General features: G+C 40.0%; 46 protein-coding genes and 1 pseudogene (1 of these 47 running past the window's edge). 22 read left to right on the top strand and 25 right to left on the bottom strand.

The window, feature by feature from the left end; genetic code table 11:
• A protein-coding gene (locus QQK02_RS15255) for a DUF3718 domain-containing protein (protein ID WP_284208985.1) crosses the window boundary here: on the top strand, positions 1 to 356 show its 3' portion. Its footprint begins 34 nt before the window's first position; 356 of the gene's 390 nt are visible here — the last part of the coding sequence; its start codon lies beyond the left edge, outside the window; the stop codon is at positions 354 to 356.
• A gap of 108 nt (positions 357 to 464) precedes the next feature.
• On the opposite strand, the gene QQK02_RS15260 is transcribed toward QQK02_RS15255, so the two are convergent.
• Positions 465 to 767, bottom strand: coding sequence for a hypothetical protein (locus QQK02_RS15260; protein WP_284208986.1), 303 nt, complete (start codon positions 765 to 767; stop codon positions 465 to 467).
• 103 nt (positions 768 to 870) lie between these two features.
• Positions 871 to 1,398: a hypothetical protein gene (locus QQK02_RS15265; protein ID WP_284208988.1), complete on the bottom strand. Its 528-nt coding sequence runs from the start codon at positions 1,396 to 1,398 to the stop codon at positions 871 to 873.
• A 156-nt stretch (positions 1,399 to 1,554) separates the two neighbouring features.
• Here QQK02_RS15265 and QQK02_RS15270 point away from each other — a divergent pair, with 156 nt between their 5' ends.
• Both QQK02_RS15270 and QQK02_RS15275 read left to right on the top strand, forming a co-directional pair.
• Positions 1,555 to 2,016 (top strand): VF530 family protein, encoded by a 462-nt coding sequence (locus tag QQK02_RS15270; RefSeq protein WP_284208989.1) that lies wholly within the window; start codon positions 1,555 to 1,557, stop codon positions 2,014 to 2,016.
• 103 nt (positions 2,017 to 2,119) lie between these two features.
• Positions 2,120 to 2,422, top strand: coding sequence for a DUF6172 family protein (locus tag QQK02_RS15275; protein WP_284208990.1), 303 nt, complete (start codon positions 2,120 to 2,122; stop codon positions 2,420 to 2,422).
• Between the two features lie 105 nt (positions 2,423 to 2,527).
• On the opposite strand, the gene QQK02_RS15280 is transcribed toward QQK02_RS15275, so the two are convergent.
• From QQK02_RS15280 to sdhC, 12 genes are all read right to left on the bottom strand, one after another.
• On the bottom strand, positions 2,528 to 2,716 hold the full coding sequence (locus tag QQK02_RS15280; protein ID WP_284208991.1) for a hypothetical protein: 189 nt from the start codon (positions 2,714 to 2,716) through the stop codon (positions 2,528 to 2,530).
• 305 nt (positions 2,717 to 3,021) lie between these two features.
• On the bottom strand, positions 3,022 to 3,252 hold the full coding sequence (locus tag QQK02_RS15285; RefSeq protein ID WP_284208992.1) for a glutaredoxin family protein: 231 nt from the start codon (positions 3,250 to 3,252) through the stop codon (positions 3,022 to 3,024).
• 71 nt (positions 3,253 to 3,323) lie between these two features.
• On the bottom strand, positions 3,324 to 4,091 hold the full coding sequence (locus QQK02_RS15290) for a substrate-binding periplasmic protein (protein ID WP_284208994.1): 768 nt from the start codon (positions 4,089 to 4,091) through the stop codon (positions 3,324 to 3,326).
• Between the two features lie 893 nt (positions 4,092 to 4,984).
• Positions 4,985 to 5,815 (bottom strand): L-type lectin-domain containing protein, encoded by an 831-nt coding sequence (locus tag QQK02_RS15295; RefSeq protein ID WP_284208996.1) that lies wholly within the window; start codon positions 5,813 to 5,815, stop codon positions 4,985 to 4,987.
• A gap of 606 nt (positions 5,816 to 6,421) precedes the next feature.
• A complete protein-coding gene (gene sucD, locus QQK02_RS15300) occupies positions 6,422 to 7,294 on the bottom strand; it encodes a succinate--CoA ligase subunit alpha (protein WP_284208997.1) in 873 nt (290 codons plus the stop codon).
• Entirely contained in the window at positions 7,294 to 8,460 is a 1,167-nt protein-coding gene (sucC, locus tag QQK02_RS15305) for an ADP-forming succinate--CoA ligase subunit beta (protein ID WP_284208998.1), read from the bottom strand. The genes sucD and sucC overlap by 1 nt, the downstream gene beginning before the upstream one ends.
• Positions 8,461 to 8,925: 465 nt before the next feature.
• A complete protein-coding gene (gene odhB, locus QQK02_RS15310; RefSeq protein WP_284209000.1) occupies positions 8,926 to 10,401 on the bottom strand; it encodes a 2-oxoglutarate dehydrogenase complex dihydrolipoyllysine-residue succinyltransferase in 1,476 nt (491 codons plus the stop codon).
• Positions 10,402 to 10,439: 38 nt separating this feature from the next.
• On the bottom strand, positions 10,440 to 13,241 hold the full coding sequence (gene sucA / locus QQK02_RS15315) for a 2-oxoglutarate dehydrogenase E1 component (protein ID WP_284209002.1): 2,802 nt from the start codon (positions 13,239 to 13,241) through the stop codon (positions 10,440 to 10,442).
• Positions 13,242 to 13,336: 95 nt separating this feature from the next.
• The gene (locus QQK02_RS15320; RefSeq protein WP_284209004.1) at positions 13,337 to 14,047 is read right to left on the bottom strand and encodes a succinate dehydrogenase iron-sulfur subunit; all 711 of its coding nucleotides are present in this window, start codon (positions 14,045 to 14,047) and stop codon (positions 13,337 to 13,339) included.
• Positions 14,048 to 14,059: 12 nt separating this feature from the next.
• On the bottom strand, positions 14,060 to 15,832 hold the full coding sequence (sdhA, locus tag QQK02_RS15325) for a succinate dehydrogenase flavoprotein subunit (RefSeq protein ID WP_284209006.1): 1,773 nt from the start codon (positions 15,830 to 15,832) through the stop codon (positions 14,060 to 14,062).
• Positions 15,833 to 16,180, bottom strand: a complete 348-nt coding sequence (gene sdhD / locus QQK02_RS15330; RefSeq protein ID WP_284209008.1) for a succinate dehydrogenase, hydrophobic membrane anchor protein — start codon at positions 16,178 to 16,180, stop codon at positions 15,833 to 15,835.
• Complete coding sequence (gene sdhC, locus QQK02_RS15335) at positions 16,174 to 16,548, bottom strand: succinate dehydrogenase, cytochrome b556 subunit (RefSeq protein WP_284209009.1); 375 nt, start codon at positions 16,546 to 16,548, stop codon at positions 16,174 to 16,176. The genes sdhD and sdhC overlap by 7 nt, the downstream gene beginning before the upstream one ends.
• Positions 16,549 to 16,960: 412 nt before the next feature.
• Between sdhC and QQK02_RS15340 the strand changes: the two genes are divergently transcribed.
• The 4 genes from QQK02_RS15340 to tcdA all read left to right on the top strand — a co-directional run bounded on the left by QQK02_RS15340 (position 16,961) and on the right by tcdA (position 20,761).
• A complete protein-coding gene (locus QQK02_RS15340; RefSeq protein ID WP_284209010.1) occupies positions 16,961 to 18,247 on the top strand; it encodes a citrate synthase in 1,287 nt (428 codons plus the stop codon).
• A 118-nt stretch (positions 18,248 to 18,365) separates the two neighbouring features.
• A complete protein-coding gene (locus QQK02_RS15345; protein WP_284209011.1) occupies positions 18,366 to 19,310 on the top strand; it encodes a response regulator in 945 nt (314 codons plus the stop codon).
• 38 nt (positions 19,311 to 19,348) lie between these two features.
• Positions 19,349 to 19,849, top strand: a complete 501-nt coding sequence (locus QQK02_RS15350) for a sensor histidine kinase (protein ID WP_284209012.1) — start codon at positions 19,349 to 19,351, stop codon at positions 19,847 to 19,849.
• A gap of 123 nt (positions 19,850 to 19,972) precedes the next feature.
• Positions 19,973 to 20,761, top strand: coding sequence for a tRNA cyclic N6-threonylcarbamoyladenosine(37) synthase TcdA (gene tcdA, locus QQK02_RS15355; RefSeq protein WP_284209013.1), 789 nt, complete (start codon positions 19,973 to 19,975; stop codon positions 20,759 to 20,761).
• On the opposite strand, the gene QQK02_RS15360 is transcribed toward tcdA, so the two are convergent.
• Entirely contained in the window at positions 20,751 to 22,409 is a 1,659-nt protein-coding gene (locus QQK02_RS15360; RefSeq protein WP_284209014.1) for a SufS family cysteine desulfurase, read from the bottom strand. The genes tcdA and QQK02_RS15360 overlap by 11 nt on opposite strands.
• A 149-nt stretch (positions 22,410 to 22,558) precedes the next feature.
• Here QQK02_RS15360 and QQK02_RS15365 point away from each other — a divergent pair, with 149 nt between their 5' ends.
• Positions 22,559 to 22,795 carry a hypothetical protein gene (locus QQK02_RS15365; RefSeq protein WP_284209015.1) on the top strand — a complete coding sequence of 79 codons (237 nt, stop codon included), beginning with the start codon at positions 22,559 to 22,561 and terminating at the stop codon, positions 22,793 to 22,795.
• A 26-nt stretch (positions 22,796 to 22,821) separates the two neighbouring features.
• Here the strand turns inward: QQK02_RS15365 and QQK02_RS15370 are convergent, their stop codons facing one another.
• The 3 genes from QQK02_RS15370 to pnp form a co-directional block, all read right to left on the bottom strand.
• Entirely contained in the window at positions 22,822 to 24,222 is a 1,401-nt protein-coding gene (locus QQK02_RS15370) for a hypothetical protein (protein WP_284209016.1), read from the bottom strand.
• Positions 24,223 to 24,229: 7 nt separating this feature from the next.
• Positions 24,230 to 25,120: a lipoprotein NlpI gene (nlpI, locus tag QQK02_RS15375; RefSeq protein ID WP_284209017.1), complete on the bottom strand. Its 891-nt coding sequence runs from the start codon at positions 25,118 to 25,120 to the stop codon at positions 24,230 to 24,232.
• An 87-nt stretch (positions 25,121 to 25,207) separates the two neighbouring features.
• Complete coding sequence (gene pnp / locus QQK02_RS15380; RefSeq protein ID WP_284209019.1) at positions 25,208 to 27,331, bottom strand: polyribonucleotide nucleotidyltransferase; 2,124 nt, start codon at positions 27,329 to 27,331, stop codon at positions 25,208 to 25,210.
• Positions 27,332 to 27,582: 251 nt separating this feature from the next.
• Between pnp and QQK02_RS15385 the strand changes: the two genes are divergently transcribed.
• Together QQK02_RS15385 and QQK02_RS15390 are read left to right on the top strand one after the other, a co-directional pair.
• Positions 27,583 to 27,780: a hypothetical protein gene (locus QQK02_RS15385; RefSeq protein WP_284209020.1), complete on the top strand. Its 198-nt coding sequence runs from the start codon at positions 27,583 to 27,585 to the stop codon at positions 27,778 to 27,780.
• A 485-nt stretch (positions 27,781 to 28,265) separates the two neighbouring features.
• Positions 28,266 to 29,135, top strand: coding sequence for an alpha/beta hydrolase family protein (locus QQK02_RS15390; protein ID WP_284209022.1), 870 nt, complete (start codon positions 28,266 to 28,268; stop codon positions 29,133 to 29,135).
• 102 nt (positions 29,136 to 29,237) lie between these two features.
• On the opposite strand, the gene rpsO is transcribed toward QQK02_RS15390, so the two are convergent.
• The 6 genes from rpsO to rimP all read right to left on the bottom strand — a co-directional run bounded on the left by rpsO (position 29,238) and on the right by rimP (position 35,889).
• The gene (gene rpsO / locus QQK02_RS15395; protein ID WP_284209023.1) at positions 29,238 to 29,507 is read right to left on the bottom strand and encodes a 30S ribosomal protein S15; all 270 of its coding nucleotides are present in this window, start codon (positions 29,505 to 29,507) and stop codon (positions 29,238 to 29,240) included.
• Positions 29,508 to 29,657: 150 nt separating this feature from the next.
• A complete protein-coding gene (truB, locus tag QQK02_RS15400) occupies positions 29,658 to 30,626 on the bottom strand; it encodes a tRNA pseudouridine(55) synthase TruB (protein ID WP_284209024.1) in 969 nt (322 codons plus the stop codon).
• A 3-nt stretch (positions 30,627 to 30,629) separates the two neighbouring features.
• Positions 30,630 to 31,031, bottom strand: a complete 402-nt coding sequence (rbfA, locus tag QQK02_RS15405) for a 30S ribosome-binding factor RbfA (protein ID WP_284209025.1) — start codon at positions 31,029 to 31,031, stop codon at positions 30,630 to 30,632.
• Between the two features lie 203 nt (positions 31,032 to 31,234).
• Positions 31,235 to 33,889 (bottom strand): translation initiation factor IF-2, encoded by a 2,655-nt coding sequence (infB, locus tag QQK02_RS15410; protein ID WP_284209026.1) that lies wholly within the window; start codon positions 33,887 to 33,889, stop codon positions 31,235 to 31,237.
• Between the two features lie 23 nt (positions 33,890 to 33,912).
• A complete protein-coding gene (nusA, locus tag QQK02_RS15415; RefSeq protein WP_284209027.1) occupies positions 33,913 to 35,406 on the bottom strand; it encodes a transcription termination factor NusA in 1,494 nt (497 codons plus the stop codon).
• A 27-nt stretch (positions 35,407 to 35,433) separates the two neighbouring features.
• Positions 35,434 to 35,889, bottom strand: coding sequence for a ribosome maturation factor RimP (gene rimP / locus QQK02_RS15420; RefSeq protein ID WP_284209028.1), 456 nt, complete (start codon positions 35,887 to 35,889; stop codon positions 35,434 to 35,436).
• 424 nt (positions 35,890 to 36,313) lie between these two features.
• On the opposite strand from rimP, the gene QQK02_RS15425 reads away from it, so the two are divergent.
• From QQK02_RS15425 to nth, 8 genes are all read left to right on the top strand, one after another.
• The gene (locus QQK02_RS15425) at positions 36,314 to 38,206 is read left to right on the top strand and encodes an EAL domain-containing protein (RefSeq protein WP_284209029.1); all 1,893 of its coding nucleotides are present in this window, start codon (positions 36,314 to 36,316) and stop codon (positions 38,204 to 38,206) included.
• 165 nt (positions 38,207 to 38,371) lie between these two features.
• Positions 38,372 to 38,950: an electron transport complex subunit RsxA gene (rsxA, locus tag QQK02_RS15430; RefSeq protein ID WP_284209030.1), complete on the top strand. Its 579-nt coding sequence runs from the start codon at positions 38,372 to 38,374 to the stop codon at positions 38,948 to 38,950.
• A 1-nt stretch (position 38,951) separates the two neighbouring features.
• Positions 38,952 to 39,506 (top strand): electron transport complex subunit RsxB, encoded by a 555-nt coding sequence (gene rsxB, locus QQK02_RS15435; RefSeq protein WP_284209031.1) that lies wholly within the window; start codon positions 38,952 to 38,954, stop codon positions 39,504 to 39,506.
• Between the two features lie 11 nt (positions 39,507 to 39,517).
• The gene (gene rsxC / locus QQK02_RS15440; RefSeq protein ID WP_284209032.1) at positions 39,518 to 41,782 is read left to right on the top strand and encodes an electron transport complex subunit RsxC; all 2,265 of its coding nucleotides are present in this window, start codon (positions 39,518 to 39,520) and stop codon (positions 41,780 to 41,782) included.
• 3 nt (positions 41,783 to 41,785) lie between these two features.
• Positions 41,786 to 42,844, top strand: coding sequence for an electron transport complex subunit RsxD (gene rsxD / locus QQK02_RS15445; protein ID WP_284209033.1), 1,059 nt, complete (start codon positions 41,786 to 41,788; stop codon positions 42,842 to 42,844).
• Between the two features lie 2 nt (positions 42,845 to 42,846).
• The gene (gene rsxG, locus QQK02_RS15450; RefSeq protein ID WP_284209034.1) at positions 42,847 to 43,479 is read left to right on the top strand and encodes an electron transport complex subunit RsxG; all 633 of its coding nucleotides are present in this window, start codon (positions 42,847 to 42,849) and stop codon (positions 43,477 to 43,479) included.
• 2 nt (positions 43,480 to 43,481) lie between these two features.
• Positions 43,482 to 44,189 (top strand): electron transport complex subunit E, encoded by a 708-nt coding sequence (locus QQK02_RS15455; RefSeq protein WP_284209041.1) that lies wholly within the window; start codon positions 43,482 to 43,484, stop codon positions 44,187 to 44,189.
• Positions 44,189 to 44,821: an endonuclease III gene (gene nth, locus QQK02_RS15460; RefSeq protein ID WP_284209035.1), complete on the top strand. Its 633-nt coding sequence runs from the start codon at positions 44,189 to 44,191 to the stop codon at positions 44,819 to 44,821. Before QQK02_RS15455 ends, nth begins: the two co-directional genes overlap by 1 nt.
• 117 nt (positions 44,822 to 44,938) lie before the next feature.
• Here the strand turns inward: nth and QQK02_RS15465 are convergent, their stop codons facing one another.
• Complete coding sequence (locus QQK02_RS15465; protein WP_284209036.1) at positions 44,939 to 45,844, bottom strand: LysR family transcriptional regulator; 906 nt, start codon at positions 45,842 to 45,844, stop codon at positions 44,939 to 44,941.
• A gap of 127 nt (positions 45,845 to 45,971) precedes the next feature.
• Here QQK02_RS15465 and QQK02_RS15470 point away from each other — a divergent pair, with 127 nt between their 5' ends.
• From QQK02_RS15470 to QQK02_RS15485, 4 genes and pseudogenes are all read left to right on the top strand, one after another.
• Positions 45,972 to 46,664, top strand: a complete 693-nt coding sequence (locus QQK02_RS15470) for a pirin family protein (protein WP_284209038.1) — start codon at positions 45,972 to 45,974, stop codon at positions 46,662 to 46,664.
• 30 nt (positions 46,665 to 46,694) lie between these two features.
• On the top strand, positions 46,695 to 47,315 hold the full coding sequence (locus QQK02_RS15475) for an isochorismatase family protein (protein ID WP_284209039.1): 621 nt from the start codon (positions 46,695 to 46,697) through the stop codon (positions 47,313 to 47,315).
• Positions 47,316 to 47,369: 54 nt separating this feature from the next.
• On the top strand, positions 47,370 to 47,573 hold the full coding sequence (locus QQK02_RS15480; protein WP_284209040.1) for a hypothetical protein: 204 nt from the start codon (positions 47,370 to 47,372) through the stop codon (positions 47,571 to 47,573).
• A gap of 34 nt (positions 47,574 to 47,607) precedes the next feature.
• Positions 47,608 to 47,679: pseudogene (locus tag QQK02_RS15485) on the top strand (endonuclease III); the annotation flags it as partial.
• Positions 47,680 to 47,740: the final 61 nt, after the last annotated feature.

Here is a 47,740-nt window from a genome sequence, read left to right on the forward strand (position 1 = left end):
CTTCATTAATTTTTGTTAGCACTACAGTTAGCGCTGGAAATATTAAATTTGTTGCCACAGATCAAACTCCTGAAACCCATATATGTTTAAATGCAGTGACCAATAATCTCGCCTCGTTAAAAACGCAGATCAGACGCTATAGTGATTATGGCTCAAGCCATACGATAAATTCACTACGTTGCAATGATCTGTCATTAGCGAAGTTTGCTTACATTTACCAAGCACAAGATACCTATAAGTACTTAAATAGAAGAACCTATAGAGAAAGTCGTGTTTATCCTAACATTACAATAAACGATTTAGTTGCACGTAATAGCCAAGATGAAAAGGTAATCTATGTAGCATCAAGCCGTTAACTATTGGCGTAGGAAAATATGAGAGAAGGTTTTAGGAAAGTTGAAGTAGGTTAAAAGTTAACACAGAAGCCCCATATCAATACTATATGTGGCTTTCTAGTGTGGATGTTATTTACGCGCGGCTAATAACAAATCAGTTTTAGTTTCAATTGATTTAACCTGAATGAGGTTTTGCGCTGGAAAGTAAGTCACAGTTGAATACGCATCACCTTTTTGTAAAATTTGCTTACGAGCTAATTTATCAAAAAAATCAGTAGATTCCGTATGCTTTTCAATGGTTGACACCATACAGTCTTCTTTCACTGATATAGTTTTATCATCCATACATTGCCAAATTTCAGATTTATCAGCTGCATTGGCTACTTGGCTAAAACTTAAAATGGTAACCGCTGCAAGTATAGTTTTATACATGTTTATCCCCTTTAAGTAACGACAGGATAAATAATAGCAAACAAGCCTACAGAACCCCTAGCATATTTTTATGACAAGTTTATGACAGCAAATAAAATAATGTTTAAAAAAGCAACGTTTCTTGTTGTTCAAATGGATTAACCAAATTAGAGCCTACAGCGACAGGTACAATACATTTTAAACGCTTTGCTTGCTCACATAACAAGGAAGCTTGCTGAGCATCAACATCGACCATGACAAGATGATTTGTATCGGTTAACAGCTTCTTCAAGGGCGAGAACTTGTAATTAACCTTATGTAAACCGATCAAACCAGCCTCCCAAGTGACAAAGCCTGTCAGAAAGATAGAACCAATGATAGATAGCAATACGACATTAGGTACTTGGAAGACAATTAACAGCGCGGTTAAAACTGCCGATAAAATAAGACCGACAAAAAGTCCTCTTAGCAAGTAATGTACAAGATCAGTTTTAAAAATAGATAATACGGGTGTTAGCGCGTAATGCTGTGCCTGGGTGTCAGAAATACCGTAAACATGAATATGTTGTTTTTCGACACCGGAATGAACAAGCTTTTGTTCAAATTGTGCAGTGTTATCAATGTCATTTGATAGATAGTAATACCGTTTCATTGTTTTACCCTCTGTAAGTAGACACTATACAATACGTCTAAAACGCTTGAACGATCACAAAATCGATTGATTAGTTAACAAGCACATAAAAGGCAATGTTAAAAAGCTTGAATTTCAACTATACTGCGCACCAATACCCCTTCGAGAAAAACCGTTTTGACTGATAACAACCTTTATTTAAATAACCCGCTACACGGCACCAGTTTAGCAACCGTGTTAAATGAACTAGTTGACCAATACGGCTTTGCATTGCTGTATGCTTATTTAAACATTAATTGTTTCAACAAGAACCCAAGCATCGCGGCAAGTATGAAGTTTTTGAAGAAAACGCAATGGGCGCGAGAAAAGGTAGAGTCATTTTATCTATATCAATATAAAAGCCTACCTCGAGCAAGCGACAGCGAATTTGAAAAACCGCCTCGTGAACGCATAATCCCTGAAGGAATTACACCAAAAGAGCCGGCAGAATTGAGCTTTGAAGACGCACAAATCCTAAAGGAAAAGCGAGAGAAAAAGGCCCGTTTGAGAGATAACAATCGCTCTGCAGCACCTAAAAAACATAAAGCTAAGCCGGCAAATAATATTGACGGTAAAATAGATCCATGGGCAAATTGTTAACGGCTTATTCAATGCAGATAAATTACAAAGTTTGTCTTGTATATATGTTAAAGTACGCCCCTATCTGAGTTCATACTCCCTGCCCCAAAACTAAGGCACCACCATGAAGAAAACCTTTTCATTACATCATGAAAAAATTAAACAACCACGTCTTGTTGATGCAATTAAGCACGAAGTGAAAAAGTACTTGCGTAGAGAACGTAATAAGCAATTACCTAAAGGTGCTGATTATTGGGACTTCGATTGTAAATATGGTTCAGCGAAAGACTATGCTGAAGTGATTCATGTTTCACAAATCAATAAATCAATTGATGATGCAGTAACTAAAGGCTTAGACAGTTTTTACCTAGAAATACTAGCCAAAACAGGACATAGAACACCTAAAATTTTGGGCGAAGACGAATAATTATTGAGTCACTACCCGTAACTTAATAACATTTGTTATAAAAAAACCGCCTACGGCGGTTTTTTTAGTTTTTGTTTAATTCTGTTTTTACGATTAAATTCACGTTTAGTTGTAACCGAGCACAGCCACATCTACTTCATTATTTTCTAATGAGTTGTGCTTATTAGTATCTACTTCGCTAATTTTAAAATCTCTAATATTTAGAAAGGTAGTGTGATTCGCTCGACCGAAACGAAGTTCATTATTATCCTCTTCTAAAAGGTTACTATTACATAAATCATTATTGATACTCATACTGACCTCAGCTATTGCACACCAATTACACTTTTAAAAAAGCAGATTAAATGCCAACGTTCAATGAAAGCTTATTTAGTTGAATAGTATAGGTTTTATATTAATGGTTACTTACAGTAAAAGTTTAAAAGCACTGAAAATTTCAATACTAATGCATTTTGCAATGCAAAATACCCAATCAAAATAGTTAACTGCTAGATAAATTACTTCTCATTCTCGTCAGTAAATAGAAGTTACCATCTGTATTTTGTGAGTTGTGTGTAGAGTCTGGAGAATAGCAATGAGGCATCACTATTTACGAAGTTTTACCTTGCCCCGTAGATCTTTTTAAAGTTCTTTACATTCCAACCAATCATCACTTCATTGCCAATTTTAAGTACAGGCACTGAGCGAGCGCCAATCGCATCGAGCTCTTTACGTCCACGTTGCATTTTCGCGTTGGTTAAGCGGTATTGAATACCATTGTCATCTAAGTACTTTTTTGCTTCTCTGCAATGTGGGCATTTGTCAGAGACATATAAAACAACACGTTTCATGATTACCCTATTACTCATTATCCTGTTCAATAAACTCAATTAAACCATTGAAATACAAAGAAAAACCAAAACTAGAAAAGAAAAGAATTCGATATTCTCTCATATTCTCCACTGTCATGTAATGCTTTTAAGGCAGTATCAAAAATGTCTACTTCTTTTTGTGAAATTCTTGCCTTAGAAAACATAATTTTACTGCCTGCTTGATCATCATTGGTAATGCGAAAAAGAGGGACAATATTTTCGTTATACCCCGGTTGAGATAATAAATAATGTTTTCCTTCCGTTTCTGATTCAATATATCCGTCAGCCCTACCTTTAAGAACAAAATTAGACATGTTTTGATCATCACTGGTATAAACAATTCTTTTAGCAAATTGCTCATTTTTTAGTAACTCAGGGTAAGATTCGTAAAAAATAGCACCGCGCAAAGCAGCAATTATCACATCAACAGAAGCTAGATCGGCTAACTCATTTACCGACTCAAATAGATATAATTTTTTTTTATTCACAAAAAGCATATGGTGACTGTAACGAAAATTGTTTTTAGTAAACAGTGCATATTTTTTCCTTTCTGATAAAGCCGTTGCTGCAACGGTCATATCAATAGTCCCTGCTTCAAGCTCTTTTATCACTCTCGCCCATGGCATAGACACTATTCGATACTTGAATGGCGTACGACGAAATACAGCCTTGATAAGTTCGATGTCTTTTCCAACCCATTCATCTTGTTCATTTTTGTAGCGGTAAATATCACGCTCATTTACCCCGATAATAAACTCATGACTAAACAATTGAAAAGGAACCAACAGTAAGGAGATTAATACAGCAATCTTTATCATCTACTAGGTCCTTAATTAAATTTATAGCGACTATAGTGATGTAACTTCTTAGAACACGCTATAGATAATTGTTAAATTGAAAACATCAAATTTACGTAATAACTTCCTTTTACACAGCTAAAGCTAAGCCGGACGTACTTTCAAAACTAGCTAAAATTAGTACATATGTCTATATTATAGCTCTTTCGAGCTTTATTTTCGATATTTTAGCCAACTGGTGAAATTCTATAAAGATTTGTTTCTCGTTCTAATGATACTATCTATGTGACGACTGCAGTTAAAAGCAAATAACATTACCTTCCTCAGAAAGCCTCGGTGCCTAGCTTAACGCATAAAAACTCTGCCTCACTATCGTGTTTTTACCACACCTGACGCATATTTATCCGTGCGGCACAATCAATTCAAGCTATCCATCGCTGACATCGATAAAACGCTATCAAAAATGAAATAATTATTGTTTTCATAGAAATAGGTATTTACTAGTACAGCGCCCAACATTAGCTAACTAAAAGACTTCAAACAGCTTAATACCAAGGTCATTAATTACCACTCGAAAATAGCGGACTATTCTGATTTTGAAAATGCTGAAGAAATAAAACCTGCGCTGCTATTGCTTTCATGGGTGATAGCAATAGCATCGGGGCACAACGTAGTGAAATCTAAGCGTTTGCTTCAGACAATGAGTGGATGATGCGTTTTCCAGCGACTCCAAAGAGCTTTATAGAAAGCCGGGGGAATCTCCTTAAGGGGTGACACTAGCTATCTTAACAATTTTACGCGAAATAAACCTTCTCAAAAATGCTGTTAATTGGTAGCTGACCTCAATTGTCACATTTGCAGAACCTAAGTATGAGGAATACAAAGCTAGTTTAACCTTCACAATAATTTACGACCTAGTTTAAAACCTTTCTTGAGTAAATAGCGATGCTTGCCCCAAGAATAAACAGCACTATAGTATTAGGCTCATCAACCACAACAGTTGTAATAGGATCATAATCATCGTTAAAAAATAAGCTTATTATTTCATGATTTCCAGCCGCAGCTCCGGTACCTGATGTAAAGCCAACATATGCTTCCTGTGTCCCTAAAACATTAACAAGGTTCACATTAGTAGTTAATATAGGATTATCAGGCCGACTCTGCTCTTGGGATAAACTCACTTCAAGTATTTCTGCCATACCATCATAGTCAACCCAAGCTGTCCACACAGCTCCATTATTCATTCTTTCATCAACAATAACTCGTTCAATTGAGCTCATGTTTCCATCAACGTTTACTCCAACATGGTTACCTTGGCCCAAGTCCCACCAGTTGTTTCCCCACGTGTCGAACTCAATGGCTAAACTGTTACTAATACCGCCATAACCTAATCGTCCACCAAGGCCGCCGACAGTATTCGAATTCGACTGTATTACAAATGCTAATCCGTCTGCTCCTTGACCATCAGAATCATAAATCCCCTGAGGTTCCAATATCTGAAATTCAAAGGCAGCACTAAAAGATGCGAAATTGTCTAACGAAATTGGGTCGACTAAGAATGCACTACTCGACTGGTATAGATCATCAGTCAACCTTAATACATCAGTGTTATTTGGGTTTATATTGACTGCTGTGCCGTTTAATTGAATAGTAGACAAATCAGAAAAGTCATAAAACTGTAACTCTTGTGAAGATACATAATTTACAACCATAAACGACAATATGATGGTTATCCATTTCTTCATTTCTCACCTCGACTCAATGAAAGCTATAAACTCACAGTTCCTTCGACCTCCTTTAAGCGATTTAGCCATCGACTAAAGCAAACAAAGAGGTGTTTTATTATCACTTGCTTCTAACTATGCGAACTTCATGCCTGTAATGAAAATTTTCGTTAAAGTACTCGTTCTAGAGCTCGTGATATATTTATTAAGGCTTAGGTGGCATACGTATAGGCAGGAAACACAAGATCTAGCATCGATCGTGATGAACAAGTTCCGATAGAATAAAATAACGGTTTAATGCTAAATGCAATGCTAAATGCAACGTTTCTAATAACCTCTAGTATCTTCAACTCGCGTCATACAGAAAAGATTATTCAAATAACGGATAAAGAGAAAGGTGAGTAAAAAAGAAAGATAAATATAAAAGCGCTAAGGGGCTCAAAAAGCAAAGAACAATTTAAAACTAACGAATATTGATTGAAGGTCTTTTCTATGAGAAAAAGGTGGAGGTTTAAACCAGAAAAAACTAGACGCTTTGATAAAAAAACCCGCTAATAAGCGGGTTTTTTAATTCTTAAGATTCCAGCCTTCGCTGGAATGACAACTCAATGTTGTCAGACGGTTAGATTACCAACCTGTCTTTTCTTTAAGTGCAACACCGATGTCCGCTAGTGAACGTACAGTCTTAACACCAGCCGCTTCTAGTGCAGCGAATTTGTCGTCAGCAGTACCTTTACCACCAGCAATGATAGCACCAGCATGCCCCATACGCTTACCAGCAGGCGCAGTAACACCAGCGATGTAAGAAACTACAGGCTTAGAAACGTTAGCTTTAATGTACTCAGCTGCTTCTTCTTCTGCTGTACCACCAATTTCACCAATCATCACGATTGCTTCAGTTTGAGGGTCATTTTCAAACATTTCTAAAACGTCGATAAAGTTAGTGCCTGGGATTGGGTCACCACCAATACCAACACATGAAGACTGACCGAAACCAGCATCAGTAGTTTGCTTAACGGCTTCATAAGTCAATGTACCTGAACGAGATACGATACCTACTTTACCTGGCTTGTGGATGTGACCTGGCATGATACCAATCTTAGATTCGCCCGGCGTGATAACACCTGGACAGTTAGGGCCAATCATGCGAACGCCAGTTTCTTCAAGCTTAACTTTAACGTCAAGCATGTCTAACGTAGGAATACCTTCAGTGATAGTAACGATTAATTCGATACCAGCATCGATAGCTTCTAAAATAGCATCTTTACAAAATGGAGCTGGAACATAGATAACTGTTGCCGTTGCGCCAGTTGCTTCTACTGCTTCACGTACTGTGTTGAATACAGGAAGACCTAAGTGCTCTTGGCCGCCTTTGCCTGGTGAAACACCACCAACCATTTGCGTACCGTATGCAATAGCTTGCTCTGAGTGGAAAGTACCTTGACCACCAGTGAAACCTTGACAGATAACTTTAGTATCTTTGTTAATTAATACAGACATTATTTGCCCTCCGCAGCAGCAACTACTTTAGTAGCAGCATCTGTTAATGATTCAGCAGCAATGATATCAACATCTGAGTTAGCTAATACTTCACGGCCAGCTTCAGCGTTAGTGCCTTCTAAACGTACAACTACAGGAACGTTAACACCTACTTCTTTAACAGCACCAATAATACCTTCAGCGATCATGTCACAACGAACGATACCACCGAAAATGTTTACTAATACTGCACTTACGTTGTCATCAGATAAGATGATTTTGAATGCTTCAGCAACACGCTCTTTTGTCGCTCCGCCACCAACATCTAAGAAGTTAGCTGGCTTACCTCCGTGCAAGTTAACAATATCCATTGTACCCATTGCAAGGCCAGCACCGTTAACCATACAACCTACGTTTCCGTCTAATGCTACGTAGTTTAATTCCCACTGTGCAGCATGTGCTTCACGCTCATCTTCTTGAGATGGATCGTGGAAAGTACGGATTTTTGGTTGACGGAATAAAGCGTTTGAATCAACACCAATCTTACCGTCTAAACAGTGTAAGTTGCCTTCGTCTGTGATTACTAGCGGGTTAATTTCTAGTAAGTCAAAGTCGTGATCAGTAAACATGTTACCTAAGCCCATGAAGATCTTAACGAATTGCTTCATTTGAGTTGGGTTTAAGCCAAGTTTGAAACCTAATTCACGTGCTTGGTAAGCTTGAGGACCTACTAATGGGTCAATCGCTGCTTTGTGAATTAAGTGAGGAGTTTCTTCAGCAACTGTTTCGATGTCTACACCGCCTTCAGTTGATGCCATGAATACAACGCGACGAGAACCACGGTCAACAACAGCGCCAAGGTATAATTCGTTAGCGATGTCAGTACAGCTTTCTACTAAGATTTTAGCAACCGGCTGACCATTCGCATCTGTTTGATAAGTCACTAAGTTCTTACCTAACCAGTGTTGTGCGAATTCTTTGATTTCTTCTTTGGTTTTAACTAGCTTAACACCACCAGCCTTACCGCGACCACCAGCGTGAACCTGAGCCTTAACAACCCACATATCGCCGCCAATTTTGTCGGCAGCTTCAGCAGCTTCTTGAGGTGTATCGCAAGCGAAACCTTCAGAAACTGGTAAACCATATTCAGCGAATAATTGTTTCGCTTGATACTCATGCAAATTCATGGCGTTTCCCAATCATTTTATTTGAAGTGAAGTTAGCTATTTATTCAACCCGAACCAGTTGAGTAAAAACACTAACCCGTTTGTAAATTGGCTCGAATTATATCCATTATAGCTAGTAGATTAAAGCCCTAAAGTAGCATTTAATGACTCTGCGTTACATTTGTGATAAAAAGCGTGTAAAAGCACAGGTCTTTCGTTATTAGACATTCGTCGAATTGACAGTAAAAACGAGGGATAGCTCCCCTATTTAGCGATTAAAACTCTGATTAAAATAAATAACTTATTTGCTTAAATTCTATTCGCAAACCACGTTATTTAAAAGTGCACTTAAATCAGTTATAAAAACAACGCTTTGTATTAACAGCCATTTAGTTACTAAAGCCCTTTTGATAGAAACAAAAAAGGCCACAAAAATGTGACCTTTTATATTCATGAGTGATTTAAACACTCATTTAACTCATGCTATTAGATATCTAATAATAAGCGTGTTGGATCTTCTAGTAATTCTTTAATTGTTACTAAGAAACCTACAGACTCTTTACCGTCGATTAGGCGGTGATCGTAAGATAGTGCTAAATACATCATCGGTAAGATTTCAACTTTACCGTCAACTGCCATAGGACGATCTTGGATTTTGTGCATGCCTAAGATAGCCGTTTGTGGCAAGTTGATAATTGGTGTTGATAATAATGAACCAAATACACCACCGTTGGTAATTGTGAAGTTACCACCTTGCATATCGTCCATTGTTAACTTACCGTCACGACCTTTAATTGCTAAATCACGGATGCCTTGTTCAATGCCAGCCATAGACAATTGATCAGAGTCACGTAATACCGGTGTTACTAAACCACGAGGCGTAGAAACGGCAATCGAGATATCAAAATAATTGTGATAAACAATATCATCACCGTCAATTGATGCGTTAACTGCAGGGAAACGTTTTAAGGCTTCAGTAACAGCTTTCACGTAGAACGACATGAAACCTAAACGTGTATCATGAGTTTTCTCGAATACATCTTTGTATTGCTTACGTAAATCCATGATTGGCTTCATGTTAACTTCGTTAAACGTGGTTAACATCGCTGTAGAGTTTTTCGCTTCTAATAAACGGTTTGCAATGGTTTTACGTAAACGTGTCATTGGAACACGTTTTTGACTACGCTCACCTTGCTCTGCCGCAGGTGCAGCTGCTGTAGGTGCTGAAGTTGGTGCCGCTGCAGCTGGCTTAGTTGCTGCTTCAACATCTTCTTTCGTAATACGTCCGCCTTTACCTGTGCCTTTAACATCAGCTTCAGATAAACCTTTTTCTGTCATTAATCGACGTACTGAAGGAGATGCAATGCCGTCACCTGATGCTTCATCAGACTCAGAAGCTTGCGCTGGTGCAGCAGCTACGGCTGACGCGCCAGCAACTAATTCACCAATTTTTTGCTGGCCTAATACCGTGTCGCCTTCAGCGTGAATGATTTTACCCATAACGCCATCTGCAGTCGCTGGTACTTCAAGTACAACTTTGTCTGTTTCAATTTCAACAAGTACTTGATCACGAGTTACTGCGTCACCTTCAGCTGCATGCCATGTTGCTACCGTTGCATCTGCTACTGACTCAGGTAATACAGGTACTAAAATTTCAAGCGTTTCGCCACCAGAACTAGCTGCCGGTGCAGCTGCTTCAGTTTTAGCCGGTGCTGCTGTTGCTTCACCTTCCGATAAAACACCAATCACTTGGTCACCTAATACCGTTGCTCCTTCAGCTTCATTGATAGCGGTAATAACACCATCAGAAGTTGCAGGTACTTCAAGTACTACTTTATCTGTTTCAATTTCTACTAACACTTGATCACGAGTTACAGAATCACCTACTTGAACATGCCAAGTAGCTACTGTTGCGTCGGCAACTGACTCTGGTAATACAGGAACCTTAATTTCGGTTGTCATTTAACTTATTCCTTACTTACACTTTAACCAATAATGGCTTATTCAACAGTTAACGCTTGAGTAACTAGCGCCTGTTGCTCTTTAACATGAACTGACATATATCCTACAGCTGGAGCTGCTGAAGCCTTACGGCCGGCATAAGTCAAATACGCACCTGCGGGGATGATTGCGCGGAAGTGATGCTGTGAACAATACCAAGCACCTTGGTTCTGCGGCTCTTCCTGGCACCAAACAAATTGCTTAACGTGTTGATACTTCTCTAACACTTTCTGCAATTCTGCTTCAGGGAACGGATAAAGTTGCTCTACACGAACGATAGCAACGTTATTTAGTTCTTGCTTACGACGTTGTTCTAATAGCTCGTAGTACACTTTACCACTACACATAACAACGCGTTCAACGTCTTTCGGGTTAATCTCATCAATTTCACCAATGACATTTTGGTATTCACCAACAGCTAATTCTTCTAGTGAAGAAACAGCTAATGGATGACGTAATAATGATTTTGGCGACATAACAATCAATGGACGACGCATAGGGCGTACCACTTGACGACGTAGCATATTAAATACTTGCGCAGGTGTTGATGGCACACATACTTGCATATTGTGATCAGCACATAATTGCAAGAATCGCTCTAAACGAGCTGATGAATGCTCTGGGCCTTGACCTTCATAACCATGAGGTAAAAGCATGGTTAAGCCACATAATCGGCCCCACTTTTGCTCACCTGAAGAAATGAATTGGTCAAAAACGACTTGTGCACAGTTAGCAAAGTCACCAAATTGTGCTTCCCAAATAGTTAACCCTTTTGGTTCAGCCGTCGTATAACCGTATTCAAACGCAAGCACTGATACTTCTGATAATACAGAGTCGTGTACTTCAAACGTACCTTGATTTTCTGCAACGTTTTGCAAAGGTAAGTAAGTAGATGAATCGTTTTGGTTATGTAAAACCGCATGACGATGGAAGAATGTACCGCGACCAGAATCTTGACCCGTAATTCGAACATTGTTGCCATCATTAACAAGCGCAGCATAGGCTAAGCTTTCTGCAAAACCCCAGTCGAGTAACTTCTCGCCTTTGGCCATTTTCTTGCGATCATCGTAAATTTTCTTAACACGCGATTGCACAGGATGATCTTCAGGGTAGCTAGAAATGCTATGAGCTAAACCTTTCAGTTTATCTAAGTCAATTGCAGCTTCATACGGATCGTCCCAGTCGTGACCTAGGTATGGAGTCCAATCAACAGAATGCTCTGTCATTGGGCGCCACTGATCAACAGTGCATTGACCTTCATCTAATAATTTACGGTAATATTCTGCTAGCTCATTCGCTTTATCTAGGCGAATTGTACCTTCAGCATCTAACTTGTTCGCATATAACTGACGAGGTGTAGGATGTTTTTTGACCTTTTGGTACATAAGAGGCTGAGTTGCATTTGGCTCATCAGCTTCGTTATGGCCATGGCGGCGGTAACAAACTAGATCAATAACAACGTCACGCTTAAATTTATTGCGGAAGTCTAAGGCAATTTGCGTTGCTAAAATAACGGCTTCAGGATCATCACCATTGACATGGAAAATTGGCGCCTGAACCATCTTGGCTATTTCAGTACAGTATTCACCACTGCGCGTATCTTCAGCTTTCGATGTTGTAAAACCAACCTGGTTGTTTACAACAATACGAATTGAACCGCCCACTTTAAATGCACGCGCTTGCGACATATTAAAGGTTTCTTGAACAACACCTTGACCAGCAATCGCCGAATCACCATGAATGGTAATTGGTAAAACTAAATCACCATCATCACAGTCGCGTCTGTCTTGACGAGCACGAACCGAGCCCATAACTACTGGGTTTACAATTTCTAAGTGTGATGGGTTAAATGCTAACGCTAAGTGAACGTTGCCACCTGGTGTGACAAAATCCGACGAGTAACCCATGTGATATTTAACATCACCTGAACCAACTAAATCGTCGTGTTTACCAGCAAACTCATCAAATAATTTTGATGGGTTTTTACCTAACACGTTAACTAATACATTCAATCGACCACGGTGAGCCATCCCCATAACCACTTCTTTAGTGCCATGGCTACCTGCACGAGTAATTAACTCTTTAAGCATTGGAATTAACGCATCACCACCTTCAAGCGAGAAACGTTTAGCACCTGGGAATTTAGCACCTAAATACTTTTCTAGACCGTCAGCGGCAATTAAGCCCTTAAGAAGCTCTTCTTTTTCAGTCTTAGATAATTGTGCTTGTGATTGAACAGACTCTAAACGTGATTGCAACCAACGTTTTTCCTCTGTTGAGGTCATGTGCATATATTCTGCACCAATAGAGCTACAATAAGTTTTGCGCAGTGATTTATATAAATCACCAAGCTTCATTGTGTCTTGACCTACAGCATATGAGCCGACGTTATATTCTTTATCGAAATCGTTTTCAGATAACTCGTGGTGAGATAATTGAAGGTCTCTTACGCGATCACGTTGCCAAATACCTAATGGATCAAGGTTGGCATTTTGGTGACCACGAAAACGGAAAGCATTTATCAGTTGGAGTACTTTAACTTGCTTGCCATCTGAACTTCCAGAAACAACAACGCGAGCAGGTTGTTTCGCAAGTTCTTTAAATTCGTCACGAATTTCAGAGTGCTTGTATTCAACATCAGCACCTTCAATTTTTGGTAGGTTTTCAAATATTTCACGCCACTGCGCAGGCACAGATTGTGAATTATCTAGAAAAGATTCGTACAGTTCTTCAATATATGCAGCATTAGAGCCGCTTAAATGGGAAGACTCTAACCAAGCCTTCATTGCACCTTCGGGCATTGCTAGTTCCTAAACTGGTATTAAGCAACAGATATACGATTTAATTGCGCGAAGTAAACGATAGTACATCGTTTACTTCGCAAATGTTCAAGCTTTTAAACCGCTCTTTTTAATAGCATCGACTTAATATGGCCGATTGCTTTTGTTGGATTCAATCCTTTCGGACAAACATCAACACAGTTCATGATGCCGTGACAACGGAATACGCTGTAGGCATCTTGTAACCCATCTAAACGTTCTTCAGTAGCAGTATCACGGCTATCGATTAAGAAACGATACGCGTGCAATAAACCTGCTGGACCAATGAACTTGTCAGGGTTCCACCAAAATGATGGACAAGAGGTTGAACAACATGCACATAGGATACACTCGTAAAGACCGTCTAACTTCTCACGATCTTCAATTGACTGCAAATGTTCACGAGCGGGTTGCTCTTTACCATCGTTGATTAAGTATGGCTTAATTTTTTCATACTGATTATAAAATTGAGTCATATCAATAATTAAATCACGTACTACTGGTAAACCTGGTAATGGACGTAAAACGATTTTGCTCGCTTTAAGTTCCGACAATGGTGTGATACACGCCAAACCATTTTTACCATTCATGTTCAAGCCATCTGAGCCACAAACACCTTCACGACATGAACGACGGAAAGATAACGTTGAATCTTTTTCTTTTAACAAGATTAACGCATCAAGCACCATCATATCAGAGCCTTCAGGGATCTCTAGCTCATAGTCTTTCATGTAAGGTGCGTTATCAACATCTGGGTTGTAACGATAAATTGAAAATACTTGTTTCATTATCAACGCTCCTTAGTATGTACGAGCTTTCGGCGGGAAAGCTTCACGGTGAACAGGTTCCATGTTTACATCACGTTTTGTCATATCTTCTGTGTCAGGAGAATAGATAGTGTGACATAACCAATTTTCATCATCACGCTCTTGGAAATCTTGACGAGCATGTGCACCACGAGATTCTTTACGGAAGTTAGCTGCTTTAGCAGTACAGTAAGCTGTTTCCATAAGGTTATCTAATTCTAAACATTCGATACGTTGTGTATTGAACTCAGAAGACTTATCGTCAAGATAAGCATTCTTTAAGCGCTCACGAATCTCTGTTAATTCTTTCATACCTTCCGCCATTGCATCACCTTCACGGAATACCGAGAAGTTAAGTTGCATACACTGCTGTAAGTCTTTACGAATTTGTACAGGGTCTTCGCCACCTGTTGAATTTTCCCAACGGTTGTAGCGTGCTAAGGCTGCATCAAGATTTTCACTTGAAGCGTCTTTAGCGTTGCTCGTACCTGCAAGGTATTCACCTAAGAAGTTACCAGCAGCACGGCCAAATACAACTAAATCAAGTAAAGAGTTACCACCTAAACGGTTAGCACCGTGAACTGAAACGTTTGCAATTTCACCAACAGCGAATAAACCTTCGATGATAGTGTCTTCACCTGTTTCAGGATTGAACGAGATTGCTTGACCGTTAACATTACAAGGGACACCACCCATTTGGTAGTGACACGTAGGAATAACTGGAATTGGTTCATCAGCGGGGTGAACATGAGCAAAGGTTTCCGATAACTCACAAACACCAGGAAGACGTTGCATAAGTGTTTCACGACCCAAGTGATCCAATTTAAGTTTGATATGTGGACCATATTGAGGATGGTCACAACCACGACCTTCACGAATTTCCGTCATCATTGAACGAGCAACAACGTCACGACCCGCTAAATCTTTAGCGTTTGGCGCATAACGTTCCATGAAGCGCTCACCGTCTTTGTTTAGTAGGTAACCACCTTCACCACGACAACCTTCTGTTACTAGTGTACCAGCGCCTGCAATACCTGTTGGATGGAATTGCCACATTTCCATGTCTTGCATTTGAACGCCAGCACGAAGAGACATACCAACACCGTCACCGGTATTAATGTGAGCGTTAGTTGTTGATGCGTAAATACGACCTGCACCACCCGTAGCTAATACGGTTGCACGGGCTTTAAAGTAAACAACTTCACCTGTTTCAATACAGATAGCCGTTGTACCTACAACTGCACCGTCGTCGTTTTTAACTAAATCTAATGCATACCATTCTGAGTAAACGTTAGTTTTGTTTTTAACATTTTGCTGATACAAACAGTGCAATAATGCGTGACCAGTACGGTCTGCTGCAGCGGCTGTACGAGCGGCTTGTTCGCCACCAAAGTTTTTAGATTGGCCGCCAAATGGACGTTGGTATACTTTACCGTTTTCGAAACGAGAAAATGGTAAACCCATTTTTTCTAATTCGATAATAGACTCAGGACCTGTCTTACACATGTACTCAATTGCGTCTTGGTCGCCGATATAATCAGAGCCCTTAACTGTATCGTACATGTGTTGTTCCCAATGATCTTCATGGGCGTTACCTAAAGCAACAGTAATACCACCTTGAGCGGATACTGTATGCGAACGCGTTGGGAATACTTTTGAAATCAAAGCACAAGATTTACCCGACTCTGAAATAGCTAATGCAGCGCGCATACCCGCACCGCCTGCGCCAATTACAATGGCGTCAAATTCACGAACTGGAACGGTCACTTACACACCCCACACAGTAATTAAACCTGCAGCGAAATACGCTAACAAAGTTACTGAAAAAATTAATTGTAAAGAACCGCGAATAAGCGCTGGCTTTACATAGTCAGACAATACTTGCCAAATACCAATCCAGGCATGAATCAGCACAGCAACAAGCGCAAGTACTGTAAATACTTTAACACCTAGGCCTGAGAAAAGACCTTTCCAGATGTCATATGTCACATCGGGTGTTGTCAAAAAGAAATACGCCATAAATAGCGTATAAGCAGCTAGAACAATTGCACTAGCTCTTAATAAAATAAAATCATGTACGCCGCTACGGCCTACACTTGCAGCATTGCTTACCATAACCATACTCCAGCAAGAACTGTTAAGATAATCCAAAGGGCGATAACCACTTTAGCACTTGAGTTTCCAGATACTTTCTCTTCAAAATGACCGAAGTCCATCATTAAGTGACGGATACCAGCTAAGAAGTGATAGATAAGTGCTGAAACAATGCCAAGGATTATAAACTTAAAGAAAAAGCCATCGAGCATAGCTTCAACTTCAGCAAAACCTTCAGCTGATGATAATGATAAAGATAAAAGACATAACAAAATCCCCACGGCGAACACCATGATAACACCAGAAACACGGTGTAAAATTGATGCATTAGCGGCAGGATGCATTTTGATAGTAGTTAGATCTAGGTTTACAGGACGTTGTTTTTTCACGATATTGCCTAAAGAGCTCTGCAGAGCCTTCTACTTTTTTTCGTTCCTCTCAAACTATTTAAATAATTATTAAACAGTTCCCCAAGCAATCAGATGAATAATCTACAATTAGTAACAAATTAAATAAGCATATTCACAGATCGAACTGATTATATAGTCGATACGTAAGAAATACAATTTTCGTTGAGCACTAATAGCTTGCGTTTAAATTTTAACCAGCATAAACACTATGAATAGCAATTATGTTGATCTAAATGGACACATTTTAACAATTGCATTGACTTTATGGGGGGATCTTAGATTAGAATACGGCACCAGTTTTATATTCAAAAAAATTGAGTATTTTTTCATCGCGTGCTCGCTGCGTGATAAAAAATAAATCTAATACAACAAAATCATAGGGGATATACGTATGGCTGACTCTAAAGCCTCTCTAAGTATTGACGGTAAAGTTATCGCTGAATTACCAATTTTAGCAGGTAGCGCAGGTAACGATGTCATTGATATCCGTACTCTAGGTGGTGCAGGTTACTTTACATATGATCCAGGCTTCTTAGCTACAGCATCATGTGAATCAGCAATTACTTACATCGATGGCGGCAATGGTGTGTTACAGCATCGCGGTTACCCTATCGCAAGCTTAGCCAATGAAGCGGATTTCTTAGAAGTTTGTTACTTACTATTAAATGGTAAAGCGCCAACGAAAGCAGAGTACGATGAATTTAAATCAATCATCACTAACCATACTATGGTTCATGAAAAGTTAGCTCACTTCTTCCAAGGCTTCTTACCTGACGCTCACCCAATGGCCATGCTTTGTGGTGTAGTAGGTGCGCTTTCATCTTTCTACCACAGTGATTTAGATATTGACGATCCGGCACAGCGTATGCGTAGTGCTCATCGCTTAATTGCTAAAATGCCAACAATTGCAGCGATGGCCTATAAATACAGCATTGGTCAACCGTTCGTATATCCACGAAATGACCTATCTTATGCAGAAAACTTCTTACACATGATGTTCTCTGTTCCTGCTGAAGAATACAAAGTAAGCGACGTTGCAGCACGAGCAATGGATCGTATCTTCACACTTCACGCAGATCACGAGCAAAACGCTTCAACATCAACTGTACGTTTAGCTGGTTCTTCAGGTGCTAACCCTTATGCATGTATTGCTGCTGGTGTTGCATCTTTATGGGGTCCTGCTCACGGTGGCGCTAACGAAGCATGTTTAAACATGTTAGAAGAAATTGGCGATGTGACACGTGTAGATGAGTTCGTTAAGAAAGCAAAAGACAAGTCTGATCCATTCCGCTTAATGGGCTTTGGTCACCGTGTTTACAAAAACTTCGATCCTCGCGCGACAGTTATGCGCGAAACATGTCATGAAGTTTTAGAAGAGCTTGGTGTAACTGATCCATTATTAGATGTTGCAATGGCATTAGAAAAAGTTGCGTTAGAAGACCCATACTTTATTGAGAAGAAACTTTACCCTAACGTAGATTTCTACTCAGGTATTATCTTGAAAGCTTTAGGTATTCCTACTAGCATGTTCACGGTAATCTTCGCCATGTCACGCACTGTAGGCTGGATTTCACACTGGGATGAAATGTTAACTCAACCGGGTCAAAAAATCGGTCGTCCACGCCAATTATACACTGGCGAAATTGATCGTGAATTTACACCATTAAAAAATAGATAATACCTCTGTTTTTTAATCGAAAAAGGCAACTTTCTAAGTTGCCTTTTTTTTGCCTGTTCTCATTTGTGATATTTTTGTATATGCTGATTATTAACTTAACTTCATTACTGGATATACTGTGCTTGAAACCATCTTAGTTGCAGATAAAAGTCCAATTTTCCGTCAGGCAATAGCCAGAATACTTATCGACTCCGGTGTTGAAAAGCAGAAGATTGCTTTTGTTGAAAGTGACGACGATGTCATGGCTTTTTTAGAGTTTACTCCAACAGATTTACTTATCTTAGGTCAACCGTATCAAGACACAGCAAATGATAACCTGCTTGCTAAGTTAGCTGAAGATAAAACATTGCCAGCCTTCACTCTGTCAAGTAAAACCAGTTTTACTAATACCAATAAAGCAATTGTTACATTAACGGGCGAACTCAATGAAAAAGCTATTCTAGATGGGCTATTTCGCCTAACAGAGCAATTTATATTTCAAACGCGATTAACAAGCATCAACAAACCAACTGAAAATATGATGTTGTCTATAGGCAAAGGTAAAATATTAATTGTTGACGATGAGCCGACTAATATTGATGTTGCCATTGGACACCTTAAAGCCCATTACAAAATTATTGCCGCTAAATCAGGTCAACAAGCATTAGAAATTGTACATAAAAATTACCAATCAATTGATGTCATCCTACTCGATATTATGATGCCTGGAATCGATGGTTTTGAAGTTTGCAAACAATTAAAGTCCCACCAAGCTACCAAACATATTCCGGTCATTTTCTTATCGGCTAAATCAGAAATAGACGATGTAGTAAAAGGCTTAAACCTTGGTGCTGTCGATTACATCATTAAGCCATTTCAGCCCCAGATCTTATTGGCACGAGTAAAAACACAGTATCAACTAGCTAGTCAGGCCAAAGCGTTAATAGCTCAAGTTCATACCCTTGAAGAAAACGTTGAATTAAGAGAAAGCATTGACCAATTAACAAGACACGATCTTAAGGGGCCTTTAGCACGCGTTTTGTTTGAAGCGAACAAAATAAACGATAGCAAGATAGCAAGATAGCTCAGGATATCAGGAGTGCAACGACTCAAGTGTTAGACATGATTAACAGCTCACTTGATGTTTATAAGATTGAACAAGGAAATTACCCGTTAAAGCCAACAACGGTTGATTTACTCAACGTTGTTAATAATGCAGTAAAAGGTACCAGTATTATTGCTGACGAAAAAAATGTTTCAATGTCGATAGAAACTATTGGTAATAACCATCATGCCTATGCCGAAGAGCTACTATGTATTGCCATTTTTAATAATATCATAAAGAACGCTATTGAAGCGGCACCTGAGTATTCAAACGTAACAATTACGTTAGAGTCTTCGCCCCGACATATTCAAGTACACAGTTTAAACAAAGGTGTGGTACCGATTGAATTGCGAGACAATTTGTTTGAGAAATTCTCTAGTTCAAATCATATTAAAGGCTCTGGTTTTGGTACATACTCTGCGAAAATTATGACAGAAGTACAAAATGGCACTATTGGTTTTGAAATCATTGATGATAATTCAACGCGGTTTACAATCACCCTACCTAACAGTGAATAAATATTCATAGAGTTCTAAAGTTCAGATTTATTCTCCTCATTAATACGTTATTTTCCTTCGCCAACTAGCTAAATATTTCATCAAACTGGTATACTACGCCGGTTTTTGGCAAGTGGAAAAAAGATGTCTGAATATCAACTACGCTTCGGTGGCATTGAACGACTTTACGGTAAAGCGGGTGCCCAAGTTATAAAAAATGCACATGTGTGTGTCATCGGTATTGGTGGCGTAGGTTCTTGGGTTGCGGAATCTCTGGCTCGTTCGGGTGTAAACCAATTAACCTTAATTGATTTAGATGATATTTGTACAACGAACACTAATCGCCAAATTCACGCACTGACATCGAGTGTTGGTGAAAGTAAAGTTGAAGTTATGGCCAACCGTATCCGTGATATCAACCCTGACTGTATCGTCAATGAAATTGAAGACTTCATTACCGACGAAAACCTTTTTGAACACATAGATGGTCGTTATGATTACTTAGTGGATGCAATAGATTCAGTAAAAATAAAATCAGCGATTATTGCCCGTTGTAAACGCATTAAACTGCCAATTGTCACTATCGGTGGCGCAGGTGGGCAAGTTGATCCAACACAAATAAAAGTAGACGATTTAAGCCGTACTTATCAGGATCCTTTGCTGGCTAAAGTACGTAATCAATTGCGTCGAGATTTTAATTTCCCCAAAAATACGAAACGTAAATTTCGCATTGATGCCGTTTACTCTACAGAACAACTTGTTTATCCAACAAACGATGGCGATATTTGCCATGCAAAACAAAGTAATGATGGTGCGATGCGATTAGATTGCAGTGGTGGCTTTGGCGCGATTACTAATGTAACGGCCAGTTTTGCCTTTTTTGCGTGTTCTATCGTATTGAAAAAGTTAATAAAGAAGCATACTACTGCGTAAGCAATTTTGATTCGGCAATACTTTTAATCTTTTCAACAATCGACAACAGCCCATTACCACGTGATGGGCTTAAATGACTTTGTAAACCTAGCTTATTAAAGTACGATTCAATATCAAACGCTAATATCTCATCTGCTGATTTACCTTGATAAGCTGCTAAGGTAACGGCCAATAATCCTCTGACAATTTTAGCGTCGCTATCGGCACTAAATTCATAACCATTAGCGGTACTTTCAGCGATTAACCAGGCCTTACTTTCACAGCCACTAATTAAACTTTCGGCGCTGCGCAAAGCCTTATCCATGCGAGCAAACTCTTTACCTAACATCATGATTTCGCGATGCTTTTTATCCCAGCTATTAGCAACGTTAAACCGCTCGATGATTTTTAATGCTTGTCCTTCTTGATGAGCACTTTCAATGACTTCAATTGATTGTTCGTTTGATAGTAAACCCTGTAGTGTGCTAACCAAAAAATCAACTTCTTGCTTAGTATTGTAAGGCGCTAACGATACTCTCAAGCATCCATCAATCGCTAAGTACTCCATCAACGGCATCGCACAGTGGTGTCCTGCTCTTATTGCAATACCTTTACTATCTAAATACGCCGCGACATCTTGATTGTGTTGATTATCGACACTAAATGAAAACAGAGGAATATCTGGCAGCCCATCAAAGAGAGGCTTAACCGCCTTTATCTGACACAATGATTGATAGGTATAACGGGTTAATTCATCGTCTTGTTTAGCTATCAAGTCTCTATGCGCTTCAATAAGCGCAATAGCATCATTAAATGCGACGACAGATGCAATGTTTGGCGTACCTGGTTCAAACTTAAAAGGCAGCTCATTAAAGCATGTACCTTTAACAAAGCTAACGGACTTAATCATTTCACCACCGGTTTGATAAACCGGCATTGCTTCTAAAATTGCTTGCTTACCATAAAGTACACCTAAACCTGTTGGCCCAAACATTTTGTGCCCAGAGAAAACGTAAAAATCACAATCGAGTTTTTGCACGTCGATACGATGATGTGCAATAGCCTGTGCACCATCAATGAGTACTTTTGCACCGACTTCTTTTGCTAAGTTGATGATAGCTTCAACAGGATTGAGCTTACCAGTGACATTTGAAATATGATTCACTGAAATGAGTTTCACGTTAGCACTTAGCTCACGCTTAAGGTGTTTAAGGTCAATAACACCCGACGATGTCAAGTTGATTGCAACAATTTCAGCGCCTGTTTCTTTGGCGATCATTTGCCAAGGTACTATATTGGCGTGATGCTCGGCCACGCTTACTAAAACCTTATCATGCTTTGTAAGGTTAGCTTTTCCCCAGCTTTGTGCAACAAGGTTTATTGCGTTAGTTGTTCCCGATGTCCATATAACTTCTTTGGTACTACGTGCATTAATGAATTGAGCAACCGCGGTACGAGATTGTTCAAATGCCGTTGTAGCTTTGGCACTAATCACATGAGAAGCACGGTGAACATTAGCATTTTGGGTTTCGTAGAAATGACTAGAGGCTTCGATAACTTTTGCTGGTTTTTGCGTGGTAGCAGCGTTATCGAAATAAACCAATGGTTTACCATAAACTTGGCTTTCAAGTAGTGGAAACTGGCAGCGAAATTCTTCTAACCTTTTCATCTCTGTCGTCATACTGTCATAAAGTAGGAGCATTATACCCAAGTTTTTAAATGGGAATGAAAAGATTCCTAAATTAGTATGTTTTAATTCGCTAAATTGATGATATCTGACTATAACTAAACATGAGTATTCTCATAGGGGTAAGCAGTATGCCACTTTATTCTTGGTTCAGTAAAAAACAACACAAAAACACAAATGATCACGCTTCTCACTCTCCAACATTTACCACTAATGAGCAAACTTGGCCAATTGCTAAGGTTAGTAAGTACCATGAAGCTAAGGCGTTAACGGCAATAAAACCGTACGTAGAAAGCAAGTCTCGTGCATTAATCACAATAGATGATACAAAGCCTTCACGTCTATCGCCCAATAACAGCTCGGGCTAAACGAAGCGTTACCTCATTGTTTTGCGTTACTCATTTACATTCGTCAAATAACTCGGCTGAAAGAAAATATTAGTATCACTATGTAACAACGTTTGATAGAGCTTAGGAATATCCATCTCAAAATAGCGCATAAAGCTTTTTTTCGGGATTGGCTTGTAGGCAAATGTTGGATTATTGATACATGTTTCACTAAAGAACAACCCTACTTCACCAACATACGATGATGGCGTACCTAAAAGCTTTCTGCCCTGCTTGAGCGTCCACAACGGTGTTGTACTTTTAATGTAAGCCCCCCAAGGTAACTTCGCTAAAAGTTGCTCTCGATTTAAGCGTGTATAGCTATCTTCAAAAACAATTACATTTTGCCCAGCGGCTTTCCCTGTCGGTTGGCAAACTTGATGATGCTTTCTTAGCGGATATTCATCGACAAAGCCAACGAAATGAGCAAGTTCATGAATAAGCACCTGAGGAGAATCTTGGCGATCAAAATACAATATGCCTTGATGAACATTGGCCCCCCCCACCGGCAACATCACAGCTAAGTAATCTGTTTTCACCTGTTGCTTAAAGAGAGAAAAAATCGTTTCATTACATAAAATTGGCTGCTTTGGCTCCATTAAACAATCAAGAACAGAAATCGGCAGGTAACGCACTTCACTGGGGCAAACAATTGATAGTAATGTATGATTTTTTAACGCATCAAGATGAGCTCTAATTTGTTGAATATCTTGAACGCTTGTGGCAAAAAACGTGACAGATTTCTCACATGAGCCAATGTCACTACTCACGACTAGCTGAGGTTTTCTATCTGCAATCGTGATTGCATGAGGTAAAGCAAAGTAAAAAATATCGGCGAGTAAACCGGTTAAATAAGGGGCCTTTGCTAGGCTATCTTGTGAAGCTAGCAATTGTTCAATAAAACTCAGAATACCTAGTTCTAGTGCTAATAACACCGTTGCTTGTTCATAACGCAACTCAGGGTGTTTTGAAAGGAATTCAAACGCCTCCTCAGGGTGTTCTTGTTCTAAAGTTAAGTTGGCATAAAGCCTTACAATATTTGCTGTGGCTGCAGGAACAGATGGTGTTAAATGAGGTGCTAACCAAAGTTTAGCTGACTGTGTATCACCTTTACCTGCATAGTAATTGGCTAACTCTATGGCAAACACTTCATCAGTTTTAGCCAACTCTTTAGTCAATGCTAACCACTTTTTCTCGCCTAATTGGTATCGTTTTCTCGTAATAACTTGCGCATGTTTTTCCTTATGTTTTAAACCTAACCCGAGTAATGATTGATAGACAGCAGTATCGGTAAGCTTTCCCGTTTCTAGTTTGACAAAGGATGAGTTGAGATAGGCCTTTAACGAAAAAGAGCTTGTTGGTATTAACACCAACAAGCTCAAACTGATAATTAACCTTAATAAAAACATACGTCTTTTAGCTTTGTGGAGCACTCGCCATTGCTTCACGCATAATTTGCAGCTCTAATTTAGCGTATCTATGCTCAACAAACTCATAAACATTGGTGCTTAGTGCAAGTTTAAAGTAATTTGCAGCTGCATTAGGCTTACCTTCAAACTGCTTGTATTTTGCTAAGTAAAAGTAGCCTTCACATAATCGATCAGCAAGCTCTCTTGAACTTGAAACATTTGCCGTCAGTGAATTAATAAAGTCTGCTTCACTTAATTGACCGGCATAAAGTCGAATAATTTGTTTTGCCCATGCTGTCTCTGAAACACCATCTAAGCGACTTTGAATACTTAATGTCGCTTGTTCAACATCAATATTACGCTCTGCTAAATATAGCCACAAAATACGGTATGGATCGCTTGCTTGCTGTTGATGAAAAACGAGTAAATCGTCAATCGCTAATTCAGATCTGCCACCGTAGTACAAGGCAATGCCGCGGTTAAGATATGCATACTCATGATTTGGCTCAAGCTCTATTGCTGAATCAAACTGCTCATAGGCCTGAATAAACTCTTGTTGCTGCGTTAAATGAATGCCTAAGAAGTTATAAGCATCAACGAGATCAGGCTTTAAACGCAATGCTCTAGTAAAGTCTAATCGAGCAAGTGAACGCAAACCCACACTGTCGTATATAACACCGCGATCATAAAACAATTGAGCTCGTTGCTCATCGGTAATGTCAGCACGGGTTAATACCTCCGACAATCTCGCAAGTGCAATTTCACTTTTATAATGAACCGTTAGGGGTTCAGCCAGCACTAATTGCTCAACAGCTGACGTAGGAGATGAAGATATACTCGAGCATGCTTGTAAGGAAAATGCTAATACAATAGCCGACAGATAAGAAAATGATTTCACAAAGGTCTCGCCGAATTAATTTTCTTCAGTATATAAAAAAGGAGACTCATTCGTCTCCTTTTATTTTACTTAATTGTTTGTTTAAGTTTATTCAGCAGGTGCTTCTGGCGCTGCTTCTTCAGCTGGCTTTTCAGCCGCTTCTTTAATACTTAAACGAACACGGCCTTGACGGTCAACTTCTAATACCTTAACAGTCACTTCTTGACCTTCAGATAATACGTCAGTTACCGCGTTAACACGCTCTTCAGAAATTTGAGAGATGTGAACTAAGCCATCTTTACCTGGTAATACGTTAACGAACGCACCGAAATCAACGATACGAACAACTTTACCTTTGTAGATAGAACCTACTTCTATTTCAGCTGTAATTGCTTTGATGCGGTCAATAGCGTCTTGTGCTTGTACGCCGTCTGTTGCAGCAATTTTTACTGTGCCATCGTCTTCAATCTCGATAGTTGTGCCTGTTTCTTCAGTAAGTTGGCGAATAGTTGCACCACCTTTACCGATAACGTCACGAATCTTATCTGAGTTGATTTTCATCGTATGGATACGAGGAGCAAATTCAGAGATGTCATCACGAGCACCATTAATTGCTTCGTCCATCGTTTTCAAGATATGGATACGAGCGCCCTTCGCTTGGTTAAGCGCAGTTTGCATAATATCTTTAGTGATACCTTCAATCTTGATATCCATTTGAAGTGCAGTAATACCTTCGTTAGTACCTGCTACTTTAAAGTCCATATCGCCTAAGTGATCTTCATCACCTAAGATATCTGAAAGAACAACGTGGCTGTCGCCTTCTTTTACTAAGCCCATTGCAATACCTGCAACAGACGCTTTAATTGGTACACCTGCGTCCATTAATGCTAATGAAGTACCACAAACAGAAGCCATTGAAGATGAACCATTTGATTCAGTGATTTCAGACACAACACGCACAGAGTACGGGAATTCTTCCATTGTAGGCATAACCGCTAAAATACCGCGCTTAGCTAAACGACCATGACCAATTTCACGACGCTTTGGTGAACCAACAAAACCAGTTTCACCTACAGAGTATGGAGGGAAGTTGTAGTGCAACATGAAGTTGTCTGTCTTCTCACCCAAAATTGTTTCGATACGCTGTGCATCACGTGCTGTACCTAACGTAGCAGTAACTAGCGCTTGAGTTTCACCACGAGTAAACACAGATGAACCGTGAGTTCTTGGTAATACACCTGTCATTACGTCTAGCGCACGAATCATCTCAGGATCACGACCATCAATACGTGGGTGACCTTGTGTGATACGACCACGTACAACTGTTTTTTCTAAGTCGTGGAATAAGTCCTTTGCTTCTTGAACATTTAATTCTGCATCTTCAGCAAGTAGCTTTTCAACAACTTCGTTACGAATTACTGCAACGCGTTCATAACGTGTAGCTTTTTCAGTAATTTGGTAAGCTTCGTTTACTTGCGCTTCTGAAAGCTCTGCAATTTTTGCTGCAAGTGCTTCGTTCTTAGCTGGCGCTTCCCAGTTCCAAGAAGGCGTATTTACTTCAGCAGCAAATTCTTTAATTGCATTTACAGCAACTTGTGATTGTTCGTGACCGTATACAACAGCGCCTAACATCACATCTTCAGATAAAACGTCAGCTTCTGATTCAACCATTAATACAGCTGCTTCAGTACCTGCAACAACTAAATCTAATTGGCTAGACTCTAATTCTGATTGTAATGGGTTCAATAAGTATTGGCCGTCTTTATAACCAACACGTGCTGCACCTACTGGACCATTAAAAGGAGCACCTGAAATAGCTAATGCTGCTGATGTACCTAATAATGAGATAATATCTGGGGCGATTTCAGGGTTTGCTGAAACAACCGTAATAATAACTTGAACTTCGTTCGTAAACCCTTCTGGGAATAATGGACGAATTGGACGGTCGATTAAACGAGCCGTTAATGTTTCTTCCTCTGAAGGACGACCTTCACGCTTGAAGAAACCGCCAGGAATTTTACCTGCAGCGTAAGTTTTCTCTTGATAGTTTACTGTTAATGGGAAGAAATCTTGCCCTTCAACAGCATCTTTTTTAGCAACAACAGACACTAATACACTTGTATCGTCCATTGAAGCCATTACAGCAGCAGTTGCTTGACGTGCAATTACACCTGTTTCTAGCGTTACGGTATGTTGACCGTATTGAAATGTTTTGGTTACCGGAGTAAACATTTATTGTATTCCTTATTTGAGACACTGATTTACCTATTTAAATCAGCTCTATTTTCTTTCATTTAATTCTGCTCGCTAATTATACTGACAAACCACTTATTTGCTAGGGATATAGCAGATTAAATGGATAGATTTCTTAAAAACTTAATTTATTTTTTTACTCGATCTAAAATCGTTTTAAATTGAGATGATCATGTTGCGTAAAATATGTAAGTTTTCGTTTAGCAACGATGAGTAATTTGAGACGTTCGATGAACAAGATTTTTAATTTGCTAATCATTCTTTCGCTATTTACGCCATGTATCACACTTGCAAAAGATGTCATATGTCCAGGCAACGACCGAACAGATTATCTAACCGAATTACTATCGCACGCACTGAGTTATAGCGAAGGCTCTTATACAACCAAAGGGTTTGGCACCGACATCCCAATTCAATACATGGTGTGACACCAGCGTGTTATGGGCGAATAAGCTCACTGCAGCCACCAGTAGTGATATGCAGGCTTATATACAATGCTACATAAAAAGCGTTTTGACTTTTTCCCTCGTTCCATTATAAAAATCGAAGGAAATTACCATGAGTTTAAGAAGCTAAATATCACAATAGAATCGTATCTTCTTATTCATTATCCAAGCGCCTATTATTTTTATGTCCGCCAAGGCAATGTTGTTCTGGCCAATGCAATTGAATCGGGTCTTAACTAAGCCTTAACTGATGGTAGCTTCGATAAACTTTTCAATAAATACTATGGCGAGATAATAAACGATGTTGCCCAGCAAAAACGTCAAGTTGTAGCGCTTGATAATCCATACCTTTCTAGTACAACACCGCTTGAGAACCCCAACTACTGGCTTACCTTTAACTAACCAACTGGTTTGACCACTTTTTAGTTTTGTGTATTATGGACAAAAGACACAAAAACAACTACCCCATGACAACAACTCAACAAGATGTCGCTATTTCCTGTCCAGACAATATATCAATCTCAGGTACCATTTATCATAGCAGTTTACCATTAAAGGGCGCTGTGATGATCGCTCCTGCTACGGGTATCAAGCAGGTCTTTTATGCGAAGTTTGCAATGTTTCTAGCTCAACAAGGGTTTGGCGTTATTACTTATGACAACCGTGGTATAGGTAAATCTTTAACGGGAAACATAAAGAAATCGAGTGCCTCACTGCAATGTTGGGGGCAACAGGATCAAACAGCCGTTCTCGATAGGTTGATGAGTGAGTTCCCTTCGACTTCATACCACTTAGTTGGCCATAGTGCTGGTGGTCAACTAGTGGGCTTAATGCCAAACAGCCATAATTTAACATCAATATTTAACTTTGCTTGTTCATCTGGCTGTCTTAAAAACATGCACTTTCCTTACGCCTTTAAAGCACAGTTTTTCATGAACCTATTCATTCCTGCTTCGAACTTAATCTTTGGCCACGCGAAATCACAATGGGTAGGTATGGGTGAGCCTTTACCAAAGCAAGTCGCAAAGCAATGGCAACATTGGTGTAATGGTCAAGGGTATGTAAAAACAGCGTTTGGCAAAACAATATTTGAACACCACTATGATGAACTAGACGTGCCATCTTTGTGGTTAAATGCTGAGGATGATGACATAGCAAACAACACGAACGTTGCTGACATGATATCGGTTTTTACCAAAGCTAAACACCGAGCACAGACTCAAGTACTATCGCCGGAATCTTATAATGTTGAAGATATAGGCCATATGAAGTTTTTTTCAAGCCAACGAAAGCAGCTTTGGCCGATTGCTATTAACTGGCTAGCCAAGCACAGCTAATTTACTATGCTCACCTAGTCGTTGATATAAATGAGTAAGTATCATAAATTTCGAACATAAAAAAAGGAGCCTTAAGGCTCCTTTTTTCTAGATTCTTATCGATTAACGACGTAAACCTAATTTAGCAATTAACGCTGAGTAACGCTCAGTGTTTTTGCGCTTCAAGTAGTCAAGTAACTTACGACGTTGGCTGACCATGCGTAATAAACCACGACGAGAGTGGTGATCATGGATGTGCTCTTTGAAGTGACCTTGAAGGTGGTTAATTTGTGTAGTTAATAAAGCAACTTGTACTTCAGGTGAACCAGTATCACCTTCTTTAACTGCGTATTCTGCAACGATAGCTGCTTTTTCTTGTGCATTTAGCGACATAACAATTCCTATAAAATAGTTAGAATTTAAAATCACATCTAGCCGATCACTAATTCAGCATAGATGAAGGAGGCGGTATTCTATCAGCCAATGACATAAAATCAAGTAATAACTGAGACGTAACCGCCTTTAAGTAAATATGATAGAAACTTAGCCTTCAGCTAGCTCTACCATTTCTTTAACGGTTATCCGTTTAGGCGCTAGCATACCGTTATCATCGACGATACCTACACCAATGAATTCAGCTTCACTGTTACTGCCATTATCGACATAAACCTGAACAAAACCTTCTAGTGGTAGCCCCTGTGCACTCACTGGATTGCCCAATCTTAGATAACGAGACGACTCTTCATCGACCACAACACTTGGAATACCTACTAACGCGGTGTTCATTGGCAATAGTAATGGATCTAGTAAGCTAGACGGCGATACATCTTGCTCTTTAGCTTGTTCAAGTAAGGCGTCAAGTTGTTCTATCGTTACCATATCTTTGCGATCATAACTGCCTACACCAACTCTGCGTAATGCACTAACATGCGCACCACAACCTAAACGTTCACCTAAATCATCTACGATGGTTCTGATATAAGTGCCTTTAGAACAATGAATTTCCATATCAACTTCATCATTTTCAAAGCGTAATACCTCTAATCGAAATACGGTTATGTCACGTGCTTCACGTTCAACTTCAATCCCTTCGCGAGCATATTTATAAAGCGGTTGCCCTTGATGCTTTAACGCCGAGTACATAGAAGGAACTTGCTTAGAGTCACCACGAAAATGTTCTAATGCTTCAGAAAGTTGACTTTCATTAACATCAACTGGCTTTTCGCTGACAACTTCACCATCAACATCGCTGGTTGTTGTTCGAATACCGAGTTTAGCGGTTACTTGGTAAGTTTTATCTGTATCAAGCAAGAATTGAGAAAACTTAGTTCCCTCACCTAAACAAATCGGTAACATGCCAGTAGCCAATGGATCTAACGCACCGGTGTGCCCTGCTTTTTGAGCGAAGTAAATACGTTTTACTCGTTGTAGAGCGGAATTAGAAGAAATGTCGTACGGTTTATCTAGCAGCACAACACCATTAACCGGGCGGCCTTTTCTGCGCTTTGCCATCGATTATTCTTCCTCGCCCTCGGTAGATAAATCTTTACCCGATCTACGAATATCTTCTTCAACGGCTTTATCAACTAATGATGTCATACGCACACCTTCAGCCATCGAGCTATCATAAACAAAGCGCAACTCCGGCATAATACGCGCCTTGATTCGCTTAGCTAACAAACTACGAATAAAGCCAGATGCTTCATTTAAAATAGTTTCAGATTCAGCTTCCGTTTGATCGCCAATCGTTAGAAAGGTTACATAAACTTTTGCGTACGCTAAATCACGCGTCACTTCGACTGCATTAACCGTTACCATACCTAAACGAGGATCTTTCACTTCACGTTGAATGATCATGGCAACTTCTTTTTGGATTTCTTGACCTACACGGTCAGTACGAGCAAATTCTCTAGCCATAGAAACTCCTATAACTTTTCAATAACTTAATTTTTTACCGAGATAAAAACGGGGGCTAAGCCCCCATTTTATTTAAACTTTTAATCCATAGTTTTAAGCTTTAGTGAATGTTAATCGCTTAAAGTACAAGGCGGACGCGCGGAGCTTGGTTTACCAAGTGAGCACGTCCAACGCCGTAATTTATGCGATTTACGCCGCTAAAATTATAAACTACGCTTAACTTCGACTGTCTCAAATACTTCGATTTGGTCGCCAACTTTTACGTCGTTGTAGTTCTTAACACCGATACCACATTCCGTTCCGTTACGAACTTCTTGTACGTCGTCTTTAAAGCGACGAAGTGACTCAAGTTCACCTTCGTAGATAACAACGTTTTCACGTAATACACGAATTGGAGCGCTACGCTTGATGATACCTTCAGTAACCATACAACCAGCAATTGCGCCAATTTTCGGTGACTTGAATACGTCGCGTACTTGAGCAAGGCCAATGATTTCTTGTTTAAACTCTGGCGCTAATAAACCACTCATCGCTTGTTTAACTTCGTCAATCAATGCGTAAATAACGCTGTAGTAACGTAAGTCAATCTTCTCAGATTCAATGACTTTACGAGCGGCCGCATCGGCACGAACGTTAAAACCAACAACAATTGCGTTTGACGCTGCAGCAAGTGACGCATCAGTCTCGGTAATACCACCCACACCTGAGCCAATAATTTTCACTTTAACTTCGTCTGTTGAAAGCTTAACTAAAGAATCTGAAATTGCTTCTAAAGAGCCTTGTACGTCAGACTTAAGTACAACATTAACTTCTGAAACATCACCTTCAGCCATGTCCGTGAACATGTTTTCAAGTTTAGACTTCTGTTGACGAGCAAGTTTCACATCGCGGAACTTACCTTGACGATATAAAGCAACTTCACGTGCTTTCTTCTCATCTTTAACAACCGTCGCTTCATCACCTGATTGTGGTACACCTGAAAGACCTAAAATCTCCACAGGAATTGACGGGCCAGCTGACTTGATTTCTTTACCAAGCTCATCGCGCATTGCACGAACACGACCGTATTCTAAACCACAAAGTACAATATCACCTTGTTTTAACGTGCCGTCTTGAACCAGAATCGTTGCAACAGGACCACGGCCCTTATCAAGTTTTGATTCAACAACAACACCGCTCGCCATTTTATCAACAACAGCAGTTAACTCTAGTACTTCAGATTGAAGTAAAACAGAATCAAGTAGTTCATCAATACCTAAACCCGTTTTTGCTGATACATGTACGAACTGAACGTCACCGCCCCAATCTTCTGGAATAACGTCGTGCTGAGATAACTCAGTTTTAACACGATCTGGGTCAGCTGTTTCTTTATCCATTTTGTTTACAGCGATAATAATTGGCGCATCAGCTGCTTTAGCATGCTGAATCGCTTCAATTGTTTGCGGCATTACACCGTCATCAGCTGCAACAACGATAATAACGATATCTGTTGCTTTAGCACCACGTGAACGCATTGATGTAAACGCAGCGTGACCAGGAGTATCTAGGAAAGTCACCATACCGTGACCAGTCTCAACATGGTATGCACCAATATGTTGAGTAATACCACCCGCTTCGCCAGCCGCTACTTTCGCTTCACGAATATAATCTAGTAATGATGTTTTACCATGGTCAACGTGACCCATAATAGTAACAACTGGAGCACGTGTAATTGCTTCACCTGTATCACCACGGTCAGAAAGTACAGCTTCTTCAAGTGCGTTTTCTTTGACTAAGACAACGGTACGGCCCATTTCTTCTGCAACTAATGCTGCAGTTTCTTGGTCAATCACTTGGTTAATGGTCGCCATCGCGCCCATTTTGAACATCACTTTAACAACTTCAGCGCCTTTAACAGACATTTTGTTTGCTAAGTCAGCGACAGAAATTGTTTCACCAATACGTACTTCTTGCATTTTTGCTTCAACAGGCTTTTGGAAACCGTGCTTTAAGCTTTGTGGTGCAGAAAGTGTATTTTTGCCACGCTGGTTACGACCACCGCGAGCATTTTTATCAGCTTGTTTTTTCTTTTTCTTACGACGACCGCGACTTTCATCAGCTGAGTCAACTTTATCTTCAGCTTCTTGTGCGTATTTAGAAGACGTTAAGTGAACAACATCGTTCTCATGCTTTTTACGTTCTTCTTCTTGCGCTTTCCAGCGAGCTTCGTTTTCTTCAGCAAGCTTGCGAGCTTCTTCTGCTGATTTACGCGCCTCTTCTTCAGCTTTAGCTTTCGCTTCTGCTTCTTGCGCTAAACGAATCTTTTTCGCTTCGTCAGATTCAATTGGCTTTTCTTCAGTTTTAACGCCAGCATCAATTTCTTTAGCTTTTGCTTTAGACGCTTCTTTTGCTTTTGCTTCTGCTTCAGCTCTAGCTTGCGCTGCAGCTTCAGCCGCTTCTTTTTCAGCAGCTTCAGCTTTTGCTTTTGCTTCTGCTGCAGCTTGTGCTTCTGCTGCAGCTTTTGCTTCTGCTTCTTCCGCTGCTTTTGCCTCTGCTTCAGCGATTTGCTGTTCTTCTACATCGCTACGTTTTACGTAAGTGCGCTTTTTACGGACTTCTACTTGTACCGATTTAGCTTTGCTACCTGAGCCTACAGATAAAGTCGTTTTCTTTTTACGACTTAATGTCATTTTGCTCGGCTGCGCTGCTGAATCATCACCATGTTGCTTTTTCAAATGCTCAAGCAAGGTTTCTTTCTCATGTTCAGTCACTGAGTCAGTAATGGATTTACTGATACCTGCGTCAGCTAATTGGGTCACCAAACGATCCGCCGGTGTTCCGATTTCTTTGGCAAGTTGTTCAACTGTTACTTCTGCCATCTATAAATTTCTCCCGGCGTTATCTATTCTTCACTAAACCAGCACACATTGCGTGCAGCCATGATTAACTCACCGGCTTTGGTTTCATCTAATTCTTCAATATCGATAAGATCATCTATACCTTGTTCGGCTAGATCTTCTAACGTACGAATACCTTTACTTGCGAATACATAAGCTAAGTGCTTATCTAAACCTTCTAACGCTAATAAATCTTCAGCAGGCTCTGCATCTTCAAGTGTTTCTTCACTTGCTAATGCTTGGGTTGTTAATGCTGCTTTGGCACGTTCACGTAATTCTTCAACGATATCTTCGTTCATACCGTCAATTTCAAGTATTTCAGCTGCAGGTACATAAGCGATTTCTTCTAATGAAGAAAAGCCTTCATCTACTAAAATTGTTGCGAAGTCATCATCAATATCTAACTTATCAGTGAATAAATTTATCACTTTGTCGTTTTCAGCTTGATGCTTCTCATTCATGTCATCAACAGTCATTACGTTTAATTCCCAGCCTGTAAGCTGGCTCGCTAAACGAATGTTTTGACCGCTGCGACCAATAGCCATCGCTAAATTGCCTTCTTCTACAGCAATATCCATTGTGTGTTGATCTTCATCAACAATGATAGACGCCACTTCAGCAGGTGCCATTGCGTTAATAACAAATTGTGCTGGGTTGTCATCGTATAATACGATATCAACACGTTCGCCGCCTAGCTCACCAGAAACAGCCTGTACACGTGAACCACGCATACCAACACAAGCACCAACTGGGTCTAAACGCTTGTCGTTACTTTTCACAGCGATTTTCGCACGAGAACCTGGATCGCGAGCTGCGCCCTTGATTTCAAGCATCTCTTCGCCAATTTCTGGTACTTCAACGCGGAATAACTCAATTAACATTTCAGGCTTAGTGCGGCTGACAAATAATTGAGCGCCACGCGCTTCTGGTTTGATTGCATATAACAAACCACGAACACGGTCACCAGGACGGAAAACTTCGCGCGGTAACATATCGTCGCGATAAATAATCGCTTCAGCGTTGTTACCTAAATCTAAAATAATGCTATCGCGAGATGCTTTTTTAACAACTCCAGTGATTAGCTCACCTACTTGGTCTTGGTATGCATCAACAATTAAGCCACGCTCAGCTTCACGTACTTTTTGTACGATCACTTGTTTAGCTGTTTGTGTCGTAATACGGTCAAACTTGACAGACTCAATTTGCTCTTCAATGTAATCACCAAGGTTGAGTGACTCATCTTCAAACTGTGCTGCTGAAAGCGTCATTTCTGCATATGGGTTTTCAGCTTCTTGATCATCGGCAACAACTAACCAACGACGGAAAGTATCAAACTCACCTGTTTTACGGTCAATGCTAACGCGTACAACGATATCGCCGTCATACTTCTTTTTAGTAGCTGTTTCTAAAGCAGTTTCCATCGCCTGAAAAATACTTTCACGTGGTAATGCCTTTTCGTTTGAAACTGCATCAACAACTAGTAATACTTCCTTACTCATGTTACCTAGCCTTTAATCTATTAATTCTTAAAACTTAGCGACAAGGTTTGCCTTGTCAATGTTGCCGACAACTAACGGATAAGCTTCGCCGTCTACCACAACATGCAATGTGTCGTTCTCAATACTTTCTAAAATACCTTTGAATTTACGACGTCCGTTCAAAGGTATTGATAATTTCACTTGAACTGTTTCACCAAGTACCGCTTGATAATGTTCAAGGGTAAATAAAGGACGATCTACGCCCGGTGAAGACACTTCGAGGTTATATTCACTGCTAATTGGGTCTTCTACGTCTAGAATTGCGCTAACTTGTCGACTAACTTCCGCGCAATCATCTACATCGATGCCATTTTCATGATCAATATACAAACGCAAAACAGAATTATTGCCCGCAGCAATAAATTCTAATCCTAATAGTTCCTTACCGGTTTCTTCTACCGCAGGGCGCAACATATCAGTTAGTTGATGTTCAAACTTAGCCAATCACATTCTCCAAAAACAAAAAAAGGGCATATAGCCCAGCGAATAAAGTCATGCTGTTATTATAGTCGATGTTCAGAATTCAACTATAAAAAAACCCCAACGTTGGGGCCTTATCCACTGAACCCATTTGAATCGAAAGTAAAGTCTGCAGTTTCGATTCATACATTCGCCTCAACCTAAAGGGAAATTAGGTTCGTCAGTAAAAGCGCTATGTATTTCAGACGGCGAAATTATATCCCTACGATATACGTTAAGCAAGTTATTATCATGAATTAGCCAAAATAATAGCGAATCGCATCAACATTCTTTTATAAATGTTATTTTCAAATCACCTTAGGGTATTCAGAAGGTTAGAATATTGAATATTTTCATGTTATAAGAGCACTATAATTAACATAATAATATTTTTAAATATCGCCACTTTATGTATACATTTAGTCAATTAATTGCTCGAAATACCATTTTAGGCCTTATCTTCAGTGTCAGCCTAATTTCGTTATGTACTTGGTTTAGTCAATCCTTGCTTGTAGAGCGCCAAGCTAAATTTGAAAGCTCTCTCGTTGCAATGTCTAGCGCATTGGATCAACAAGCAAGTATACAAACCATCGTCGAGACAATAAAAAGCTCAAATGACTTTCGTCTATTATTAATTACCAACGATGAAAATAAGAACTTGATTAGACATCAAGGCGCGCAGCAGCATTTAATTTCAACGTATATTGCACCTGCTGATAAAGAAGTATGGCTAAATAGCCATAGCTTGAAAGTAACTTATGCCCTAGCTGATGATCTCGTTATCGAAAAACTCATCAGTACTTCCGGCGCTATTCTTTTGTTAACTGCTGTGTTCATCGTACTTTCAAGTATTGTTAGTATGAAATCCTACAAAGCATTCTTTAACACAATTAATTTGCAGATTCGCAAAGATATCATGTCGTTTATGCCGGCAAGTGAAAGTGAGATGCAGTATAAGAGTAAAGCAACGCTCGAGTTACCTGAACTTAAAAAAGGCCTAACCTCGTTACAATCGTTACTTGATAACCACAAAGCTAATTCAAATCAACTCGAAAAAGAAGCTTATACAGAAACGCTTACGCAATTGCCAAACCGTAATCGTTTTGTTCAGTACTTTGAAACCAAAGTAACAGAAACACATGAAATTAAATTTGGCGTATTGCTCATAACCCGTTGCAGTGAGTTACAAACAATTAACCAAATCAGCGGTTATAAAGAAGGTGACAACTACATCTGTAAAGTTTCAGATATATTGAAAAGTGAAATTGAAAAGTATCAGGGGGGCCAATTATTTAGGTTAAACAGCTCTGACTTTTCCACCATTTTGCCTAACGTGCCATTAAAAGAGGCTGAAAAATATGCCCAAGCGTTAACTGAAAAGTTTAGTCAATACCAACAAGCTTCAGACCTCGACTCAGTCGCTTATACCGGCCTAGTAACCTTTACAGATTCAGAACCCCTTGGTGAAATCCTTGCTCTGGCTGATACCGCAATAAGCGTAGCTCAAACGCAAAGCACAAACGCTTGGTATGCCCAAAAAGAAGGCGACAGCGATCAAACAGGGAGTCACTACGGCAATCAAAATTGGCGACAAGAAATAGATAGTGTATTAGCCGCACAGCGAGTATCACTTTTGATACAACCAATCAAACCATCAACGAAAAACACAAAAATGTATGGTGAGATTTTAGCGCGCTTCAAAAATGCAAATAAAGATACGCTACCAACAGCTTCTTTTATTGCAATGGCAGAAAAACTCGACAAGATTGTCGCAGTTGACCGAATGATCATTGAACAAGCACTCACAGAAATTAATGAAAAAAACCTACAAACATCGCAATTCGGGATCAATATCAGTTCACGCAGTATTCACGATGAACATTTTTTAGTGTGGCTAGAACGTCGTTTATTAAGAGAAAGCTCAATCGCACCAAATTTGATTTTTGAAATTACCGAGTACGGTTTACAGCAAAATGTACAAACCAGTAAGCGCTTTATAGATATGATTCACCGAGTTGGTTCCCGTGTTACGGTTGAACGATTCGGTGTCGGTTTAACATCATTCAAATTCTTTAAAGATTTGAAGCCTGATTATATTAAAATGGACAGCACCTACACCCGTGATATTGATGAAGATAAAAACAACCAGTACTTTTTGCGTGTCATGGTTGATTTAGCTCACCGTTTAAGTATCAATGTTTTGGCTGAAAATGTAGAAACTCAGGAAGAAAAGCATACCTTGGAAAAACTATTTATCGACGGTTGCCAAGGCTTTTACATCGGAAAACCTGAACAAATGTAAGCTCAAATATTATAGAAAAAAATGGCGCTTAGGCGCCATTTTTGTTGTTTCGCATCGATAAATTTACATTTCTTAAATAAAATAAAAGCCATAATAGTTATCCGGTTGTTATCTCAGTAATAAACAAGGATAATAGATACAATTTTTTCGATTTAAATACCTAGAATGACGGAATACTTTCTCTTATTAGTCAGTACAGTACTCGTTAACAACTTTGTCCTGGTTAAGTTCCTTGGGCTATGCCCATTTATGGGCGTTTCGTCTAAAACAGAAACGGCTATTGGTATGTCGTTCGCCACGACATTCGTAATGACGCTAGCTTCAACGCTAAGCTATTTAATTAACACCTATATTCTTGATCCTCTTTCATTAGAATTCTTGCAGACCATGGCATTTATTTTAGTGATTGCAGTCGTCGTTCAATTTACTGAAATGGTCGTTCATAAAACCAGCGCCAATTTATACCGTTTGCTTGGTATTTTCTTACCATTGATTACCACCAACTGTGCTGTATTAGGGGTCGCGCTATTAAACATCTACGAGCAACATAACTTCTTTGAGTCGGTTGTTTATGGTTTTGGCGCAGCATTAGGTTTTTCAGTAGTTTTAATTATGTTTTCAGCAATGCGCGAGCGTTTAGCTAACGCCGATGTGCCAGGACCATTTAAGGGTTCAGCTATTGCAATGATCACAGCAGGTTTAATGTCATTGGCCTTTTTAGGATTTACGGGGCTAGTGAAATAACATGACAACGTTAATTGCTATTCTCGTTATAGGCTTACTTGGCGCCCTATTTGGCGCACTGCTCGGGTTTGCTTCAGTAAAATTTAAAGTTGAAGGCGATCCACTTGTTGAACAACTTGATGCCCTTTTACCTCAAACCCAATGTGGTCAATGTGGATACCCAGGTTGTAAACCATATGCTGACGCTGTAGCCAATGGTGAAGCAATAAACAAGTGTGCGCCAGGTGGTGAAGACACCATCAAAAAAATCGCAGACTTAATGGGCGTTGAACCGGTTGCGCTTGATGAAAGTCATGAGCAAGATAATACGCCTAAAGTAGCCTTTATTATTGAAGACGACTGTATTGGTTGTACTAAATGTATTCAAGCCTGCCCTGTCGACGCCATTATTGGGGCAGCAAAACAAATGCATACGGTGATTGCCGATGAATGCACCGGTTGTGACTTATGTGTTGCACCGTGCCCTGTTGATTGTATTGAAATGCACCCAGTGAAAGAAACACCACAAAGTTGGCGTTGGGATCTCAATACTATTCCTGTAACCCACATTGAATAATAGAGGTCGTGGTGGAATCAATCATCGAAAGAATAAATAACGGTAAATTCTGGCAGTTTCATGGCGGCGTGCATCCACCTGAACAAAAATGGCTATCAAACGACAAGCCTATTCGCCCATTAGAGTTACCCGAATTACTTGTCTTGCCACTCCAGCAACACATTGGTTCAGCAGCGAAACTAAGTGTTGACGTTGGCGACTACGTATTAAAAGGCCAACCGCTCACATACAGCCATATGCCAATGGCAGTGCCGGTGCACGCACCGACAAGCGGTACCATAGAAAAAATTGAACGTGCAACCATTCCTCACCCATCAGCAATGCAAGAGCCTTGCATATATTTGAAGCCCGATGGTAAAGATAAGTGGGTAGAACGTGCCGTATGTGACGACTTTTATTCACTATCGCGTGAAACGATTATTGAGAAAATTGCTAATGCCGGCATCTCAGGTATGGGCGGTGCTGGTTTCCCTACTCACATAAAAGTTAATCAAAAGCCAGTCATCGATTTTTTAGTTATCAATGCCGCAGAGTGTGAGCCTTATATCACGTCTGACGATTTGCTGATGCGCGAACACAGCCCCAGTATTATTGATGGTATAAAAATCCTTGATCACCTGTTGTTACCAGGTCATATCCTTATTGGGATTGAAGATAATAAACCTGAAGCGATACGTGCATTACAAAAAGCTACTGAAGGCTATGACAAAGTTAGGGTTTGTGTATTGCCAACAAAGTATCCAACAGGTGGCGAGAAGCAACTAATTAAAGCACTAACGGGAAAAGAAGTTCCTGCTGGTGTTATCCCTGGGCAAATGGGCATTGTGATGCAAAACGTAGCAACCTGTTACGCGATTGCAGATGCCGTTATTAATGATACCCCGCTAATTAAACGCGTGGTAACGGTAACAGGTCAAAGCTTAGAGAAACCACAAAACGTATGGGCATTGTTAGGTACGCCTGTCGAATTTTTGCTTTCGCAATGTGGCTACAAAGAAGCTGAAAACAGCATGCTCGTTATGGGCGGGCCAATGATGGGCTTTACCCTACCTAGCCCTAAAATACCTATCATAAAAACTTCTAATTGTGTTTTAGCACCAAGCAACAAGGAAATACCAACCCCAAGCGACGAACAAGAATGTATTCGATGCGGCCAATGTGCTGATGTTTGTCCTAGCCATTTGCTTCCTCAAGAACTCCAGTGGAGCGCTAAAGCTAAAGATTACGAACAATTAAAGAAACTAAATCTGTTTGACTGTATTGATTGTGGTGCCTGTGCCTTTGTTTGCCCTAGCCAAATACCACTCGTACAGTACTATCGTGTGGCGAAGGCTGAAATTCGTTTTCAACAAGTACAAGAAATTAAAGCCGACAAAGCAAAAGCACGATTTGAAGCGCGCAAAGCGAGACTTGAGCGTGAAAAAATTGCCCGCGAAGAAAAACATCGTAAAGCTGCCGAAGCACGTCGCGCAAAAATGAATGCTAATACGCAAGAAGCTAGCCAAGCTAAGTCTGCGGTAGCAGCAGCGTTGGCTCGCGTTAAAGCGAAAAAAGGCGATGACGCGCAAGAGCAAGAGCAAGTAGACAACACCAAAACAGAACAAAAATTAGCTGTAGTAGCTGCAGTTGCGCGTGCAAAAGCCAAAAAAGAGGCAAAAGCAGCTCAAGAGAATACTTCAAGTAGTGCTTCATCGCCAGACAAAGACCGTGTTGCCGTTGCTAGAGCTAAAGCCAAGAAGCTAGCAAAAGCGCAAGAAGCTGATACCACAGAAGTTCAGGCAGAAGATACAACGGCAGACAACTCCTCTGCTAACGATAAAAAAGCACGGGTAGCCGCTGCGGTCGCGAAAGCGAAAGCCAAGAAAAAATCTGCACAATCAGCAGTTAGTTCAGCCAGCGACACAACAAGTGAAAAAGCTGTGGCCGCAAAGCCCAAAGACGCTAATGAAAAAGATGATAAAAAAGCACGTATTGCTACAACCGTAGCAAAAGCAAAAGCTAAAAAGCAATCATCGACAGATATTGACAATCCTGCTCAGGAAGAAATAACTAAAGAGCCTGTACAAGCAGTTTCAGCTACTGATGATAAAAAAGCGCGAGTCGCTGCAGCTATCGCAAAAGCTAAAGCTAAGAAACTAGCGAAAGCAACTGACGTTGAACCTGAAGTTGACGTTAACGAATCTACACCCGATAACTCGGTTGATGATAAAAAAGCACGTATTGCCGCTGCAATTGCTAAAGCAAAAGCTAAAAAACAACAAGCAGAAAATAAATAACCTATGACCTATTGGATAGCCAGTTCTCCACACAACCATGCGCAATCAAGCACAGCAGCTTTGATGCGCTTAGTAATATTAGCCACATTACCCGGTATTTTCGCACAGTGGTACTTCTTTGGTTGGGGCAATATTATTCACATATCAATCGCCACTATAACCGCGTTGGTTTGCGAATTTTTTATGTTGTCGCTTAGAAAGCGTAAAGTAAAACCAGAGCTGTTAGACGGCAGTGCTATCTTAACTGCGGTATTAATAGGGATTAGTTTACCGGCAATCGCACCATGGTGGGTGGCCGTAATTGGTAGCGCGTTTGCAATTATTGTTGTTAAACAGCTATATGGTGGCATCGGGCATAACCCATTCAACCCAGCAATGGCCGCCTACGTAATGCTACTTGTATCATTTCCGCTTCAAATGACCTCTTGGCAACCGCCGTTAGAACTGATGCAATTTTCTCTTGGTTTTTTTGACACGCTAACGGTGATCTTAACAGGCTTCACGCCTGATGGATTTTCCGTAGAGCAACTTCGAACACATATTGATGGCTACACAATGGCAACACCGTTAGATACCGTCAAAACCAACCTAACCTTAGGAATGACCGTTGCCGAAAGTACAACAAGCCCTATTTTCGGTGAGCACTTTGCGCTAGGTTGGGAATGGATAAATATTGGCTTTCTACTTGGTGGGATTTTTCTGATTTATAAAAAAGCAATTCCGTGGGTAACACCGCTCAGCTTTTTAGCGAGCCTGTTTGTTTGTTCATTTATTGCTTATGCCATATCGCCTGATAGTGCATCTTCCACCATGTTCCACTGGTTAACTGGCGCAACAATGCTCGGTGCATTTTTCATTTTAACGGACCCAGTATCAAGTGCTACGAGTGTTAAAGGTCGCATGGTATATGCAGCGTTAGCAGGTTTCTTAGTATTTATTATTCGTGAATTTGGTGGTTACCCAGATGGCGTCGCCTTTGCTGTTTTACTATGTAATATGGCTGGCCCACTTATTGACCAATACACTAGACCACGTACTTATGGTCATCAGGTAGAGAAATAACAATGAAAAAAGCAATCAATAAAAATGCCCAATTGTTAGCTGCCTTTGCCATTGCCTGTACATTAGCTGTAGGTGTTATTAGCGAGTTAACGTCAGATAGAATAGCGCAACAAGAACAAGCTCAACTGCTAAAAACCTTACATACAATTATTGATAAAGCAGCAATAAACAATGATCTTTATCAAGACTGCACGATAGCCAATGATCCTTTACTTGGCTCAACCGAAGATCAAACAGTGTATTTGGGCAAACTTGATGACGCGCCTGTCGCAGCGGCAATAACCGCCATTGCACCAGATGGTTACAACGGAAAAATATCCCTACTCATCGCCTTTGATATTGATGGCATAGTGACCGGTGTACGCACATTAAAGCACAATGAAACACCAGGCTTAGGTGATAAAATTGAGTTAAAACGCAGCGATTGGATCACAAGTTTCAACGGTAAAACTATCACTAAGTTGAGCGATTCACGATGGAACGTAAAAAAAGATGGCGGTATGTTTGATCAGTTTACAGGTGCGACGATAACCCCACGCGCGGTGGTAAAAGCCGTAAAAAATGCCAATTTATATTTCAACCAGCATAAACAATCGCTGTTTGAAAGCACAGTGTCTTGCCGAGGTGAGTCATGAAAATGAACGCAGAATATAAAGAACTTGCCATTCAAGGGTTATGGAAAAACAACCCGGGCCTAGTTCAATTACTTGGGCTTTGTCCATTGCTTGCCGTAACTGCCACAGTAACAAATGCACTAGGCTTAGGTTTGGCGACACTACTCGTATTGATAGGCTCTAACGTGACTGTTTCTTTAGTTAGAGAGTGGGTACCCAAAGAAATTCGAATCCCCGTTTTCGTATTGATTATTGCCGCCTTTGTAACCGTTATTCAATTACTTATGAATGCTTATACCTATGGTATTTACCAGTCTTTAGGGATTTTCCTGCCATTAATTGTGACCAATTGCGCGATTATCGGTAGAGCTGAGGCTTACGCCAGTAAAAACCCAGTAAAACAAGCAGCCTTTGACGGCTTAATGATGGGCTTAGGGTTTGCGCTGGTATTAATTGTACTCGGTGCAATTCGTGAAGTACTTGGACAAGGTACGTTATTTGATGGCGCTGAGTTACTCCTTGGTGAGTGGGCAAGTGTTTTACGAGTAGAAGTTTTACATTTAGATAATAAGTTTTTACTCGCGATATTGCCGCCGGGAGCTTTCATTGCGATGGGCTTTTTAATTGCAGTCAAAAATTACATTGATGAAAAGCAAAAAGAAAAACAAAAACTACAACAATCACAAGAAGAACCAAGCACCATTGAGCGTGTTAGGGTTAATTTTGACTAATGAATAAAGCAAAACGTTTAGAGATTTTAACGCGACTTCGCGACGATAACCCACACCCAACAACTGAGTTGAATTTTAATAGCCCGTTTGAGTTGCTTATTGCCGTTCTGCTCTCTGCGCAAGCAACAGATGTTGGCGTAAACAAAGCAACAGGACCTCTATTCGCTGCTGCCAATACACCACAAGCCATTTTAGACTTAGGCTTAGATAAACTTAAAGACTACATAAAGACGATTGGCTTATTTAACACAAAAGCTGAAAACACCATGAAAACCTGCCAAATGCTGGTTGATTTGCACGGTGGCGAAGTACCAGAAAGTCGTGAAGCCCTTGAAGCACTGCCCGGCGTTGGCAGAAAAACCGCCAACGTTGTATTAAACACAGCGTTTGGCTGGCCGACAATAGCTGTCGACACCCATATTGACCGTGTATCAAACCGCACCAAGTTCGCTATGGGTAAAAATGTAGTAGAAGTTGAACAAAAACTACTTAAAGTTGTACCTGCTGAATTCAAAGTCGATGTACACCACTGGCTTATACTTCATGGTCGTTACACTTGTGTAGCTCGTAAACCCAAATGTGGTGCATGTATTATTGAAGACTTGTGTGAGTTTAAGGATAAAACCGAATAAGGTAACGGCAGACTTTAGCTAAATGCAAAAATTAGAGATTACGCCTCCTACAAAGTGTATAACGAAGTTCTTGCAAAGCGAATAAAATTATATCGTGTTTTTACTCTTTGAGAATTATTAACCTGAGGACAATTTATCGATATATAGTTTTTCAACAAACTCTAAAAAGGCTTTTACTTTAGGTATTTTTTCTCGATTACGCGGATAAAGTGCAAAGATATCAACATCTGTCATTCCCCAATCGGGAAGTATATTAACTAACCCACCAGCCTTAACCTCTTCTTCGCTCATATATTCTGGCAATACAGCTATTCCTGCGCCATCAACGATAGATTGCTTTAATAATGCAAAGTCGTCTACTAACAACCGTGGACTGCAGTTTACTGTATAATTTTCGCCTTTGTCGGAACTTAGGCTAAGCTTTGAATCATTACTCATTGGATTCATTACAAGTAGCTTGTGCTCTATTAATGCGCTTACAGAACCTGGCGTTCCCTGTTGAGCGAGGTAAGCAGGACTAGCATATAGTTTTCGCCTAACTGTTCCTAGCTTTTTTGCGATAAGCATAGAGTCATTGAGCTGACCGATTCGAATCACCACATCATAACCTTCTTCTATAAAATCTACTCTCCTGTTAAGTAAGCTCAATTGTAGCTCTATTTCTGGATACTGGTGCAAGAAGCTAGCTAATGCAGGTTTTAAAATCCATTGACCTGTTGCTACAGATGCGCCGACTTTTAATTTTCCTTTATAGCTATGAAGTATCTCTGAAACTGATGCTGTGGCTAAATCTAGCTCTTCATGTACCCGTTTACAATGCACTAAATACCGCTTACCAGCTTCGGTTAAGTGTTGTGAACGTGTCGAGCGTTCCAGTAATGTAATGTTTAACTGCTTCTCCAAACGAGAAACTTTTCTGCTAACGTTTGCTTTAGGGATGCCCAACCGATCGGCTGCTAAGGTAAAACTGCCCGTTTCGATTACCGCCAAAAATACCATCATGTCATTCAAGTCATGATTCATATTATCGCCCTTCCATAATTGTTGTTAGATATGAAATTATCTTATCAACAAAGCAGTATTTATCAAACAAAAGCTTCTCCCTACAATAAACCCTATTGAATTAACTAACTTATCCACGGAGAGCAATATGCAAATACTGAGTCGAAGTTCATTACCTTTAGGTGGTTTTGCTGGACTTACAGAACACCGCTTAGTCACAGATAGTAGAGTTTTTGGTGGAAGAAAAGCACCTAATACCTTCGAAGGTATAGGGAATTTTGTTTATCTTGCCGATGCTCAGTTCAATCCTAAGGGTGAAACTCATATGCACCCTCATAAAGAAATTGATGTCATATCAATAATGATGGAGGGCCGTGTTAGCCATGAAGGTTCACTGGAGCATGGACAAAGTTTAAATGAAGGTGAGGCCCAAGTACAACGTGCAGGTGGTGAAGGTTTTACGCATAACGAAGTGAATCCAGACAATAACAAAAACAGAATGTTGCAACTTTGGGTATTGCCAGATGAATCAGGGCAGCGTGCTGGATACAAACACTACTCTCTCGAAGCGAACGGAAAAACACGTATTTATGGCGGTAATAAGAGTCAAAAGGAAACTTTTGATAGTACAACTTATATCGATGTCGTTCGTCTCGAAAAAGGTGAAAGTATATCACTCGAAAGTGAAACTCTGCTTTATGTAAGCAGTGGTTATGCCGAGGTCTCTGATGAAAATAGCACCTTTGCAGCAGAAGGTGGGGACTTGATACGCAGCTATAAAACTCAAATTAAAACAAACAGCAATGTTGAAATCGTTGTTGTGAGTACTTGTAAGCAATAAATATATTTAAATGATTTAACGGAGATAACCATGAACAAATTTGCAGAAACACTAACTACAGGCAACGCGGTTCTTGCGATGATTGATCATCAAACTGGACTTTTAGTGAGTTGTCGAGACCAAGACCCACATTTGATGACAGAAAACATCAAAGGCTTATGTACGATGGCAAAGGTTGTTGGAATGCCAACGGTAACCACGGCGAGTATGCCTGATGGCCCTAACGGACCAATGATGCCCGAAATCACCGATATATTAGGTGAAAAGGTAATAGAACGTGCCGGAGAAATTAACGCATGGAAAAGTCCTGAGTTTAAACAAGCTATTGAAGCGACAGGTCGTAAAAAAATAATAATGGCAGGAATAGTAACTGATGTATGTTTAATGTTTCCTGCAATTTCTGCGGTTGCTGAAGGTTATGACGTTTATGCTGTGGTTGATGCGTCCGGCACATGGAATAAGGCCGTCGCAGATGCGTCTATTCACCGCATGACTCAAGCCGGTGTAAAAGTCGCGACTTGGGCTTCTGTATTAGCAGAAGTAATGGATGATTGGCGCAGTGAAAAAGGTATGGAGCTTGGCGGTATATTAGGACAACACACCACCTATCGCTGGGTATACAATAGCTTTTTACAAGCCAACCATTCTTAATAAAAACTATAAGTATGCTGAGCTAGTACTCAGCATGCTTATTTGAGAAGAAAAATGAAAGCACCGAACAAACACCTAGTTGCATTAGTAAACTACTTAGCATTGGTGCCACTGGTTTATTTTATTCCTGCATGGTTGCAACCATACTTACCTGATAATCAGCTTCTACAAGTATGTATCATTGTAGCGGTGATCGTACCTATCATTTCTTATATTGTGATGCCAATAACCATGCAATTTTTAAAAGATAATAGATAAGACTCATGTACATAAGAGTGTAAAAGTGGAAAAAACTGCACGTAAGCCGAAATGTGGTGCGTGTATTATTGAAGACTTATGTGAATTTAAAGATAAAACAGAGTAACTTCTGTCTGCTTTGTTATATTATACCGATTCCCCTCCCATTAAGTCTTTCGTTTGCAGAT

The organism is Thalassotalea eurytherma (genome assembly GCF_030161415.1).
Taxonomy (GTDB): domain Bacteria; phylum Pseudomonadota; class Gammaproteobacteria; order Enterobacterales; family Alteromonadaceae; genus Thalassotalea_G; species Thalassotalea_G eurytherma.

What these genes read in the sequence shown, in the direction of transcription:
- QQK02_RS15425 (WP_284209029.1), top strand. Translation starts at nt 36,314, where the DNA reads ATGTATACATTTAGTCAATTAATTGCTCGAAATACCATTTTAGGCCTT.
- sucA (WP_284209002.1), bottom strand. Translation starts at nt 13,241, where the DNA reads ATGCCCGAAGGTGCAATGAAGGCTTGGTTAGAGTCTTCCCATTTAAGC.
- rsxD (WP_284209033.1), top strand. Translation starts at nt 41,786, where the DNA reads ATGACCTATTGGATAGCCAGTTCTCCACACAACCATGCGCAATCAAGC.
- QQK02_RS15365 (WP_284209015.1), top strand. Translation starts at nt 22,559, where the DNA reads ATGCCACTTTATTCTTGGTTCAGTAAAAAACAACACAAAAACACAAAT.
- QQK02_RS15475 (WP_284209039.1), top strand. Translation starts at nt 46,695, where the DNA reads ATGAACAAATTTGCAGAAACACTAACTACAGGCAACGCGGTTCTTGCG.
- QQK02_RS15455 (WP_284209041.1), top strand. Translation starts at nt 43,482, where the DNA reads ATGAACGCAGAATATAAAGAACTTGCCATTCAAGGGTTATGGAAAAAC.
- rbfA (WP_284209025.1), bottom strand. Translation starts at nt 31,031, where the DNA reads ATGGCTAGAGAATTTGCTCGTACTGACCGTGTAGGTCAAGAAATCCAA.
- rsxB (WP_284209031.1), top strand. Translation starts at nt 38,952, where the DNA reads ATGACAACGTTAATTGCTATTCTCGTTATAGGCTTACTTGGCGCCCTA.
- rpsO (WP_284209023.1), bottom strand. Translation starts at nt 29,507, where the DNA reads ATGTCGCTAAATGCACAAGAAAAAGCAGCTATCGTTGCAGAATACGCA.
- QQK02_RS15340 (WP_284209010.1), top strand. Translation starts at nt 16,961, where the DNA reads ATGGCTGACTCTAAAGCCTCTCTAAGTATTGACGGTAAAGTTATCGCT.
- sucD (WP_284208997.1), bottom strand. Translation starts at nt 7,294, where the DNA reads ATGTCTGTATTAATTAACAAAGATACTAAAGTTATCTGTCAAGGTTTC.
- QQK02_RS15385 (WP_284209020.1), top strand. Translation starts at nt 27,583, where the DNA reads ATGAACAAGATTTTTAATTTGCTAATCATTCTTTCGCTATTTACGCCA.
- odhB (WP_284209000.1), bottom strand. Translation starts at nt 10,401, where the DNA reads ATGACAACCGAAATTAAGGTTCCTGTATTACCAGAGTCAGTTGCCGAC.
- QQK02_RS15275 (WP_284208990.1), top strand. Translation starts at nt 2,120, where the DNA reads ATGAAGAAAACCTTTTCATTACATCATGAAAAAATTAAACAACCACGT.
- QQK02_RS15360 (WP_284209014.1), bottom strand. Translation starts at nt 22,409, where the DNA reads ATGAAAAGGTTAGAAGAATTTCGCTGCCAGTTTCCACTACTTGAAAGC.
- sucC (WP_284208998.1), bottom strand. Translation starts at nt 8,460, where the DNA reads ATGAATTTGCATGAGTATCAAGCGAAACAATTATTCGCTGAATATGGT.
- QQK02_RS15370 (WP_284209016.1), bottom strand. Translation starts at nt 24,222, where the DNA reads ATGTTTTTATTAAGGTTAATTATCAGTTTGAGCTTGTTGGTGTTAATA.
- QQK02_RS15465 (WP_284209036.1), bottom strand. Translation starts at nt 45,844, where the DNA reads ATGAATCATGACTTGAATGACATGATGGTATTTTTGGCGGTAATCGAA.
- infB (WP_284209026.1), bottom strand. Translation starts at nt 33,889, where the DNA reads ATGGCAGAAGTAACAGTTGAACAACTTGCCAAAGAAATCGGAACACCG.
- sdhD (WP_284209008.1), bottom strand. Translation starts at nt 16,180, where the DNA reads ATGGTAAGCAATGCTGCAAGTGTAGGCCGTAGCGGCGTACATGATTTT.
- QQK02_RS15285 (WP_284208992.1), bottom strand. Translation starts at nt 3,252, where the DNA reads ATGAAACGTGTTGTTTTATATGTCTCTGACAAATGCCCACATTGCAGA.
- QQK02_RS15390 (WP_284209022.1), top strand. Translation starts at nt 28,266, where the DNA reads ATGACAACAACTCAACAAGATGTCGCTATTTCCTGTCCAGACAATATA.
- rsxG (WP_284209034.1), top strand. Translation starts at nt 42,847, where the DNA reads ATGAAAAAAGCAATCAATAAAAATGCCCAATTGTTAGCTGCCTTTGCC.
- QQK02_RS15260 (WP_284208986.1), bottom strand. Translation starts at nt 767, where the DNA reads ATGTATAAAACTATACTTGCAGCGGTTACCATTTTAAGTTTTAGCCAA.
- tcdA (WP_284209013.1), top strand. Translation starts at nt 19,973, where the DNA reads ATGTCTGAATATCAACTACGCTTCGGTGGCATTGAACGACTTTACGGT.
- QQK02_RS15265 (WP_284208988.1), bottom strand. Translation starts at nt 1,398, where the DNA reads ATGAAACGGTATTACTATCTATCAAATGACATTGATAACACTGCACAA.
- QQK02_RS15470 (WP_284209038.1), top strand. Translation starts at nt 45,972, where the DNA reads ATGCAAATACTGAGTCGAAGTTCATTACCTTTAGGTGGTTTTGCTGGA.
- truB (WP_284209024.1), bottom strand. Translation starts at nt 30,626, where the DNA reads ATGGCAAAGCGCAGAAAAGGCCGCCCGGTTAATGGTGTTGTGCTGCTA.
- nusA (WP_284209027.1), bottom strand. Translation starts at nt 35,406, where the DNA reads ATGAGTAAGGAAGTATTACTAGTTGTTGATGCAGTTTCAAACGAAAAG.
- QQK02_RS15480 (WP_284209040.1), top strand. Translation starts at nt 47,370, where the DNA reads ATGAAAGCACCGAACAAACACCTAGTTGCATTAGTAAACTACTTAGCA.
- QQK02_RS15290 (WP_284208994.1), bottom strand. Translation starts at nt 4,091, where the DNA reads ATGATAAAGATTGCTGTATTAATCTCCTTACTGTTGGTTCCTTTTCAA.
- nth (WP_284209035.1), top strand. Translation starts at nt 44,189, where the DNA reads ATGAATAAAGCAAAACGTTTAGAGATTTTAACGCGACTTCGCGACGAT.
- QQK02_RS15295 (WP_284208996.1), bottom strand. Translation starts at nt 5,815, where the DNA reads ATGAAGAAATGGATAACCATCATATTGTCGTTTATGGTTGTAAATTAT.
- pnp (WP_284209019.1), bottom strand. Translation starts at nt 27,331, where the DNA reads ATGTTTACTCCGGTAACCAAAACATTTCAATACGGTCAACATACCGTA.
- QQK02_RS15280 (WP_284208991.1), bottom strand. Translation starts at nt 2,716, where the DNA reads ATGAGTATCAATAATGATTTATGTAATAGTAACCTTTTAGAAGAGGAT.
- rsxA (WP_284209030.1), top strand. Translation starts at nt 38,372, where the DNA reads ATGACGGAATACTTTCTCTTATTAGTCAGTACAGTACTCGTTAACAAC.
- QQK02_RS15320 (WP_284209004.1), bottom strand. Translation starts at nt 14,047, where the DNA reads ATGAAACAAGTATTTTCAATTTATCGTTACAACCCAGATGTTGATAAC.
- QQK02_RS15350 (WP_284209012.1), top strand. Translation starts at nt 19,349, where the DNA reads ATGATTAACAGCTCACTTGATGTTTATAAGATTGAACAAGGAAATTAC.